At 42.2% G+C, this 57,671-nt stretch carries 52 protein-coding genes (1 of these 52 running past the window's edge); 21 read left to right on the top strand and 31 right to left on the bottom strand.

The features are described from left to right. Window positions 1-340, top strand: the final stretch of a protein-coding gene (locus SKA34_RS00730; RefSeq protein ID WP_006643581.1) for a phosphoribulokinase. The gene continues 530 nt to the left of window position 1, outside the view; 340 of the gene's 870 nt are visible here — the last part of the coding sequence; its start codon lies beyond the left edge, outside the window; it ends in the stop codon at window positions 338-340. A 71-nt stretch (window positions 341-411) separates the two neighbouring features. On the opposite strand, the gene SKA34_RS00725 is transcribed toward SKA34_RS00730, so the two are convergent. Next, window positions 412-816, bottom strand: coding sequence for an OsmC family protein (locus tag SKA34_RS00725; RefSeq protein ID WP_006643580.1), 405 nt, complete (start codon window positions 814-816; stop codon window positions 412-414). Between the two features lie 380 nt (window positions 817-1,196). On the opposite strand from SKA34_RS00725, the gene crp reads away from it, so the two are divergent. Next, window positions 1,197-1,829, top strand: coding sequence for a cAMP-activated global transcriptional regulator CRP (crp, locus tag SKA34_RS00720; protein ID WP_005371802.1), 633 nt, complete (start codon window positions 1,197-1,199; stop codon window positions 1,827-1,829). 178 nt (window positions 1,830-2,007) lie between these two features. Next, a complete protein-coding gene (locus tag SKA34_RS00715; RefSeq protein WP_039859448.1) occupies window positions 2,008-2,190 on the top strand; it encodes a hypothetical protein in 183 nt (60 codons plus the stop codon). A gap of 56 nt (window positions 2,191-2,246) precedes the next feature. Here the strand turns inward: SKA34_RS00715 and SKA34_RS00710 are convergent, their stop codons facing one another. From SKA34_RS00710 to rpe, 9 genes are all read right to left on the bottom strand, one after another. Beyond that, window positions 2,247-3,035, bottom strand: coding sequence for a DUF1338 domain-containing protein (locus tag SKA34_RS00710; RefSeq protein ID WP_006643578.1), 789 nt, complete (start codon window positions 3,033-3,035; stop codon window positions 2,247-2,249). A 44-nt stretch (window positions 3,036-3,079) separates the two neighbouring features. Next, window positions 3,080-4,537 carry a succinylglutamate-semialdehyde dehydrogenase gene (astD, locus tag SKA34_RS00705; RefSeq protein ID WP_006643577.1) on the bottom strand — a complete coding sequence of 486 codons (1,458 nt, stop codon included), beginning with the start codon at window positions 4,535-4,537 and terminating at the stop codon, window positions 3,080-3,082. 27 nt (window positions 4,538-4,564) lie between these two features. After that, the gene (gene astA, locus SKA34_RS00700; protein ID WP_006643576.1) at window positions 4,565-5,581 is read right to left on the bottom strand and encodes an arginine N-succinyltransferase; all 1,017 of its coding nucleotides are present in this window, start codon (window positions 5,579-5,581) and stop codon (window positions 4,565-4,567) included. Between the two features lie 113 nt (window positions 5,582-5,694). Further along, entirely contained in the window at window positions 5,695-6,915 is a 1,221-nt protein-coding gene (locus SKA34_RS00695; protein ID WP_006643575.1) for an aspartate aminotransferase family protein, read from the bottom strand. Window positions 6,916-7,243: 328 nt separating this feature from the next. Beyond that, window positions 7,244-7,819, bottom strand: coding sequence for an aminodeoxychorismate/anthranilate synthase component II (locus SKA34_RS00690; protein ID WP_006643574.1), 576 nt, complete (start codon window positions 7,817-7,819; stop codon window positions 7,244-7,246). A gap of 105 nt (window positions 7,820-7,924) precedes the next feature. Continuing rightward, window positions 7,925-10,258, bottom strand: coding sequence for an ExeM/NucH family extracellular endonuclease (locus SKA34_RS00685; protein ID WP_006643573.1), 2,334 nt, complete (start codon window positions 10,256-10,258; stop codon window positions 7,925-7,927). Between the two features lie 234 nt (window positions 10,259-10,492). Next, window positions 10,493-11,512, bottom strand: coding sequence for a tryptophan--tRNA ligase (gene trpS / locus SKA34_RS00680; RefSeq protein ID WP_006643572.1), 1,020 nt, complete (start codon window positions 11,510-11,512; stop codon window positions 10,493-10,495). A 91-nt stretch (window positions 11,513-11,603) separates the two neighbouring features. Continuing rightward, window positions 11,604-12,290, bottom strand: a complete 687-nt coding sequence (locus tag SKA34_RS00675; RefSeq protein ID WP_006643571.1) for a phosphoglycolate phosphatase — start codon at window positions 12,288-12,290, stop codon at window positions 11,604-11,606. Next, window positions 12,290-12,964, bottom strand: a complete 675-nt coding sequence (rpe, locus tag SKA34_RS00670) for a ribulose-phosphate 3-epimerase (RefSeq protein ID WP_006643570.1) — start codon at window positions 12,962-12,964, stop codon at window positions 12,290-12,292. Before rpe ends, SKA34_RS00675 begins: the two co-directional genes overlap by 1 nt. 179 nt (window positions 12,965-13,143) lie before the next feature. Between rpe and SKA34_RS00665 the strand changes: the two genes are divergently transcribed. Further along, entirely contained in the window at window positions 13,144-13,350 is a 207-nt protein-coding gene (locus SKA34_RS00665; RefSeq protein ID WP_006643569.1) for a DUF2970 domain-containing protein, read from the top strand. Here the strand turns inward: SKA34_RS00665 and dam are convergent, their stop codons facing one another. The 9 genes from dam to pilM form a co-directional block, all read right to left on the bottom strand. Then, complete coding sequence (gene dam / locus SKA34_RS00660; RefSeq protein ID WP_006643568.1) at window positions 13,351-14,208, bottom strand: adenine-specific DNA-methyltransferase; 858 nt, start codon at window positions 14,206-14,208, stop codon at window positions 13,351-13,353. Window positions 14,209-14,322: 114 nt separating this feature from the next. Next, on the bottom strand, window positions 14,323-15,930 hold the full coding sequence (locus SKA34_RS00655; protein ID WP_006643567.1) for an AAA family ATPase: 1,608 nt from the start codon (window positions 15,928-15,930) through the stop codon (window positions 14,323-14,325). A 13-nt stretch (window positions 15,931-15,943) separates the two neighbouring features. Beyond that, entirely contained in the window at window positions 15,944-17,023 is a 1,080-nt protein-coding gene (gene aroB / locus SKA34_RS00650) for a 3-dehydroquinate synthase (RefSeq protein ID WP_006643566.1), read from the bottom strand. Window positions 17,024-17,047: 24 nt separating this feature from the next. Continuing rightward, window positions 17,048-17,566 carry a shikimate kinase AroK gene (aroK, locus tag SKA34_RS00645; RefSeq protein ID WP_006643565.1) on the bottom strand — a complete coding sequence of 173 codons (519 nt, stop codon included), beginning with the start codon at window positions 17,564-17,566 and terminating at the stop codon, window positions 17,048-17,050. Between the two features lie 386 nt (window positions 17,567-17,952). Then, window positions 17,953-19,677: a type IV pilus secretin PilQ family protein gene (locus tag SKA34_RS00640; RefSeq protein WP_157044433.1), complete on the bottom strand. Its 1,725-nt coding sequence runs from the start codon at window positions 19,675-19,677 to the stop codon at window positions 17,953-17,955. Between the two features lie 13 nt (window positions 19,678-19,690). Further along, window positions 19,691-20,206 carry a pilus assembly protein PilP gene (locus SKA34_RS00635; RefSeq protein ID WP_006643563.1) on the bottom strand — a complete coding sequence of 172 codons (516 nt, stop codon included), beginning with the start codon at window positions 20,204-20,206 and terminating at the stop codon, window positions 19,691-19,693. 3 nt (window positions 20,207-20,209) lie between these two features. After that, window positions 20,210-20,824: a type 4a pilus biogenesis protein PilO gene (locus tag SKA34_RS00630; RefSeq protein ID WP_006643562.1), complete on the bottom strand. Its 615-nt coding sequence runs from the start codon at window positions 20,822-20,824 to the stop codon at window positions 20,210-20,212. Window position 20,825: 1 nt separating this feature from the next. Further along, entirely contained in the window at window positions 20,826-21,431 is a 606-nt protein-coding gene (locus SKA34_RS00625) for a PilN domain-containing protein (protein WP_006643561.1), read from the bottom strand. Beyond that, window positions 21,428-22,411, bottom strand: coding sequence for a type IV pilus biogenesis protein PilM (gene pilM, locus SKA34_RS00620; RefSeq protein ID WP_006643560.1), 984 nt, complete (start codon window positions 22,409-22,411; stop codon window positions 21,428-21,430). The genes SKA34_RS00625 and pilM overlap by 4 nt, the downstream gene beginning before the upstream one ends. 148 nt (window positions 22,412-22,559) lie before the next feature. On the opposite strand from pilM, the gene SKA34_RS00615 reads away from it, so the two are divergent. Next, complete coding sequence (locus tag SKA34_RS00615; RefSeq protein WP_006643559.1) at window positions 22,560-25,130, top strand: penicillin-binding protein 1A; 2,571 nt, start codon at window positions 22,560-22,562, stop codon at window positions 25,128-25,130. Window positions 25,131-25,206: 76 nt separating this feature from the next. Here SKA34_RS00615 and oxyR read toward each other — a convergent pair whose 3' ends face one another. Further along, window positions 25,207-26,118 (bottom strand): DNA-binding transcriptional regulator OxyR, encoded by a 912-nt coding sequence (gene oxyR, locus SKA34_RS00610; protein WP_006643558.1) that lies wholly within the window; start codon window positions 26,116-26,118, stop codon window positions 25,207-25,209. A gap of 155 nt (window positions 26,119-26,273) precedes the next feature. Here oxyR and SKA34_RS00605 point away from each other — a divergent pair, with 155 nt between their 5' ends. After that, complete coding sequence (locus SKA34_RS00605) at window positions 26,274-27,002, top strand: glutathione peroxidase (protein WP_006643557.1); 729 nt, start codon at window positions 26,274-26,276, stop codon at window positions 27,000-27,002. Window positions 27,003-27,155: 153 nt separating this feature from the next. Here SKA34_RS00605 and argH read toward each other — a convergent pair whose 3' ends face one another. From argH to argC, 4 genes are all read right to left on the bottom strand, one after another. Further along, window positions 27,156-29,033: an argininosuccinate lyase gene (argH, locus tag SKA34_RS00600; protein ID WP_006643556.1), complete on the bottom strand. Its 1,878-nt coding sequence runs from the start codon at window positions 29,031-29,033 to the stop codon at window positions 27,156-27,158. A gap of 92 nt (window positions 29,034-29,125) precedes the next feature. Next, window positions 29,126-30,334, bottom strand: a complete 1,209-nt coding sequence (locus tag SKA34_RS00595; RefSeq protein ID WP_006643555.1) for an argininosuccinate synthase — start codon at window positions 30,332-30,334, stop codon at window positions 29,126-29,128. 73 nt (window positions 30,335-30,407) lie between these two features. After that, the gene (gene argB / locus SKA34_RS00590; protein WP_006643554.1) at window positions 30,408-31,187 is read right to left on the bottom strand and encodes an acetylglutamate kinase; all 780 of its coding nucleotides are present in this window, start codon (window positions 31,185-31,187) and stop codon (window positions 30,408-30,410) included. 10 nt (window positions 31,188-31,197) lie between these two features. Continuing rightward, window positions 31,198-32,211, bottom strand: coding sequence for an N-acetyl-gamma-glutamyl-phosphate reductase (gene argC / locus SKA34_RS00585; protein WP_006643553.1), 1,014 nt, complete (start codon window positions 32,209-32,211; stop codon window positions 31,198-31,200). 625 nt (window positions 32,212-32,836) lie between these two features. Between argC and ppc the strand changes: the two genes are divergently transcribed. Both ppc and SKA34_RS00575 read left to right on the top strand, forming a co-directional pair. Then, window positions 32,837-35,467 carry a phosphoenolpyruvate carboxylase gene (ppc, locus tag SKA34_RS00580; protein ID WP_006643552.1) on the top strand — a complete coding sequence of 877 codons (2,631 nt, stop codon included), beginning with the start codon at window positions 32,837-32,839 and terminating at the stop codon, window positions 35,465-35,467. Window positions 35,468-35,876: 409 nt separating this feature from the next. Next, window positions 35,877-36,440, top strand: a complete 564-nt coding sequence (locus tag SKA34_RS00575) for a PadR family transcriptional regulator (RefSeq protein ID WP_006643551.1) — start codon at window positions 35,877-35,879, stop codon at window positions 36,438-36,440. 138 nt (window positions 36,441-36,578) lie between these two features. Here SKA34_RS00575 and SKA34_RS00570 read toward each other — a convergent pair whose 3' ends face one another. Together SKA34_RS00570 and SKA34_RS00565 are read right to left on the bottom strand one after the other, a co-directional pair. Then, window positions 36,579-38,993 (bottom strand): bifunctional aspartate kinase/homoserine dehydrogenase II, encoded by a 2,415-nt coding sequence (locus SKA34_RS00570; protein ID WP_006643550.1) that lies wholly within the window; start codon window positions 38,991-38,993, stop codon window positions 36,579-36,581. Then, on the bottom strand, window positions 38,993-40,159 hold the full coding sequence (locus tag SKA34_RS00565; RefSeq protein ID WP_006643549.1) for an O-succinylhomoserine (thiol)-lyase: 1,167 nt from the start codon (window positions 40,157-40,159) through the stop codon (window positions 38,993-38,995). The genes SKA34_RS00570 and SKA34_RS00565 overlap by 1 nt, the downstream gene beginning before the upstream one ends. A 304-nt stretch (window positions 40,160-40,463) precedes the next feature. Here SKA34_RS00565 and metJ point away from each other — a divergent pair, with 304 nt between their 5' ends. After that, entirely contained in the window at window positions 40,464-40,781 is a 318-nt protein-coding gene (gene metJ / locus SKA34_RS00560; RefSeq protein WP_005371859.1) for a met regulon transcriptional regulator MetJ, read from the top strand. 78 nt (window positions 40,782-40,859) lie between these two features. Here metJ and SKA34_RS00555 read toward each other — a convergent pair whose 3' ends face one another. Together SKA34_RS00555 and rpmE are read right to left on the bottom strand one after the other, a co-directional pair. Next, window positions 40,860-42,107, bottom strand: a complete 1,248-nt coding sequence (locus tag SKA34_RS00555; RefSeq protein WP_006643548.1) for a malic enzyme-like NAD(P)-binding protein — start codon at window positions 42,105-42,107, stop codon at window positions 40,860-40,862. A gap of 198 nt (window positions 42,108-42,305) precedes the next feature. Beyond that, the gene (rpmE, locus tag SKA34_RS00550; protein WP_006643547.1) at window positions 42,306-42,518 is read right to left on the bottom strand and encodes a 50S ribosomal protein L31; all 213 of its coding nucleotides are present in this window, start codon (window positions 42,516-42,518) and stop codon (window positions 42,306-42,308) included. A 266-nt stretch (window positions 42,519-42,784) separates the two neighbouring features. Between rpmE and priA the strand changes: the two genes are divergently transcribed. The 7 genes from priA (at window position 42,785) to rraA (ending at window position 50,781) form a co-directional block, all read left to right on the top strand. Next, a complete protein-coding gene (gene priA, locus SKA34_RS00545; protein WP_006643546.1) occupies window positions 42,785-44,986 on the top strand; it encodes a primosomal protein N' in 2,202 nt (733 codons plus the stop codon). A 184-nt stretch (window positions 44,987-45,170) separates the two neighbouring features. After that, a complete protein-coding gene (gene cytR, locus SKA34_RS00540; RefSeq protein ID WP_289844205.1) occupies window positions 45,171-46,193 on the top strand; it encodes a DNA-binding transcriptional regulator CytR in 1,023 nt (340 codons plus the stop codon). A gap of 159 nt (window positions 46,194-46,352) precedes the next feature. Continuing rightward, the gene (locus SKA34_RS00535) at window positions 46,353-47,075 is read left to right on the top strand and encodes an SPOR domain-containing protein (protein WP_006643545.1); all 723 of its coding nucleotides are present in this window, start codon (window positions 46,353-46,355) and stop codon (window positions 47,073-47,075) included. Window positions 47,076-47,257: 182 nt separating this feature from the next. Further along, window positions 47,258-47,785 carry an ATP-dependent protease subunit HslV gene (gene hslV / locus SKA34_RS00530; RefSeq protein WP_005371875.1) on the top strand — a complete coding sequence of 176 codons (528 nt, stop codon included), beginning with the start codon at window positions 47,258-47,260 and terminating at the stop codon, window positions 47,783-47,785. Window positions 47,786-47,795: 10 nt separating this feature from the next. Continuing rightward, window positions 47,796-49,127, top strand: coding sequence for an HslU--HslV peptidase ATPase subunit (gene hslU / locus SKA34_RS00525; RefSeq protein WP_006643544.1), 1,332 nt, complete (start codon window positions 47,796-47,798; stop codon window positions 49,125-49,127). Window positions 49,128-49,264: 137 nt separating this feature from the next. Further along, window positions 49,265-50,173: a 1,4-dihydroxy-2-naphthoate polyprenyltransferase gene (locus SKA34_RS00520; protein ID WP_006643543.1), complete on the top strand. Its 909-nt coding sequence runs from the start codon at window positions 49,265-49,267 to the stop codon at window positions 50,171-50,173. 122 nt (window positions 50,174-50,295) lie between these two features. Next, complete coding sequence (gene rraA / locus SKA34_RS00515; RefSeq protein ID WP_006643542.1) at window positions 50,296-50,781, top strand: ribonuclease E activity regulator RraA; 486 nt, start codon at window positions 50,296-50,298, stop codon at window positions 50,779-50,781. A 100-nt stretch (window positions 50,782-50,881) separates the two neighbouring features. Here rraA and zapB read toward each other — a convergent pair whose 3' ends face one another. Then, window positions 50,882-51,124 carry a cell division protein ZapB gene (gene zapB, locus SKA34_RS00510; RefSeq protein ID WP_006643541.1) on the bottom strand — a complete coding sequence of 81 codons (243 nt, stop codon included), beginning with the start codon at window positions 51,122-51,124 and terminating at the stop codon, window positions 50,882-50,884. A gap of 612 nt (window positions 51,125-51,736) precedes the next feature. On the opposite strand from zapB, the gene glpX reads away from it, so the two are divergent. The 5 genes from glpX to tpiA all read left to right on the top strand — a co-directional run bounded on the left by glpX (window position 51,737) and on the right by tpiA (window position 55,713). After that, window positions 51,737-52,744 carry a class II fructose-bisphosphatase gene (gene glpX, locus SKA34_RS00505; protein WP_006643540.1) on the top strand — a complete coding sequence of 336 codons (1,008 nt, stop codon included), beginning with the start codon at window positions 51,737-51,739 and terminating at the stop codon, window positions 52,742-52,744. 162 nt (window positions 52,745-52,906) lie between these two features. Further along, complete coding sequence (locus tag SKA34_RS00500) at window positions 52,907-53,521, top strand: metalloregulator ArsR/SmtB family transcription factor (protein ID WP_006643539.1); 615 nt, start codon at window positions 52,907-52,909, stop codon at window positions 53,519-53,521. A 15-nt stretch (window positions 53,522-53,536) separates the two neighbouring features. Continuing rightward, window positions 53,537-54,280 (top strand): ferredoxin--NADP reductase, encoded by a 744-nt coding sequence (locus SKA34_RS00495; protein WP_006643538.1) that lies wholly within the window; start codon window positions 53,537-53,539, stop codon window positions 54,278-54,280. A gap of 139 nt (window positions 54,281-54,419) precedes the next feature. Continuing rightward, window positions 54,420-54,758 carry a DUF3135 domain-containing protein gene (locus SKA34_RS00490; RefSeq protein ID WP_006643537.1) on the top strand — a complete coding sequence of 113 codons (339 nt, stop codon included), beginning with the start codon at window positions 54,420-54,422 and terminating at the stop codon, window positions 54,756-54,758. Between the two features lie 184 nt (window positions 54,759-54,942). Further along, window positions 54,943-55,713, top strand: a complete 771-nt coding sequence (gene tpiA, locus SKA34_RS00485; RefSeq protein ID WP_006643536.1) for a triose-phosphate isomerase — start codon at window positions 54,943-54,945, stop codon at window positions 55,711-55,713. A gap of 148 nt (window positions 55,714-55,861) precedes the next feature. On the opposite strand, the gene pfkA is transcribed toward tpiA, so the two are convergent. Together pfkA and SKA34_RS00475 are read right to left on the bottom strand one after the other, a co-directional pair. Next, on the bottom strand, window positions 55,862-56,824 hold the full coding sequence (gene pfkA / locus SKA34_RS00480) for a 6-phosphofructokinase (RefSeq protein ID WP_006643535.1): 963 nt from the start codon (window positions 56,822-56,824) through the stop codon (window positions 55,862-55,864). A gap of 470 nt (window positions 56,825-57,294) precedes the next feature. Next, the coding region (locus SKA34_RS00475) for a Spy/CpxP family protein refolding chaperone (RefSeq protein WP_006643534.1) at window positions 57,295-57,671 on the bottom strand (377 nt) is incomplete at its 5' end.

Raw genomic sequence — 57,671 nt, 5'->3', positions numbered from 1 at the left:
AGCGGTGATGGAGTCTATCGTTCGCTCCATGGACGATTACTTAAATTACTTAACCCCACAATTTTCACGTACACATATCAACTTTCAACGAGTACCAACCGTTGATACCTCAAACCCTGTGAGTGCCAAAGGGATCCCTAGCTTGGATGAAAGCTTTGTTGTGATCCGATTTCGCGGTTTAAATAATGTCGATTTTCCGTATTTACTTTCCATGATCCAAGGCTCATTTATGTCACGTCATAACACACTTGTCGTCCCTGGCGGAAAAATGAGCTTTGCCATGGAATTGATCATGCGTCCACTTATCGAGAAACTGATTAATACGGGGAAAATCAGTTAAATCTGCACAAAACAAAAATAAATAGAAAAAGGTTGGCGAAAACACCAACCTTTTTATCTCAATCATTATTATTAGGCAGTGATGATTTCATGCGAATGAGTCAACTTAACCTTTTCACCAATCATTAAGCATACAGAGCAATATTTATCTAAAGAATCAGCAATGGTGTTAGCCACTAAAGTTTCATTTAAATCAAAACCAGAGATGATAAAATGTAAATTGGCTTCGGTAAATAAACGCGGGGCTTGCTCTCGACGCTCAGCTGAAATCAGAACTTCACAACCAACAATATTTTGTGCTTGGGATTGTAAACCACTGACAACATCTACTGAACTACACCCTCCCGCCGCCATTAATACTAATTCCATCGCACTTGGGGCTTTATCCCCTCCATTACCATCCATGACTACACTATGACCGGAACTAGATTGACCTAAAAAAGTCATATCTTCTACCCATTTTACTCGGGACTGCATCGTTTAATCCTTATTCAAACACCCAATAATTATCTCTAGTTTTATTGATAAAATAATGAATGTAAATTCTAATTCACCTCCTTAATGACAAACTTTTTTTCTCACTAAAAATCGTCGTAATAAGCTTTACTTATCACACAGCTTAAAACTATCTCGCCGCATTGTGATCCCGTGCACAGTTATCCATATGAAATGAACGAATCTACTAGATCAATATCAAGAAAAAGGCGTAGAAAAAGGATACACTCTAACTTATTCAAGTTAGCTTGCAGCCCAGCGGCTGAATGGATACCCTGTCAGTAGGCAGTTTTTTTTCTTGTCATAAAACTTAGAAAAGAGACCAATGCTGTTGGGCAACAAATGCAGAGGAAGTTAGTAATATGGTTCCAGGTAAACCGCAAACAGATCCAACTTTAGAGTGGTTTCTTTCCCATTGTCATATTCACAAGTACCCATCGAAAAGTACGCTGATCCACGCAGGTGAGAAAGCAGAAACGTTGTATTACATTGTGAAGGGTTCTGTTGCTGTACTAATCAAGGATGAAGAAGGTAAGGAGATGATCCTTTCTTACCTAAACCAAGGTGACTTTATTGGTGAGCTTGGCTTATTCGAAGAAGATCAAGAGCGTACTGCTTGGGTTCGTGCGAAAAGTCCTTGTGAAGTAGCAGAAATTTCATTTAAAAAATTCCGTCAGTTAATTCAAGTCAATCCTGATATTCTGATGCGCTTATCTGCTCAAATGGCAAGTCGCCTTCAAGTGACAAGCCAGAAAGTAGGTGATTTGGCATTTTTAGATGTTACAGGCCGTATCGCACAGACATTGCTAAATCTTGCAAAACAGCCAGATGCAATGACGCACCCTGATGGCATGCAGATTAAGATCACTCGTCAAGAAATCGGTCAAATTGTTGGCTGTTCTCGTGAAACAGTTGGTCGTATTCTGAAAATGCTTGAAGAGCAGAACCTTATCTCTGCTCATGGTAAGACGATTGTTGTTTACGGTACGCGTTAATTTTTAACGTCTTTAGCCGTACAAAAAAGCCGCACTTTGTTGCGGCTTTTTTATTTCTTATTAATTAATAATCCAACCCATAAATACCTTTAAAAAGTGTGTCATTAATTAATTTGTATTGCTCAAATTAAATGCTACATTCAAGCAATGAATGGACTTCATCTTTTCTTGGTTTTATATGGATATTGAACGCTTTGCCCCAAATCGCTGTACCACCGTTCCTGGTGTAATAAATCCTCAGCCAACCACGATTGAAATGACAGGTTTTAGCGATCACCGTTGTTATCTTGAACAACAAACAGGACTACGACGTTGTCCTGCTGAAGACAGTGGTATTTGGGGATCGCCCCTCGACAGTTAACAGATTCAAAAAAAAGCAGCCAAATGGCTGCTTTTTTCTTGCATCGCTTACACCGTTCAAGAGTTATAAGTACTCTCAAAGATCTTATCTGCCGAAGCTTCAACAAACCCGCTATAAACCTCACCATCAGGCTGTAGATAGCGTTTAGCAAACTCATAAAATCCACCAGAGACTAACATCTCACCATCAGAAAATGTGACCATGACTTTATCAGCCATGGTTGCTGATTGCTCTAGCATTACAGTAGGATCACCTTTTACTGCACCGCCTGCCTGATTAATATCAAAACCACTCGATTCAAGAAAATGGTTCACTTCAGAGATTTCATTAAATTGCTCAAGCTGATTAATGTCGACGGTAAAATGATTGGCACCAAAACCATGTGCTGCTACCCATCCTGCATATTCACTTTCTGCATTTAAAAGCTGATAACTATCACGACTTAATTGCCATGGTTTACCTTGAGAGAGAAAAGCAGGATTGGCAAAATAGTCATCATCAACTTGATCTACAAGCTGCCGTACTTCTGTTTGCAACTCTGTTGAACATAAGCCTAATTGCAGTTCACTAATAAATACTTTAGGCGCATCAGGATCGGGATGTTCAAAGTGCTCTGCATATAGTTTTTTCGCTTTGAAATGGTATTGACCTTTGGGTTTATAACCTACCGCAATAAAAGGGGCCGCTAACCTTGCTAAACCACATTTCGGTAGTGCAAAGGTACGTAACGCAATATGATCATTTTTAAGTGGCGCATCTTCGGTAAGTAATTGCCGAATACTCAGCGCTGAAGGACATAATCGCTGAGTATAATCTTGCCATAACGCGGTAAATAATTGTTCCATGCTGCACAATCCTTACTGTAAATAACACAGTGAACCTATTAGCCTCAGAGTAAAATACCCGGAGATAACTGCTCAGGTAAGCATGTTGCTTCACCTTCCATTGATGCCATTGGGTAAGCACAATAATCAGCAGCGTAGTATGCACTTGGACGTAAATTACCAGACGCTCCTGGACCACCAAACGGCGCATCTCCACTCGCTCCCGTTAACTGGCGATTACGATTTACAATCCCTGCACGAATATGATCGATAAAATATTGCCATTCACTATCATCGGTTGATACAAGCCCTGCTGATAAGCCATAACGGGTGTCATTTGCCAATCGAACCGCTTGAGCGAGATCTTGATAACGTACTACCTGCAATAATGGCCCAAAATATTCTTCATCGGGTAAATTTTCGATATTCGTAACATCAATGATTCCCGGTGTAACCACCGCTCCTTGTCCGCGCTTTGCCTCTACCAATACTTCACCACCAAGCGATACTAATTGTCGCTGAGTTTGCACAATATTGTCTGCTGCTTGGTGAGAGATTTGAGGCCCCATAAACGGCGCAGGCTCGGCAAATGGTCCATCGACCACTATCGCTTTGGTTGCTTCCAATAAAGCAGCCAACAACGCATCCCCTGCGCTACCCAAAGGTAAGTATAGTCGGCGAGCACAAGTACAACGTTGTCCTGCGCTGATAAAAGCAGATTGTAAAATGGTATAAACGGTAGCATTGAGATCACCATAAGCATTGGAGATCACCATGGGGTTATTGCCCCCCATTTCTAATGCCAGCATCTTACCCGGCTGACCTGCAAATTGGCGATGCAGAATATGCCCAGTATTGGCGCTGCCAGTAAACAATAAACCATCAATATCTTTTGAAACGGCGAGCGCCTCTCCAGTAGAGCGATCCCCCTGCACAAGATTAATAACCCCATCAGGTAATCCTGCTTGTTGCCAGAGTTTCATTACAATTTCAGCCGTTTTAGGCGTTAACTCAGAAGGTTTGAATACCACCGTATTCCCCGCAAGCAGTGCAGGTACGATATGACCATTAGGTAAATGACCGGGGAAATTATAGGGCCCAAATACAGCCATCACTCCTAATGGTCGATGACGAACAACCGCTATCGTGCCAGCAAGATCTTTCTCACGTTGGCCAGTGCGTTCATGGTAAGCACGTAAAGAAATCGCCACTTTCCCCACCATTGCTGCTGCTTCTGTTCGCGTTTCCCATAACGGTTTACCCGTTTCTTCAGCTATCGTAATGGCAATATTTTCACTATTGGTTTTCACCAACTCGGCAAATTGTTCCACGATGGCTTGACGCTCAACAAGGGGAGTATGACGCCATTGAAGTAACGCTTCACGCGCAGCATTCACCGCTTGCGAGACTTGCTCACCTGTCGCGGCTCGGCCTTGCCAAATTACTTCATCAGTAAAGGGGTTGAGCGATGTTATCTCATCACCTAAACCATCGACCCACTGACCCGCAATCCATTGACTCATACTTCTCTCCCCTCTTTTTTCGTAGTTTTACAGCTCAATAAAACGCACAGGCTCACCTGTATTAACCATGAGAGTATCTGCGACCTCTTGCGTCATAACCACGGTTTGCGCTTTATCATTAATTTCCAGTGGGCTCGCAACAGCACGAAAATCAGTAAATGATGTATTCGCTACTAAGCACTGCTGTTCACTTTGATGATCGTTAATTTCAACGATATAACGCTTTGAATGGCGAACCGTTTCCACATTACGTACATCACATTCAACCGTAGGGCCTGCATCAAAAATATCGACATAACCACGGCATGAAAAACCTTCATTTTCTAGCAAGCGTAATGCAGGACGAGTGTTGTCATGAACTTGACCGATGACCGCTTGGGCTTCTTGGCTCAGTAAATTGACGTATATCGGAAGTTTAGGCATTAAGTCCGCAATAAAGCCTTTTGCTCCTATACCCGTTAGATAATCAGCATGAATAAAATCAATCGAGAAAAAGTTATCTTTTAGCCATTGCCAAAAAGGTGAGTTCCCTTTTTCATCGGAAACACCGCGCATTTCGGCAAATACCACATCAGCGAAACGATGACGATGCTCTGCCATCATTAAAAAGCGCGCTTTAGACAATAGACGACCATTTAAACCTTCACGCCACGGTGTACGTAAAAATAATGTACAAAGCTCGGTATCTCCGGTGTAGTGATTACCTAATGTCAATAACTGTACGGTATTGTGCACCCCTAATCGACGCGAGGCATGAACCACAGTACTTAGATGATAGTTATAAAAAGGGGCTTCTAAGCCAATCGACGCTTCAATGGCTGTGGTACCTGCTATCTCGCCGGTATCTGTATCTTCAGCGACCATCAGGTAGCCTTCATCCTCTGGGCGAACGACATGTTTTGCAAAGCTACGCTCTGAATGAGCGATGCGGTTACGAAGCATTTCTTCGTTAACAGGTAATGAAGTAAAACCATGACCCGATTCTTCAGCGCACTGCATGAGTGCAGAATAATCATCAGCGATGATAGGACGAATAACCAGCATCGACTTCCCTCCTGATGCAGGTAGTGACCATTGCCACTAACTCGATGGATAACAATAAGATCAAGGCAACTGGCAGTCGTTCCCCCAACTGCCAGCAGCAATGTAAAGTAAGATTACTCGGCGTTGTAGAGTGTTGCGATAGCACGTTCTAGACGAGCCATACCTTCATCCACATCGGCTTTTTCAATCACTAACGATGGCGTAAAGCGCACAACACTCGTACCTGCAACTAACATCATTAAGCCTTCTTTACCGGCTTGAACAAGAATGTCACGCGCACGACCTTGCCACTCTTCTGTGAGAGACGCTCCCAGCAGTAAACCTTTACCGCGGATCTCAGCAAAAATTGGGTATTTAGCATTAATAGCTGTAAGCCCTTCACGGAACCATTGTTCACGCTCTTTCACTCCAGCTAACACATCAGGTTTACTCACTTCATTAATTACCGCTTCCGCGACAGCGCATGCTAACGGATTACCACCATACGTTGAGCCATGAGTACCGACTTTTAAATGCTCTGCTAATTCTGTTGTAGTAAGCATTGCACCAATTGGGAAACCACCACCCAGTGACTTAGCCGTCGTTAAAATATCTGGTGTTACACCTAAACCTTGATAGGCATAAAAATCACCAGTACGACCATTGCCAGTTTGGACTTCATCAAATATCAATAGGGCTTGGTGCTTATCACATAATTCACGCACACCCTGAACAAACTCAACGCTCGGGCTAACCAAACCTCCTTCACCTTGTAATGGCTCCATCATCACCGCACAAGTTCGCTCAGACATAATCTCAGCTAAAGCTGATAAGTCATTGTAAGGAATATGCGTTACCGCTTGAGGTTTAGGACCAAAACCATCTGAGTAAGCTTCTTGCCCACCAACAGTAACGGTGAAAAAAGTACGACCGTGGAAACCTTGATGAAAGGCAATAATTTGATCTTTTTCAGCACTAAACTTATCGACCGCATAACGGCGAGCCAATTTCAGTGCCGCTTCGTTAGCTTCAGCACCAGAGTTAGCAAAAAAGACTTTGTCAGCAAAACATAACTCAGTGAGCTTTTTCGCTAAACGCAATGCGGGTTCATTGGTTAACACATTACTTAAGTGCCATAATTTATCGGCTTGATCTTTTAATGCGTTAACCATAATAGGATGGCAATGACCCAGACAACTCACCGCAATTCCACCGGCAAAATCGACATATTCACGATCATGTTGATCCCATACTCGCGCACCACTGCCACGTACTGGGATCTCAGCCATAGGTGAATAACAAGGTACCATTACCTTATCAAATAAATTACGTTCTACTCTTTGCTCTGTAGTCATCACATTATCCTTCTGTGTATAACGCTATAATCATAGTATTTACATTTTATTAACCTTTGCCAATAGCAGAATATTTTTTTTGCTCTTGGGCAACGATAAAGTTTTTGATAAAACTGACATAGTTATGCGTTATCTCGGCAAGTTTATTAACTAACTAAGACAGAAAGGTGTGTTTCCTATCAGGAAATCAATAGCACAGAGAAATATGCTAGTGAATAGCTTTGCAATTTCAATAAATGAGAGTTAGAAGTGTAAAAATATAAGAGATGTGGGTGATATCGCGATTTTAAGAACGAAATATAATAAAAATCGCGATTTAATTCGAAATTTAACGCTTAAGAAAGTTGGCTAATAAGGCGTGCCCTTGCTCCGTTAGAATACTCTCTGGATGAAATTGCACCCCTTCTAATGGTAACGTTTTATGAGCGATTCCCATAATTTCATCAAACTGCCCCTCGCGCTCAGTCCATGCCGTGATGTTAAAGCAATCTGGCAGCGTATCTTGTTTAACGACTAAGGAATGATAACGAGTCACAGTTAATGGGTTATTTAACCCTTCAAACACACTGGTATTATTGTGCTTGATCGGAGAGGTTTTACCATGCATCACTTGTCTTGCTCGTACTACATCCCCACCGAAAGCTTGTGCTAACGATTGATGACCTAAGCATACCCCTAAAATAGGTAATTTACCTGCAAAGTATTCAATGGCTTGTAGTGATATCCCCGCTTCATTTGGGGTACAAGGCCCTGGAGAGATAACTAGATGGGTGGGCACTAACGCCTCAATACCTGCGAGATCAATCTCATCATTACGGACAACCTTAACCTCAACGCCTAACTCACAAAAGTATTGATAAAGGTTATAAGTAAATGAATCATAGTTATCGATAATTAATAGCATGCTACAACAAGGGCCTTTGATATTCTGCGCCCTATTGTGCAATACAAAATAATAAAGGCAAGCTCATCATGAACCTGCCTTTATGATATTTATCATCGAGGTAAATTAAAAATGCTCAATACGACATGTCTTACCATTATAAATAGCTTTCAGTTTTCCACTTAGTTCTACTGGTACATTGCTACAAGGAACATCATAAACCCCTGAAGCTAAGACACTTAGTGATACTTTATCACCGCTTTTAATACCTACATGTTTTAAAAAGTTATCCTTTTTCGAATAACGGCGTTGCTGCCCCTTCATTAACCACGGTTTAGTACTATCCCAATAATAAGAATTGAAAACAGGGTAAAGAGGCTGATTACTATTATTAACAAATGTGATTTGAAAAGAGGCTTTTGCCATTGGGTAAGCAAAGTTTATGATCACGGGATCATGATCTGATGCAGAGTATGGACCTGTTGATTTAACTAGATCACCACTATATTTATTACTGTATTCAAATAAGCTATTTTCTACAGAGTTAATATGCCAGTCTTCAATACCACGCACTTTTTTAAGTAAGGAGCGAGATGCTAAAGCATGATCTAAACTGCCTAATTCACCATTATAACTGTAAGAGTAGCTGTCAGCACCGTGCCATTTAGTCGCTAAGTTGACTAGACCCAGTCCTTTTGAAGCCACAATGCCTTCAGGATGCAGGGATTGATCACCAATGAAAGTGCCTGAGGCTGACATGATTTTTCGTTGATATTGCTTTGGCTTGTATTGTGTTAACACACGGATAGGATCTTCCATACCATAAGCATTCATATCCCCCATAACTAAAACATCACCAGAAATTGTCTTCAACCTATCAGCTAAGACCATCGCAGCAGAAACACGAAAATCGTTACAGTTACCTTGAATGTTTTGGTAGTCCTTATCTTTTTGTTCATTCAACCAATCTTCATAACAGCCTGAACCTTTGGATTTAAGATGGTTAACGACAATAGTTAATTGACTCTTTTTCTTCGCACCATTAATAGCAAACTGTTGTAAAAGAGTATCACGCTGATATGCATCAATCTTAACACCTTCACCTTCAGCGTTTGTCGCACTCATATGTTGCGATGGCATGCGAATAACTTGCGCATCTTTAATCGGTGTCACTTTGCTTGGACGATAAAGCATTGCAACCATAATCGCATCAGAACCAAAGAACTTACCTTTATTCTTATCCTTATCGTTAATCTCGACAAATTGGTAATGATCACTGCTGTCATTAAAATGCAGATTAAGTTCATCAACTAGATTCTTAATTGCACTGTTTTTACCAAAACCGTTATTCTCCATTTCCATTATGCCGATAATATCGGCATCCATAGCCGTTAACGCATTAACAATTTTGGTTCGCTGCAATTCAAATTCTGCCGCCGTTTTTGCCCCTCGATTACACCCTTTAGCAGCGTCAGCATCGGCTTGATCTTTGCAGGTTGGGTTGAGGCTGCCACCAATATCACTGTGACTTGTAAAAAAGTTTAAAACATTGAAGCTCGCCACTTTAAGATTACTGTCTGTAATCACCTGTGGTGCAGACGTGCGATCATTAAAATGAACAAAATCGCTAGGGCTGACGGTATTGGTTGGTAATAAGCGGTGCTGACGATAACTGTATGCTATGACACCTTCTAAATTCTCAACTCGATCGCCAATACGCAAATAGCCTTGCTGTGCATCAAAGCCAGGAAAATAAGGGATAACACCATTCGCTGGGTACTGATCGGTGTCGATATAAAGTTGGTTATTGGTATTAGCTTCAACTTGCTTTGTCACTTGTTCAGTTTCAGCAACAAACAGTTGGGTCGGCTTTATTAGTGGTGATTGGTGAGAAAGTACCATGTTGTTGCGTCTTGAGCTGAAATCAAAACCAAAATTACGCGTGATACGTAAGTCACTTTCAGGTACGATTTTTACTAACATCCCTTGGTAACGATCCATCGCTTTTGACAAGCTTTCTTTACTTCCAACAACAATATCAGTTGCTCGAATTGGTTGCGGTGCTAATCCTTTATTCTCAATGTGTCCCAGCTTTACAGTTAACTGAGTCATCCCATGAAACTGTTTTGCCTTAGCCTCAACACAGACTTTATCACCTACAGCTAATCCATCGATACCATTAGAAGAAGTATAAGCAAAGATACCATCGGAGGTATTTGGATTATTATCTCCCACTGGATCCTGAAAGAAAAAGCCCTTGTACAATGAAGAGGTCGTTTTAGTCACAATACCTTCAACCCAATAAGTCGGACTTTGATTGGGTGTAGCATGAGATTTAACTTGCTCTCTAACCTCCATAATTGACGTGAGAGTCTGTCCATCGCAGCTAAACTGGCTTGCGCATGCCGATATGGAAAGAGAAGAGAGAGCCACCGCAAGGGTTGCCGTTAACGCCTTCATAATAAGTAATCCTTTTATCTACATTAAAAAGACATCTATTATTATGATCAGTCATATGCATTAATGTGACGGCATAGACAAACCATTCAGCGTATGAATGGTTTTTTCTCAACAACTTGAGATACTACACAAAGATATTGATAAAAAATAGCAACGACATTCGGTTCCAAATACTTCATTCAGAACTAAAAAAGCAGAGCCGAAGCTCTGCTTTTTATATAAGTATCGATTTAATTATGGGCGAGCGACAAAACCTACCGCTTGGTATGCTTTTTTCAGTACTTCAGCCGCACGTGCAGAGGCTTTTTCAGCACCTTGCTTCATTACGCTATCAAGGTAAGCACGATCAGCACGAATACGATGATATTCAGCTTGTACTGGCTCAAGCATAGCAACTAATGCTTCACCCACATCTTTCTTAAATGGGCCATACATTTCAACGCCTGCATATTGTGCTTCAATTTCAGCATACGTCTTACCTGTTGCGCCTGAATACAGACCCATTAGGTTTGAGATCCCTGCTTTGTTCTCTGTGTCAAATGCAATGCGTGGTGGTGTTTCTGCATCAGTTTGTGCTTTGTTAACCTTCTTAAGAATCGATTTTGGATCTTCCAACAAAGTGATCACGTTCTTACGGTTATCATCAGACTTCGACATTTTCTTAGTCGCGTCTTGTAGGCTCATTACACGCGCACCAACCGATGGAATGTAAGGTTCAGGAATTTGGAAAATTGGACTTTCTTCTGTGCCATACAGATTATTAAAACGCGTAGCAATATCACGAGCTAACTCTAAGTGCTGCTTCTGATCGCTACCTACAGGTACTTGATGTGCGCCATATAATAAAATATCAGCTGCCATCAATACTGGGTAACCGAATAAGCCCACGTTTACATCATTCGCATGACGCGCTGATTTGTCTTTAAACTGCGTCATACGACTAAGCTCACCCATTTGGGTGTAACAGTTTAATAACCAGCCTAGTTGAGCATGCTCAGGCACATGTGACTGAACAAATAACGTGCTCTTTTGTGGATCAACACCCACCGCTAAACAAATCGCTAATGCATCTAACGTTGCTTCATGTAGCGCTTTAGGATCTTGACGTACTGTGATGGCATGCAAATCAACCACACAGTATTGGCAATCGTAATCGTCTTGCATCTGTTCCCACTGACGCAGCGCACCTAGGTAGTTACCAATACTTAATTCACCAGAAGGCTGTACGCCACTTAATACAATGGGTTTACTCATGATCAGACAATCCTGTTAGTTTCTTATTCATAGAAAAGCGAGAGGTATACTCCCGCTTTTTACTTTGTTAGCCAGTGTACACTGGAATGTACTAGTCGCCTAGTTTAACCACATTTGCTAATTGCTTGAAGTGATCGCACACAACATCAGGTGCACTCTCTGCAATAGGCTGACCGTAGTTATAGCCATAGGTTAAGCCCAACGAATAGCATGTTGCAGCTTTTGCTGCCAAGATATCATTGCGAGAATCCCCCACCATTAACATCTCAGACGCGGCAATATTATGTTTTTCCATTAACCAATGCAGTGCATAAGGATCTGGTTTTTTCAGTGGGAAAGTATCACCACCAATCACATCAACAAAATACTCGCTGATGCCATGCTCTTCAAGTAAATGCGGGACAAATTGCGAGGGTTTATTGGTCACAATCGCCATTGACATACCCGCTTGATGAAATGCAGCGAGTGTCGCTTTTACGTCAGCATACAATGCACTTTTTACATGACCGCCAAGCTCGTAGTAGTGATCAAATAATTGGCGAGCTTCTTTTTGCAGTTCTGGATCAATCGCTGGATCGACATCAACACTTCGGCTTAATGCGCGACCAATTAAAATATCAGCACCATTACCGATCCAAGTAGTAACTTGCTCTACCGTCACGCCTTCTCGTCCAAGATGACGCATCGTTTTATCTGCAGCATCCGCTAAATCAGGTACGCTATCGAGTAATGTGCCATCTAAATCAAACGCTATAAACTTGATGTTTTCAAATACCATTAGCATTTAGCCTCAGCCAATTCTGCGCGCATTTTGTCTATCGCGACTTTATAATCAGGTTCATTAAAAATGGCTGAGCCTGCGACAAACATATCTGCGCCTGCTGCTGCAATTTCTCGAATATTATCAACTTTCACGCCACCATCAATCTCAAGACGAATATCACGGCCTGATGCATCAATACGTTTACGAACTTCACGTAGTTTATCAAGTGTTGATGGAATAAAAGATTGACCACCAAAGCCTGGATTCACTGACATCAATAAAATCATATCAACTTTATCCATAATGTAATCAAGGTGGTGAAGTGGCGTTGCTGGATTAAAAACCACACCCGCTTTACAACCATTCTCTTTTATAAGTTGCAAGGTACGGTCAACATGATCTGACGCTTCAACATGAAACGTGATCATCGTTGCGCCAGCTTTAGCAAAATCAGGAATAATGCGATCCACCGGTTTTACCATTAAATGCACATCAATCGGTGCGGTAATACCGTAGTCACGAAGAGCCTTACAGATAGGCGCACCAAACGTTAAATTAGGCACGTAATGATTATCCATTACATCAAAGTGAATAACGTCTGCACCGGCAGCTAACACCTTGTCAACGTCTTCACCCAAACGTGCAAAATCAGCCGATAAGATAGATGGAGCAATCAAGAAGTTCTTCATGTACTTGCCTCTATTCGATACACAAAACCTGATACTTGGAAAAACCAAGTTCAATAAGTTGCCATAATTCTACCCGAACCGCGAAATATTGTCCCAATGGATTTATTTATTACTTCAGTTGATCAAAATGATGAGACAAGCCACTACACTCAGTAAAGGAGAGTATAAAACGAGGCGAGATGAATATAACTAAGTTAAAGAAAAGCACACCACTACAAGTTATTGCGAGTGTGTTGGCAGCGTTATTTGGCGTCCAATCAGACAATAATCGGCAGCATGATTTTAAGCAATCAAGCCCATGGCCATTTATTATTGTGGGGGGGGGGGTTATTGGCGCAATGATTATAGCAATCATTGCCGTTGCGCAATGGGCAACGGCGATATAATTACTCTTCTTCAGAAGAAAACACGGGCGTCTGCTCCGTGTTTGAAACAGAGAACAAGGCTAAAAGTTCATCGACCTTATTACGCCCACTACCATTGCGGCTAATGGTACGTTTTACTTTAACCACAGAAAGGTCTGCTCCTGTGTATAAGCGACGTGTTAGTGCAGTATCGTGGTTAGAAATCAACACCGCAATATCTCTCTCTGCTGCCGCTTTTTCTGCAACATCAGCAAGAGTCGCCTGATCATCTAAGCTAAAGCCGTTACCTGAATAAGAGGTAAAATTAGCTGTGCTAGATAATGGCGCATAAGGCGGATCGCAGTACACCACACAACCTTTTCTCGCACGTGAAAAAGTTTGGAGATAACCTTCACAGACAAACGTGGCTCGTTTTGCTTTTTCCGAGAAATAATACATTTCAGCTTCAGGGAAATAAGGTTTTTTATACGAGCCGAATGGTACATTGAAACCACCTTTTTTGTTATAACGACATAAGCCGTTAAAACCATGCCGGTTCATGTATAAGAAATACAATGAGCGTAAATACGGATCATCACTCGCATTAAATTCTTCACGAATTTTCAAATACGCTTCTTTATTATTGTATTCAGGCGTGAAAAGTTTACGTGCATCTTCAACATAGCGTTCAGGCTCATGCTTGAGGATGTTATAAAGATTGATCAGATCAGGATTGATATCGGCCAATAAGTAATGGTCGTAATCGGTATTAAGAAAAACCGATCCCGCTCCAACAAAAGGCTCAACCAATTTACGCGCAGGCGGTAGATGTCGTTTAATATCCTCAACGAGAGAGTATTTACCCCCAGCCCATTTTAGGAATGCACGATGCTTTTTCATTAAGCTAAACCCACCAACACTAGCAATATTGTCACGAAAGGTCGCGGATTGTACCTCATTTCTACCCTCTACCGATACCAATTCACGTAAATAACTGCCCTCATGGCTTTATTTTCAACGTTCTATTTCTTGCTGGATTTTTCGATATGGTTTGGGCCACGGGCTTAGCACTTTTAATTGCTTCGGAAAGGCTTTTATTGCCGAACGTGCTCGAGTGGCTGTTGTGTAATCACCTGAAATAACAATAAACCATATTTTGCCTTTTCGGCGTGTTTTATAAATACGAGCAGAAGACTGGATCTTATTCTTTTCAACAAAGGCTTTAGTTTCATTCCAGCTCATCGAAGCTGACAATTGAATTGCGTAATGTCCTTTATTTATCGCCAGTATCGCTGCCGTATTGGCAAGCTTAATCGGCGTTTGAGCTACCACCTCTTTTTTCGGCAGTAGCGGTTTACTATCAGGCTTTACAATCATTGCCGTTGCAGACCGCTTTACTTCGGGCTTTCTAACCTTAACTGCAGGTAAAGAGCTTACATCATCTGGCGTAATATTAGTCGCTGACGCGCTTGGAGCTGTTAAGTCCCTTTCACCTTCAGGCATTACTGTATTATTTGAAGCAGCTTGATGGCGAGTTTGTGTTGCTACACCATCAGATATAACAGGCTCATTTTGAACAGGTACGAATAGCACCTCTTTCGTAAATTCTTTGGCTGCACTTTTCCCTGTACCGCCAACACGTTGCTCATCAATCATCGCATCAATCAATGGTGATGGTACAACTACCCGTTGCGCTTCATTTTCAGCACGCCCCACCGTTAGCCCTTCACTATAGATATCTGTCGGTAATGGTTTTTCATCCATAACGATATCTGTACTCTCGATAGGATCGGTCACAATAGACTCTGCCTCAGATGCAAGAGAGTCGGTTGTTTTTGTTTCTTGTAATGCCTTAAATCCAAACCATCCCACAATGATGATGCACACTATAACAATCAACCCTAATAACAGTTGCGTCGGGGGTAAACGTCGTGATCCTTTACTCATAGCAGTAACGTCCTGTTTTGGAAATTGTTGTAATGCTCCAGGGCGAGGTTCAACTCTCGCTAATCGCGACTTAATGTCTCGTCGATGTTGGCTTCCGAGCTGCTCATCATTGAGTAACATCTCGCTAAACTGACTAATTTCATTCGGGCTTAACTCATTAATTTCTAACTCAAGTAAAGCAGGCCCTATCGAACGAACAATATCACCGAATGGCTGAGTGATGACATTAGGATCAGCAAAGAGCAATACATTAATTTGCCAACCAGAATGCATTTCTGTTTGACGAACCAGTGCCCATAATTCAGCAAGTAATTCAGGCGCCAAAAAGTGTGCATTATCAATAATAATAACGAAGTTGATCTTTTCAGGTAGTAAATGCTCAGCACTTTGACTTAACGAATCTTGCTCGTTAAACATCGGAGTAGAATGAAATTGTTGCAGCAGAAGTGTTCGTTGTTGCTGTAGTGTTTGATCATCAGTGCATGTCAGCAATGCTTGCTCAGCATGTTGTGCATAGTTTTCGAGGTATTGATGCGCGAGCCACGTTTTTCCTGAGCCTTGCGTACCGTTCAATAAAAGAAGATGAGAGCTAAATCGAGTAATAAATTGTACTCGAGAGAGCAACTGGATCTGGCTATCCAGATCCAAGTTTTTTGCCTCTAGTGTGCTACGCATGATTAACCACTACTTAGTGATTAATCACATCCCGCAATACTTCATGTGTCACGTTAGACACGACTTCAGCACTGCCAATGGATGTCGGTAGAACCAATCGTAATTGGCCAGATAATACCTTTTTATCACGCATCATGTGCTTAATAAAATCATCGAAGCCCATTGTTTCAGGTGCGATTACCGGTAGCTTTGCTCGCTCATGCAGTCGAATAATTCTCGCTACATCGTCATCACTAATAAGGCCTTGTATTGCAGCAGTTTTAGCCGCTAGCACTGTGCCTGCCGACACCGCTTCGCCGTGCAGCCAGTTACCATAGCCCATCTCTGCTTCAATCGCATGACCAAATGTATGACCGAGATTAAGTAAAGCTCGTACACCTGATTCTTTTTCATCAGCCGCAACAACATCTGCCTTAATTTGACAACAACGTGCAATGGCATAACACAATGCATCGTTATCGAGTGTTTGTAAGCGTTCAATGTTGTCTTCTAACCAGACAAAAAAGTCGTGATCGGCAATAATGCCATACTTGATCACTTCAGCCATTCCCGCCGCAAACTCACGTTCAGGTAGGGTTTGTAAGCAGTGATTATCAATCACTACCGCCTTAGGCTGATAAAAAGCGCCTATCATATTTTTACCCAATGGATGATTCACTGCGGTTTTGCCACCAACAGATGAGTCCACTTGAGAAAGTAATGTTGTAGGTACTTGAATAAAGTCTACGCCACGTTGATAACTTGCAGCAGCAAAGCCCACGACATCACCAATGACGCCGCCACCAAGCGCTACAATCACAACATCACGACCATAATTACCATCAAGTAAAAAAGTCATGATTTGATCAAAAGTCTCTAACGTTTTGTATTGTTCACCATCAGGGAGAGAAAGTAATGCCACTTGGCACTCTAATGAACTGATGGTTTCCATTACTTGCTGTGCATACAGCGGAGCAACAGTTTCGTTACTGACCACTACCACCCGCTTTCCCGCAGGAATCGCAGATGCAAACAACGCCGAGTTGCAAAACAACTCGGCGCCAATTGAAATAGGGTAGCTTCTGTCATCTAAATTGACATTGATCCGTTCCATGGTCAGCTTCTCTCTTTTTGTTGATTAACGCTCTTCTAGCATTTTGATGATTTGGTTCGCCACTACCTTCGCACTTTGATCATCAGTACGAACAACGTAGTCAGCTACTTCTTCATATAATGGATTGCGCTCTTCTGCGAGTGCTTCCAGCACCTCACGAGGCGTATCAGTTTGAAGTAGAGGACGCTTTTTATCGCGTTGAGTTCGAGCAAGTTGCTTCTCGATAGTCGTCTCTAGATAAACTACGATACCACGTGCAGAAAGGCGATTACGGTTCTCTTTAGTTTTAACAGAACCACCACCTGTTGCCAGAACAATGCCTTGCTCTTGTGTTAGATCGTCGATAACTGTTTCTTCGCGAACACGGAAACCGTCTTCACCTTCCACATCAAAGACCCAACTAATATCAGCACCTGTACGTTCTTCAATAACTGTATCTGAGTCAAAGAATTCCATATGCAGCTGCTGTGCAAGGTGTCTACCAATAGTGCTTTTGCCGGCACCCATTGGGCCGACCAAGAAAATATTTCGTTTTTCAGCCATTTTTAGCAATTTTACGCGCGGTTAATAAAACGACACCACCCGCAGGCTCTATTAATTAATAAGCCCGAGGCGCCAAGTTCCTCACATATAATTCGTGATAAGACAGAAAATTATCTCAGGACTGATAGCTATATTGCAAGCACTAGTCACTCCTAATCAGTATTTTATTATGCCTGTCCTACCCAAAGAGGTCGCCATAATGGCTCAGCAGCGGTCTAAGGTCAATCGTAATAACCTTGTAATTCCGCTATCGCTGAGCGTAAATACGACAAAATAATAATTATATAGCCCCATAAAAACAACGGATGGAACTAATTTAATAAGGATCCATCCGTTGCTTTAACAGTGTAGCTAAATTTTTATGGTTTGTTGATTAGCAGTAAAGACTACTGAATAACAATTTTAGGTGTCACGAAGATAAGTAATTCACGCTTACCCATTTGTTCCATTTTATGACGGAATAATGCACCTAATATTGGAATATCACCTAATAGTGGTACCTTACGTGTCACATGGGTCATACTGTGTTGGTAAATACCGCCTAAAACCACTGTTTCGCCGTTATTCACCAGTACTTGAGTACCAATACGTTGAGTATCAATAGAAATCGCAGTCCCCGTACCTGTAGGAACATCTTCACCTTTGTTATCTTGAGTCACTTCAAGATCTAACACGAGTTTATCATCCGGTGTAATCTGCGGTGTAACCATTAAACTCAGTACAGCTTTTTTAAACGATACCGATGTTGCACCACTAGATGATGCTTCTAAATACGGGATTTCTGTACCTTGCTCGATATACGCCGTTTTCTTATTAGTTGTCATCAAACGAGGACTGGAGATAATTTCTGCTTTATTTTCAGTCTGTAAGGCCGACAGCTCTAAATCAAGTAAGATATTACCTAGTTTTGCCACCTGGAATGCTATTGAGGCCGCACCTGCACCAGCGCCTAAATTTACGTTAAGAAAATCATCAACGCTTGCATTTTCACCTAATAAGCCAGAGCTTGCTAAGTTACCTTCAATTGAACCACCAACAGTTGTGTCGCCATTAACTTTCGATACCCCCCAACGCACACCTAGCTCATCAATATCACCTTCATTAATGGTAACAATACGCGCTTCAATTTGTACCTGCTTAACCGGAATATCAAGTGACGACACAATATCTTTGATACTACGAATATTATCAGGGGTATCTTTGATGATGAGCGCATTCGTACGTTCATCAACATGCAAAGAACCACGCTCAGAGAGCATACCAACACCATCGGCATTTCCACTTAAAAGCTCTGCAATATCAGTTGCTTTTGCGTAGTTAACTTGGATCAGATCAGAACGTAGGCTCAACAGCTCTTGCTGCTTACGCTTAGCTTCCATTACCTGGTGTTCATTTGCTGTGAGCTCCGCTTTAGGGGCAACCAATAATACAGAGCCACGAACACGCTTATCTAAGTCTTTTGATTGCAGGATAATATCTAACACTTGCGGCCAAGGCACATCATCAAGACGTAGCGTGACATTACCGCTAACAGAGTCTGAGACAACCAAATTAAAGTCGTTATAGTCAGCAATTAACTGCAGAACGTTACGCACTGGGATATCTTGGAAGTTAATTGAAATCGGCTTACCTTTGTAGTTAATCTTGGCGTTAGAGCTGGTGCCTTTTACTACTTTTTTCACACGCTTTTCAATGATAACTTCAAGACGCTTACCACGTAGATTGTAATCATAATCGTAGCTGTCTTTCATATTGAAAATTAAACGCGCACCTTTTGACACACGCATAGTTTCAATACTATTAACAACAGTTGAAAAATCAACAACATCAAGCGTATAAACCATGTCATCTTTTAGTACAGTATCAAAAATATCTAACTGTAGTTTGTTACCATTACGACGTAAATCAACTAACGATTGCGGCTTATCTAAACGAACGGTTAATACCCCTCGTCCTTTTCCATCACGAAGAAAATCAATGGCTTGAATCTGATTATCAATCATTCCAGCTGCAGGTACAGCAGCAACACTCGGAAAAGCTAATGCTCCACAGCATAACAGCCAAAGTGTTGCTAGATACTGGCGGCTTAACATCCACACATTCCTTTTCATAACTTATCCTTGATTACTGCTGAACTAGCGCCAGTTTAGTAGGTCGTTTAAGCCAACATCCTTTTCCATCTGGTAATGCTTCTTCGATTTCAATTATTTTGTCGCTAACCGTAAGTACCTTACCGTGATTAAGACCAATATATTGCCCTTGCTTAATTTTCATTAAGTCGCCTTCAGGTGTAAAAACTAACCCCCAAAGTTGCTTCTTGTTCCCAATAGCCCCTTTCATTGATAGTTTTTCTAACGCAAACTTTTCAAGCTTACTTAATTGACGATCAAGTTGTGGTTGCCAACACTTGCCCGTCTCTTTCTTGGCCAGTAACTGCTCTGGAATTGGCTTAACAAACGGTACTCGCGTGCTCGTCATTACAAACTTTTCAGCCTCAAAGACAAAAGGTTCAGGCAAAGGCTTAACTCGCGCTTTTGCTTCGTTATGGGTCGTTGCGATAAACTCTGCGACAGAATCATCATTGGCCTGACACCCAACTAAACCAATAACAATAGGTAATAACCACACTACTTTTTTCATAGCTTAGCCCTCATCACTATTGATCTTTTCTTGGCTTGGTGTCTTGAAACGATAGGTCGTTGCAGAGACTTTCAAAGACAAGGTCTCATCGGGCTGACCTAACGGCTTAACTCGACTTAACTCAGCATTGTTTAAGTTAACAATACGAGGCAAGCGCGCAACTGCTTCCGCAAACTTACCAATTTGTTCGTAATTCCCCGTCAGCTGCATATTGATAGGTAATTCGTAATATAACTCGTGCTCAACTCTGGGTGCCCATTTGATTGATTGGAACACCAAACCATTATTGATACCGATATCATTAATTCCCGCTAAAAAACTTGCTAGCTCTTGTTCTTCCGGTAACTGTTCAATCATTTCATTGTAACGACGGTTTAATTCTGCAACCTGCTCTTTAACCCGAGGTAGTGCGGCCACTTGTGAAGCTCGACTTACTAGCTGTGATTTAAGGATCTGTTCTTTTTGTTTCATTTGCTCAAGTTGATCATTCTTTGGACTAACCCAATACCAATAACCAAACGCGCTTAATGCCACAGCTAAGACAATTGCCACAATACATTGAGGCAGCAAAGGCCATTCAGTGATTTCATCTAATTCAAGTTCTTGCCAATCAGCCATATCACTGCCCCTTATTGATGTCTTTTTTTGCGACTTTATTTACTTTGGGTTGCGCAAAAGAAGGTACAGTTAAATCAAAAGAAGCATTGAACTGAGAAAGCTGTTCAGACTGACTACCTTTGGTCGTCACCAAGGAGTGCATATCAACATTAATAAACCATTTAGATTGCTCTGCTCCACCCAGTAATGCAGCTAAGTGACCGTTAGAATCCCCCACCCCTTTAATGCCTACTCGTTGTGAGTTCAAATTTAATGATTCAAGATATACACCGCCCGGTACAACATTCGGTAATTGATTCAATAACTGCGTTGCACGATTTCGCGATTGTTGAATATCAGCAATCACGTTTAGCCTCAGCTGAATCGCTTTACGCTGCTCTTCTAACTTAGGTAGAAAAGCTAATCGTTTTTCGAGTAAATCAATTTCTTGTTGAAATTGGTTATTACGGACTTGTTGTTGTTGTTTTTGCAAATCTAGGTATTGAACTACCCCATAATTCGCTAAAAAAGCGACCAACACAGCAGATGCTATAAGCCCTATAAAACGTTGTTTATGTTGTTTTCGACGCTCTTCACGCCACGGCAGAAGGTTTAATTTATCGATCATGCCATCCCCCGTAATGCTAATCCGGTCGCGACAGCATATTGACCTGACATATCACTCGGTAATGTCACTTTCTTCGGCAGGCTAAAATGTTCAAACGGTTTTATCCAAACAACCTCTAATCCCACTAACTGCTTTAATAGCGCATCTGAAATCAAAGACTGACAACCACCAGCAAGCCATAACCCTTTAATATTGCAGCGAGGATGTGTTGAGTTATAAAGCTGAATTTGGCGCTTTAATTGTTCTGCAAATTGCTCTGTAAAACGCTCGACAGTATTATCTTCATCAATACCTTGTTGATATGGTGAATCCTCAAACTGACTGGTACCAAAGCGAATTTCACGATGGTAAGCGTTGCTACCTTCTGGTTTCATGCAAAATTCTGTGTGGCATTTACCGACATCAACCAGTCCCCACTGTATATACTGGCTGCCTATCTCAGATAAATATTCTGTTAGCCATAACAATGCGTTGGTCTGTAATTCAACGACCATTGGTTTAAGGCCAACTTTCTTTAAAACAGTAACGCGGCTATCGATGGTTTCTTTACGAGAAGCAAATACTTGATATGGTGCTGTAGTGGCAGCTTCTGAGAAACGTTCACTCACCATTGGGAAATAATCAAACCACAATTCTTCGACAGGAAAAGGGGACGCAGCGCCTAAGGCTTGGACAATCGCAAACTCAGCCTCATCTTCATTGAGGCTGGTATCGAGTTGAACAACTTTGCTGATTACAGCACTATCAGGTAAGGCTAAAGTAACGTTTTTGGCTTGCCATGGCAGTTGTTTCTTTAATTGACGTATCGCTGACAACAATGCTGTCGCATTTACATTATGCTGTTCATTGATTACCGATTTGGTTAATTCAACCTCAGCGTATGCAGCCAATTCAAACTGATCTTTTTTCTGCTGTAGCGCCACAGCTTTTATGCTATGGCTACCAATATCTACCCCAACACTTAATGGGTTCCGAAACATCCGTGTTATGCTCCCATGTGGCGAAAAAACAAACTATTTCGAATAAACACCATCAATGGCATTAATTTTCTTTTTGTTATCTTTATACTAGTAATTGAAAGATAATGGATAATGACAATTAGCACGATGGCGTAACGGGAAATCTCAAGTGAAGTTCATAAAGCGATTACTAATACTTGCATTAATTTGCATAATTCTTGGAGTTGGTACTATTTTCGGCTTTTACCTGTATGTAAAGCCAGACCTTCCAGATGTAGCAGAATTAAAAAATGTCGAACTGCAAACACCGATGCAGGTGTATAGCGCAGATGGTAAACTGATTTCACAGTTTGGTGAAAAGCGACGTATACCTCTTACATTAGATGAAATTCCTCTTCTCATGCGAGAAGCTTTTATTGCGACAGAAGATAGTCGTTTTTATGAGCACCCTGGCGTCGATCCCATCGGTATTGCCCGTGCAGCTTTTGTCGTGTTGACATCAGGCTCTGCTCGACAAGGTGCCAGTACTATAACCCAACAGCTTGCACGAAATTTCTTCTTATCCAATGAGAAGAAAATCATGCGTAAAGTCAAAGAAGCTTTCATTGCTATTCACATTGAAAAGTTGCTGACAAAAGATCAAATACTTGACCTCTATTTAAACAAAATTTACCTCGGCTATCGTTCCTATGGTGTAGGTGCAGCAGCGCAAGTGTATTTTGGTAAAACGGTTGATCAACTAACGTTATCTGAAATTGCGGTTATTGCGGGCTTACCAAAAGCGCCATCCACAATGAATCCAATTTATTCCATTGACCGAGCAACAACTCGCCGTAATGTTGTTTTAGGTCGTATGCTTGATGAAGGCTACATCACCAAGGCACAAATGGATGCTGCGCGCGCTGAACCTATTGTCTCTCGCTATCATGGCGCAGAAATTCAACTTTATGCACCTTACGTTGCAGAGCGTGCTCGTGCATGGATGGTAGATCGCTATGGTCCTGCTGCGTATGAAAAAGGCATGAAGGTATATACGACCATTAATAGCAAACTTCAGCTTGATGCCCAGCAAGCCGCAGTAAATAATCTGCTAAGTTATGACCGCCGACACGGTTACCGTGGCCCAACAGCGGTTCTTTGGAAACCAGGACAGCCGGTATTAAATGCCAATCAAATTGTAAATAAACTTCAAGACCAACCTATCTATGGCCAGCTTATCCCTGCAGTCGTAACGAAAGTTAATGGTAAGACCGCAGCTATCGTGACTAAAAAGGGGGATATTGCCACTATTGATTGGAATGGTATGAAATGGGCCCGTAAATTCCTATCTGACTCAAGTCAGGGGCCTGCCCCACAAAAAGCCAGTGATATCCTTACCGCAGGCCAACAAATTTGGGTTCAACATAACCAAAGTACTGTGAGTGATAAAAAAGACAGTGCAGCAGCCACCACGAATCAATGGTTACTTAGCCAAGTCCCCGCTGCTAATACTGCATTTGTTGCGATGTCTCCTGATAACGGAGGGATACTTGCAATGATTGGTGGTTTTAATTACACCCAAAGTAAATTTAACCGTGCAACGCAATCTATTCGTCAAGTGGGCTCAGGTATCAAACCGTTTATCTACTCCGCTGCAATAGAGAAAGGTTTAACCCTTGCAACCCTAATAAATGATGCGCCAATTACTAAATGGGACAAATGGCAAGGAAAAGCATGGCGACCAAAGAACTCTGGCGGTAAATACGGTGGTCCAACTCGTGCCCGTATTGGTTTAGCGCGTTCCATAAACGTAATGGCTATTCGTGCTCTTCGCATTGCAGGATTAGATTTCACCATTGATTATCTAACACGCTTTGGTTTTAAACGTGCTGATTTACCTCGCGCAGAGCCTATCGCACTAGGTGCAGGCAGCTTAACACCACTAGAGCTAGTTCAAGGTTACTCTGTATTTGTAAATGGTGGCTATGCTGTTGAACCGTTCTTAATTAACAAAGTCGATAATAATGATGACCAGTTAATTTACTACGCAGATCCTGCCATTGTTTGTAACGATGCATGTCAAGCGAAAAACCCGCAAGCAAAAATGCAAGTGGCAATGGCAACCGCAGTTGAAGATCATAAATTAGATCCATCGACAGATACCACTGTTTCTACCACTACACTGACAGAAACAGAAAAACCAACGCCGGCAGACCTTGAAAAAGTGATACCTATGCCAGCAGTTCGCTACGCACCAGAGGTGATCAGCGAGCAAAATGCGTTCCTTGTGCGCGAAATGCTAAAAAGTAACATCTGGGGTGAGCCCGGCCATCCATATGGAACAGGCTTTAGAGCAAGAGTACTTAAACGTCATGATATCGGTGGCAAAACGGGAACATCGAATCAAGCGAAAGATGCTTGGTACACAGGTTTTGGTCCAAATATTGTTGCTACAACCTGGGTTGGATTTGATAACTTCCGCCGTGATCTAGGCCGTCATGAATTTGGTGGTACTGCCGCGCAGCCTGCATGGATTAACTTTATGCGTCAGGCGTTGAAAAACACCCCTGAACAAGAAAAGCAAATTCCAAGTGATATTGTAAAAGTGCGTATCGACCGTGCAACAGGTCAGCTGTCAAACCGTAATGATGCAAGCTCAATGTATGAGTATTTCATTAAAGGGACTGAGCCAACACGCTCTGTACAACAAGCGGTTTCAGAGCAAAAATTTGATACAGAAACGGCTGAAGAGTTGTTCTAAACGTTGTTACGTATACAAAAAGAGCGCTCAATGAGCGCTCTTTTTTTATTTTAAATAACAGAAATAGTTTCAGGTATTACGGTTGAGTATGCTTAGCAAAAACTTCTGGCATTTTTTCTTTGATCACTTCAGCGAGCTTTTCATATCGCGCTTTAAGTGGCGAACCAGGACGATAGGCTAATGTAATCAAGCGGGTTGGCTGTGGATGTTTTGCTGCGATATAACACACCCCATCACGACAATGCTCGTTCGGGCTTGCCAATTGTGGTAATAACGTAATACCACTGCCCGCAGCAACCATGTTACGTAACGTTTCTAAACTGGTCGCTTTAAAGCGACCATCATCACGCGCACCGGCAGCAAAACAAAAGCCAAGAGCTTGATTACGTAAGCAGTGTCCATCTTCTAGCATCAATAAACTTTCACCCTGCAACAAAGACATATCAATATCTTTTTCACTCGCCCATTTATGCGTTTCAGGCACAGCTAACATCATCGGCTCATCATAGAGCGGTAACTCAATAAACGGCTCACTTTCTTTTACCGCAGCCAAAATCATGCAATCTAATTTGCCTTCTTCTAACTGTTGAACCAATTGATGGGTTTGCGCTTCATGCAAAAAAAGTTCTAACTCAGGAAATGCTTCTTTTAAGCTTGGGATAATTTGCGGTAACAGGTACGGACCAACCGTAGGAATAAAACCAATATGCAGCGGTCCCGACATACTTTCCCCTTGCACACTAGCAAGTTCTGTAAGTATTTTGACTTCAAGCAACACTTTCTGTGCCTGAGCGACTAAACTCAGGCCTGCGTCAGTGAACAATACTCGACGACTAGTTCTTTCTAATAATGAAACACCTAGCTCATCTTCTAGTTTTCTAATTTGTCCACTTAATGTGGGCTGGCTGACGTAACAAGCTTCAGCTGCTTTGCGAAAATGTTTGTGCTCAGAAAGAGCAACAAGATATTCCAGATCACGAATATTCATTAGCATGTCTTGTAATAGGATTTAACTATTGAAACCATAGCAGTAAACGATTGGAGCTATCAAGAGTAAAGTTACATAATTACTACAGTAAACGGAGCAAATGATTAAGCACTCCGATTACATCAGACTTATTTCTATTTTTAAGGGATTACATTATGTTCGCATCTAAAGAAGGTCAGGCTGTACCACAAGTTACTTTCCACACACGTAAAGGTGATCAGTGGGTTGACGTAACAACTGAAGATTTATTCGCTAATAAGACCGTTGTCGTATTTAGTCTACCTGGCGCATTTACACCAACATGTTCTTCAAGCCACTTACCTCGTTACAACGAGTTAGCATCAGTATTTGCTGAAAATGGCGTGGATGACATCTTATGTGTATCTGTAAACGATACGTTCGTAATGAATGCATGGAAAGCCGATCAAGACGCTGAAAACATCACTTTCATTCCCGATGGTAATGGTGAGTTCACTAAAGGTATGGACATGCTTGTTGAGAAAGATGATCTAGGTTTTGGTGCTCGTTCATGGCGTTACAGCATGCTGGTTAAAAATGGCGTAGTTGAAAAAATGTTCGTTGAAAATGAAGAACCAGGCGACCCATTCAAAGTTTCTGACGCAGACACTATGCTGAAGTACATCGCACCAGAGCAAAAGTTACAAGAATCGATTACCGTATTCTCTAAACCTGGTTGCCCTTTCTGTGTGAAAGCAAAACAAAACTTGATCGACAAAGGTCTACAGTATGAAGAAATTATTCTAGGAAAAGATGCGACTACCGTTTCTTTACGTGCTATTACGGGTCGTAGTACGGTTCCTCAAGTATTCATCGGTGGTAAGCACATCGGTGGTAGCGAAGAGTTAGAAACTTACCTAGGCTAAGTTTTCAAACATTGTCTAGATTGTGGTCCAGATTGTTCATCAATTAAAACCTGCAGTTTAATTGGTGAGCAAAAACAAAACCGCAACAACTCTCCAAATAAAAAGCCCTCTGATGAGGGCTTTTTTTAATCTAAATAATTCGCATAGTAACCGTTAGGCAACATTAACCGTCGGAATTCGCTGCTCTTGATCCAATCGAACTTCAAGCGCGACTTCATCACATGCATGTTGACGCGGACAACGATCGCAATCTTTCATTACCTTTTCTGGTAATAATGATTTCGATGTAGGGATAAAGCCACGCTTCATAAAGAACTCTGGGACACGTGTTAATACAAAGACTTTCTTAATTGCCATTTGTTCGGCTTTTTCAAGCAAGTGCTCAACAATTACTTTACCTTGTCCTTGTTGCTGCCAACCTGCTTCAACACCTAAAGAGCGAATTTCCGCAAGCCCTGAATCATAAACATATAACGACGCACAACCTGTCACGACACCATGATGCTCCGCAACTGCAAATGAGCCAATATCACGGACTAATTCATTTCGATTACGTGGTAGGTTTTCACCAAGCCCCGCCCAGTACACGACCATACCTTCAATCGCATCAAGATCCGTTAAACGAGCACCACGAACCTTCACGCTTGGTGAGTAACGTTTTTCTAACCGCTTCTCTACTTGACCAATCGCATAATCGACTTGATTTGGCGCAACGCCACCCAGTGCACAACGTTTATCTAAACACGATTCAATAGTCAGAATTGGATACACGTCATCATCAATCACTTCAGAAAATTGCTTCATCTCCTCAAGAGATAACTCTTCTAATGCGCAACCTTTGGCAATTGCAGCAACCACAGCAACACCGACAATATGGTGCGCTTCACGGAATGGAATGCCTTTCGCCACTAAATAGTCAGCAAGCTCTGTCGCATTCGAATAACCTTGCATTGCAGCTTCTAAGGTACGGTCTTTATTAACCTGAATACCGTCAAAACAAAGCGCCGCCATTTCCATACAGTCATGCCAGCTATCGAGTGCATCAAACAAGCCTTCTTTGTCTTCTTGCATATCTTTGTTATACGCAAGCGGCAACGCCTTCACTGTCATCATCATGCCAGTCATCGCGCCATAAACACGACCACATTTACCACGAATAAGTTCTAATGCATCTGGGTTTTTCTTTTGTGGCATCAAAGATGATCCTGATGTCACTGTATCTGCTAGCTCAATAAAGTTAGATTCACCTGAGTTGTAGAAGATCAAATCTTCTGCCATACGTGATAGATGAAGCATAGAAATAGAAGCAGTAGAAAGAAGTTCCATCACATGATCGCGATCAGATACTGAATCTAAACTATTACGCGTTGCACGGTGGAAACCTAAGCTATGAGCCAAGACTTCACGGTCAATCGGATAGGCAGTACCAGCTAGTGCGCCAGAGCCTAAAGGACAGGTATCTAAACGATCGAGCGCATCGGTTAAACGAGAATAATCACGCTCAAACATTTCGACATAGGCTAAGCACCAATGGGCAAATGTCACGGGTTGCGCACGTTGAAGGTGGGTATAACCCGGAAGAACCGTGGCTTGATGATCACGTGCGACTGTCACTAACTGCTGTTGAAAGCGATCAAGCATTAATAGCAATTGCTGACCTTGCTGACGACACCATAATTTTAAATCGGTCGCTACCTGATCATTACGTGAGCGTCCAGTATGAAGCTTTTTACCAAGATCACCGACTTTAGCGATCAACTGTTGTTCTACCCAACTATGAATATCTTCAGAATCTGAACGTAAAATTTGCTCAGGATCTTCCATCACAGCAAGCTTTAACTCATTCAATGCTAACTCAAGCTTTTGCTGCTCTTGCTCAGTTAATACATCAACCTGACGTAGGGCTTTAGACCATGCGATTGAGCCAACAATATCTTGCTCTGCTAGACGATAGTCAAAACGCAGTGAATCATTGAATTGTTTAAACCGTGTGTCAGCTGCCTGACTAAAACGTCCGCCCCATAATGCCATGGTACTTCTCCTTTGCTCTACGTATCGACTTGCTTATCTTGCTATGGCGTGATCAAACGGGGCTTAAGTAGGGAGCCCCGTGATTGTTTTTGTTATTTCTTTTGGCTATTTAAAGCACGAATACGACTTGCTAGTGAGTAAAGACGAATGAAACCGCCAGCATGGCTGTGATCATAAACATCATCTTCACCAAAGGTCGCAAACTCTTCAGAATATAAGCTGTTAGTTGAGCGCTTCTGAGTCACGGTTGCTTGACCTTTGTACAGCTTAACGACCACTTCACCACTCACATCTTTTGCTAACTCATCAGCAGCTGCAATTAATGACTGACATAATGGCGTGAACCAACGACCATCATAGATAAGGTGTGACGCTTTAAGACCCAATGTTTGACGGAAATCGAACGATTCTTTATCGAGTACTAGCTGCTCTACCGCACGTAGCGCTTCCATCATAATCGTCCCTCCGGGTGTTTCATAACAACCACGAGACTTCATACCGACTAGACGGTTTTCTACAATATCGATACGACCAACACCGTGATCGATACCTTTTTCATTCAGGTACGTTAGCACGTTGTATGGCGTCATCGCTTCACCATCAACCGCAACGACTTCACCTTGTTCAATCAGTAGCGTGACTGTTTCCGCTTGATCCGGCGCTTGTTCTGGATCTTTTGTCCATACCCAACATAAATCGTTGGGTGCATTCCATGTATCTTCTAACACCCCACCTTCTGTTGATACGTGCCATGCATTCGCATCACGAGAGTAAATTTTTTCAAGCGATGCCGTACATGGAATATCACGCTCAGCAAGGTAATCTAATAGCGCTTCACGACTACGTAGATCCCATTCACGCCAAGGAGCAATTACTTTAAGCTGTGGTGCTAGTGCGGCAAATGCACCTTCAAAACGTACCTGATCGTTACCTTTACCAGTACATCCATGACATAACGCATCTGCACCAAATTCCAATGCACATTCAACTTGTGCTTTAGCAATAATTGGACGCGCCATTGAAGTACCCAGTAGGTATTTACCTTCGTACACAGCACCGGTTTTTAAGGATGGGTAGATATAATCTTTCACCATCTCTTCTTTAAGATCGGCGATGTAACAAGATGAAGCTCCTGAAGCCAATGCTTTTTCTTCAATACCAACCAGCTCTTCTTCGCCTTGACCCACATCAGCTACGAATGCGACAACTTCACAATCATAGTTTTCTTTCAACCATGGAATGATAGCCGATGTATCTAAACCGCCAGAATAGGCTAATACAACTTTATTAATCTTGCTCATATGCTGTTCTCCTTATCAGCCTTGCGGTTATTCCGTTCAGGCGATGTGCTAAATATTGTTAACTTAAATTCAATTACAACGTAAATTTGGTACCGATGCTTTCGCCATCAAATAGTGCTGTTAATTTTTCAGGGGAACGCCAACTCGCCACTTCAATAGGACGGCCTAGCGCTTTTGCGGCATCAAATGCTGCGCGTACTTTGACAATCATGCCATCGGTGATCACCGCTTGTTCAATTAACGATTCAGCCTCGGCTTCTGTTAACGCTTCAACTAACTGCCCTTTACCATCTAATACACCACTCACATCAGAGAGTAATACCAATTCACCATCAACGGCGGCGGCAACAGCAACAGCGGCTTGGTCGGCATTGACATTCATCAACTCGCCCTGCCCGTCTAAACCTATTGAGCTAATGATAGGCATATAACCTGCCGCCATTGTTTGTGTGATGAAAGTGCCATTACCCGGCTTAGCGTTACCCACTGAGCCTAATTCTGGATCTAATTGTGAAACTTCACACAAACCGCCATCAGCCAGACTGAGTCCTACAGCCTTTACGCCAGACTTAATCGCCTGCCCTTGAAGTAATTTGTTCGCAGTCCCTGCTAATGCACCAGCAATAAGAGCAATTTGATCACTAGGCGTTACGCGTAAACCTTGTTTTTTCACTATCGGTAGTTGCAGTTTTGCCATTAAGTCATCAACCAAATACCCTCCACCGTGCACTAACATTAATGGGCGCTGCGAATTAGCTTGATAATGATTAATCGCCGAAAATAACTTTTCTAAGGTTTCTGTGCATGAAAGTACTGCACCACCTAATTTGATGACCAATGGACCCTGACTCATCATCGAACTCCTACGCTAAAGCTGTTAATTGCGGGAAACCATTTCGAATATTTATGCACTGCATCGCTTGCGAAGAAGCCCCTTTCAAAAGGTTATCAATCGCTGATGTTAAAATGATATGTTGACCATCCACATGCCAGCCAATATCACAGAAACAATTACCCACCACATTCTGTAGACGTGCCGCTTGTGTTCCTAACAGTCGTACCGCATGTGTATCTGATGAAGATGCATAAGCAAGAGTAAAGGCTTCTGTTACCTGATCTAATGTAGTGCCGTCAGCTAATTTCGCTGTAATCGTTGCAAGAATCCCGCGTTTAAAGTTGCCGAGATGCGGGGTAAAAATAACGTCTCGGCCTAGGTGAGTACTGATTTCAGGCTGATGACGGTGGGAAAATAAACCGTAAGCTTGGAGGCTTACTTCGCAGAAACTATTAGTCATGGTCGCTTTTCTACCAGCGCCAGACACACCACTGACCGCATTAATCACTGGCCACTGCTCGGTATCGAGTAAACCCGCTTCAATTAATGGTTTAAGCGCTAATTGTGAAGCTGTTGGGTAACAGCCTGGAACAGCAATTAATTGTGCGTTAGCAATTAGATCATGATTCCATTCAGCTAAACCATAAACCGCTTGTTCAAGCCAATCTGAATACTGGTGTTCAAAACCATAATACTGGGTATAGAAATCATCACCTTTCACACGAAAGGCACCGGATAAATCAAAAACCTGACACCCTTGATTAAGAAAACTGACAGCAAGGTCATGGCTGACTTGGTGAGCCGTGGCAAGTAAAACAACGTCAGCATCTTTAGCTATATCAGTTGGACTGATTAAAGGTTGTAACGGTAAATCAACAATGCCTTTCAATTGACCATGTAAATCACTTAGCTGTTTACCTGCATCAAGGCTATTTTCAGAAACAAATAAACCCGCAAGTTCTAAATGAGGATGCTTAACCACCATTTTCGCAAGTTCTGCGCCGGTATAGCCACTTGCACCGATAATTAGAGTCTTTAACATTACAAATTCCATTTTTAGTCTAATGATTGTTGTTACCGTTTAGGCGCAAATCTGGCTTTAGTCTTTATATTTTCGCAGCAGTAACGTGTAACAAGGAGTGCTGAAAACAGCAAATAAGAGGGGCGCATACGCACCAAGCGAATATGACTTAGCGTCGTCGGAAGGTATGAGTAAAAAGCTTCGCTTGGTTCATGTTAAAACATCCTAAATTAACAATGGAGACCCGGCATTCCTTGCTCAGGTTACGGCTAAATAAAACAATAAAATATTCGTTTACGTTGCATTTATATGTTTACTGATTAATTAACGTACTGTCAACAGAAAAGCCTTAAAAACCTCACTTTCACCATTCTTTCGAAACTTTTTCTTTATCTTTTCGTAACACTTTCATCATTCATCGATTTGACATCAGTTTGAGACAATATTATTACTAACTGTTATTTGTTAGCAAAAGAGCAATAATGAAACAAAATTACAGACTTCAATCACATTTATGACCAAAATCAAAATAGAGCGGTTTTAACGCTTATAAATGTAATGATAGTTGACCTCAAAGTGAGATCACGGATAGATTGTCTGTTAGAAGTTTAAATTGGATGTAACTAAATTACGAGATGGATGCGATATGAATGAGAAATACAGCACGTTAAAAAGTAACGTAAGTATGCTAGGCCACCTGCTTGGTAATACCATTAAAACGGCACATGGTGACGAACTGTTAGATAAAGTCGAAACTATTCGTAAACTATCTAAGTCAGCACATTCTGGTAGTGAAGAAGATCGTGCAAAGCTTATCGATGAGCTACAGAACTTACCCGATGATCAATTACTTCCAGTTGCTCGTGCCTTTAGCCAATTCCTGAATCTCACGAATATTGCAGAGCAATACCATACTATATCTCGTCAATGTGAAACCACATTATGCAGCCCTGATGCCCTCGATGAGCTATTTAATAAGCTGACCGATAATGACGTCAATCAGCTTGATTCTATTGAAGCGGTTCGTGAACTTAACATTGATTTGGTGCTCACAGCACACCCAACAGAAATTGCTCGACGTACCATGATTCACAAATTGGTACAGATTAATAAATGTTTATCTCAATTAGAGCTTAGCGAGTTATCAACCTCTGAACGAGCACGTATTGAACAGCGTCTTGAACAGCTTATTGCACAAGCATGGCACTCAGATGTTATTCGTCAGCAACGTCCAACCCCGATTGATGAAGCCAAATGGGGCTATGCTGTTATTGAAAATTCATTATGGCAAGCGGTACCAGAATTTCTTCGCCTATTTGATGAAAAATTACAGCAACACCTTGGCGAAGCCCTGCCTCTTGACGCATCACCAGTCACCTTCTCTTCGTGGATGGGTGGAGACCGAGATGGTAATCCATTTGTTACTTCGAATGTGACACGTGAAGTGCTCGCTTTATCACGCTGGAAAGCGGCTGATCTTTATCTCAATGATATTCAAGAGTTAATCAACGAATTATCCATGACTCAGTGCAACGAGACGGTGCGTGAGCTTGCAGGCGAAGAACATGAACCTTACCGCGCGATCCTAAAACAGCTACGCACTAAGCTGGTTCATACTCGTGACAACCTTGATGCGAAAATTCATGGTCAAAAACCCGCCTCCGATATTGTTATTGAAGATATTGCAGAGCTGTGGGGCCCACTGCATGCATGTTACCAATCATTGCATGAGTGTGGCATGGCTATTATTGCTGATGGTCTACTGCTTGATACATTACGTCGCGTTAAATGTTTTGGCGTACACTTAGTCCGTTTAGATATTCGTCAAGAAAGTACTCGTCATTCAGATGTAATTTCAGAACTTACTCGTTACCTTGGACTGGGTGATTACGATCAATGGAGCGAGCAAGATAAAATTGCTTTCCTTGTTCGTGAACTATCATCAAAACGCCCACTCCTTCCTCGTGATTGGGAGCCATCTGCAGAGGTTAAAGAAGTCATTGAAACCTGTAAAACTATTGCTGAGCAATCCCGTGAAGCATTAGGCTCATACGTAATTTCAATGGCGCGTACGGCCTCTGATGTACTTGCAGTTCACTTACTACTGCAAGAAGCAGGCTGTCCATTTAGAATGGATGTCTGTCCATTATTTGAAACTCTGGATGACTTGAATAATGGTGCAGATGTTATTGAGCAACTACTGAATATTGACTGGTATCGTGGCTTTATTCAAAACCACCAAATGGTCATGATCGGCTACTCTGATTCAGCTAAAGATGCGGGTGTAATGTCAGCAGGTTGGGCGCAATATAGCGCTATGGAAAAACTGGTTGATGTCTGCGAACAAGCTGGTGTTGAAATTACCTTATTCCATGGCCGTGGCGGTAGTATTGGTCGTGGTGGTGCACCAGCACATGCCGCACTATTATCTCAACCACCACGCAGCTTAAAAGGTGGCTTACGTGTGACCGAGCAAGGTGAAATGATCCGCTTTAAGTTAGGTTTACCAGAAGTCGCTATCAATAGTTTGAGCCTTTACGCGAGTGCAACACTTGAAGCCAACCTACTTCCGCCTCCAGCACCTAAACAAGAATGGCGTGAACTGATGGATGTGTTGTCTGAAGTCTCTTGTGAAGCTTACCGTAATGTTGTGCGTGTTGATCCTGAATTTGTTCCTTACTTCCGCGCTGCTACGCCTGAACTTGAGTTAGGTAAACTGCCTCTAGGTTCTCGTCCGGCGAAACGTAATCCGCAAGGTGGCGTAGAAAGCTTACGCGCGATCCCATGGATTTTTGCATGGAGTCAAAACCGTCTATTGCTACCAGCATGGCTGGGTGCAGGTGAAGCAATTCAGTATTCAATAAACAAAGGTCACGCGAAATTGTTAGAAGATATGTGCCGAGAGTGGCCTTTCTTCTCTACACGTCTAGGTATGCTTGAAATGGTTTACACCAAAACCAATACAGGTATTGCTAAATACTATGACGAGCGTCTAACAGACGAGTCTCTATGGCCATTAGGTCAAAAGCTTCGTGATCAATTGGGTAAAGATATTAAGGCCGTATTAACGGTTGAAAATAACGATCACTTAATGGAACAAGACCCTTGGGGTGCAGAATCCATTCGATTACGTAACATTTATGTTGAACCTCTTAACATGCTACAGGCAGAACTGTTATATCGAACTCGACAGCAGGAAGAGTTACCTTCAGCACTTGAAGAAGCATTAATGGTTACTATTGCTGGTATTGCGACAGGTATGCGTAATACTGGCTAGCAGATTGCGATAATTAATAAGGGCCATTTGCTGGCCCTTTTTTTTCCCCGTTATTTATCGATATGTTAAGAAAAATCTTTTTTGTCTCAATATTGATACAGCATAAAGTTTCTTAACAGAGCTATGATAGTTGTAACTTCGATATGAGAGAAGATGTATAAGATTATTCAAGTCTTAATCGTGCAAGTGATTTTTCGCTATCGAAGTAAGGTCACAAGATAATAAATTTGCAAGCCCGTATATCAGATATTTCATCTTGAAGTATCGATATTAAGCAAATTAATGATATTGTATGCGGTCGCAACCGATCTATAAGATATTAAGATTATAAATAAAAAACGCCATTACGAAGCGTATGTAATCTAGTTCGGTTGTTATTTTTATTTGACGTATTTAACGGATAGAAGAGATGTCACTACCACACGTAATTTTAACCGTGCTGAGCAACAGAGAAGCAACGGGTTATGATATAACTAAAGAGTTTTCTCATAGTATTGGCTATTTTTGGAAAGCGAGCCACCAGCAGGTGTATCGTGAATTAAATAAGATGGCTACTAACGATCAAGTAACATGTCGACTTGAGCCTCAAGAGGGTAAGCCTGATCGTAAAGTCTATGCCATCACAGATGCTGGTCGCCAAGCACTATTTAATTGGTTTGAAGAGCCTGCACGTAATCCCACAACTCGCGATGAGTTCTCAGCAAAGCTGTTAGTTTGTGGTGTTCACAATTCAGAACCAATGCAAAAGCAACTTGCTGCATTGATCGATGAATCTCAAACACTGATCGGCCATTACAAAGAGCTAGAAAAACTTCATTTCGGTGATTATAAGTCAATGGACCGCCAACAACGCTTAGATCGTTTAACACTTCGTCGTGGTTTACATAACCGCCAAGCCTGGATTGACTGGGCTGAAGAAGTGCTTGTTGAGCTAAAAGATATGGACAGTAACGGCAGCCCTGTTGCGCTGTAATTCGTTATCTTCCTCATAAAATAAATAAACCGCAGTTTACTGCGGTTTATTTTTTACGGCACAAACTAATCGCAACGCTGCTTTTAAAAAATAAAAAGCCCGCCAATAACAAGCGGGCTTTAACATTTTATCAAACCGTTACAGTAAACACGCCAGACGATTTATATCTGATAATAATGCACCAGCAGTCACATCACGCCCTGCTCCTGGTCCTCGAATCACTAACGGATTATCACGGTACCAATGACTTTCAATAGCAAAGATATTATCGCACGGAAGTAAATTAGCTAGCGCATGCTCTTGTGGTAAGGCTTCAACACCAACATAGGCGTTACCGTGACGATCTAATCGAGCCACATAACGCAGAACTTTTTCTTCCTCACGCGCACTTTCTAATCGCTCGGCTAAAATCTCGTCAAGTACTTGGGTTTGCTCAAAAAACTGCTCAACAGATAATGTTGCAAGATCGCTTGGGACTAAGCTTTCAACTTTTACCTGCTCAGGTTCAATGTCTAGGCCTGATTCACGGGCTAATATCACGAGCTTACGCATCACATCACTGCCATCTAAATCGTGGCGAGGATCTGGCTCAGTGAGTCCTTGCTGCCATGCTTGTTCTACTAACTCAGAAAATGGCACACTGCCATCATACTGTTGGAACAACCAAGACAAGGTGCCTGAGAAAATACCAGAAACAGCGATGATCTGATCGCCACTCTCTCGTAAATCACGAACAGTGTGATTCACCGGAAGCCCAGCACCAACTGTCGCGTTATACAACCAATGACGGCTACTTTTCGCAAACGCATCAATCACCGCATGATAGTCTTTGCTGCTCGCAGAGCCCGCCACTTTATTCGCTGAAATTAAGTGTAAACCGTGTTCAGCTATTTCAGCATAACGCTTTGACAGCTCACTACTTGCAGTTACATCAAGCACAATCACATCATCATAATCAGCATTCGCAAGGTGAGAAAAAAGTGCACTCTCTTGATACTCTATTGCTTCTTGTTCAAATTGTGTCAGTGCTAGTGAGGGATCTATACCTGTAAAGTTCATCCAACCACGACGACTATCGAGTATCCCTATTAAAGTGAAACTTAAACCATGACGTTTTTCTAACGCTAATTTCTCTCGGTCGAATAATTCAAGCCAACGGGTACCAATATTGCCTTTACCGCAAAGTACTAGCCCTACGCGTTTTTGAGCTTGAAAGAGCGCTTGGTGAATGTCACTAACCAAACTTTCAGTTTCAACATGACGCAATACCGCAACCAAACTTAATCCCGAATCAGCTTCTGTCATAAACTCAACCGGTAAGCCTTTTAGCTGCTGATAAAAGCCATGACAGTGAACAGGGTTATTGATCACCCCAGCGCCCACGGCTGCAACCATTGAAAAGCCTTCTCGCAACCGTAATTCGGCAGGTGTACCGCTATCTTGCAATAAATTTAATACGTCATTAACCACCTCTCGAGTATAAGCCAGCATAATACGGCCTTTACTCTGCTCTAGACTTTGCGCTAAAGGCGCTAGTTGATGGCGCGACAATAAACGCTCAACATCTTCGCGTACATGTTGAACATCCATACCTCGTGGTACGTCAACTTCAATCAAACACACATCATCAAGCGAAGAGACAATTTTTGCCCCTCGACCGGATGCCAGAACACGCTCTACTCGCGTTGAACCTGATTCTGGTTGATGGCTACAGCGCAGTGTTAAATCTATCGCACTTTGCGCCACAGGTTGTAATGTACGGCTATGCAAAACAGGGGCAGCAAGGCGAGCAAGCTCATTGGCTTCATCTAATCGTAATAACGGTAATAAACAGGCATCGCTCACTTTACGTGGATCAGCACTATAAACCCCAGCGACATCACTCCAAATCGTGACTCGATAAACATCTGCTAACGCACCAATAATTGTCGCAGAATAATCTGAACCATTGCGACCAAGTAAGACGGTTTCCCCTTGACCATTTTGGGCCATGAAGCCTGTGATCACTAAACGGTGATGGCTATGCTGTGCAAACTGCTGTTGCAATAATGGCTTCGATGATCGGCTATCGACTTCTGGCTGTGCGGCGTGTTCGGCGCGTAAAAATAACCGAGAATCCAAATCTTTGGCAGGTAAGTCACGTTGGCACAATAATGCAGCTAGTAATCGCGCAGACCATATTTCACCATACCCTTGGATAGTGCCTCGAAGTGCTGGACTAATAGTACTTTCACCATAGCGAGCAATCGTTGATAGGTCATCATGTAACAACGCAATCAAACGTTCTGCTGTCGGTAAAGAAAGCAAAGACTCAATTAATTGTTGCTGATAACTGCGCACAGATAACAAGGTTTCATGTGCTTGACGGCCATCTTTTTCTAATTGCGCTAACCATGATATAAGTTGATTTGTTGTCTTTCCTGCGGCTGAAACAACAATTAAATCTTCATTGTTTGAATACTCAGCCAGAATATCCGCTACTCGGTGATAGCACTCAGGATCGGCTAAGCTACTACCGCCAAATTTATGTAATTGGCGTAATGCTTTTGTCATTAGTGGGCCTCCGCTGCGAGCTTAAAGGCTTGATCAATATCTTCAATTAAATCACGAGGGTCTTCAAGACCAACTGAAAGACGTAATAATGAGGTTGTGATCCCTGCTTCTGCCTGTGCTTCATCTGACATAGCACGGTGAGTCATACTTGATGGATGAGCAATTAAGCTTTCAGTGCCACCTAACGATTCAGCCAGTGAAAACAGTTTTAACTCTTTCACAAACACTTCAAGTTGGGCTTGATCACCCGCAAACTCAAAACTCATCATAGAGCCAAAGCCTTTTTGCTGACGTTTGGCAATCTCGTGACCGGGATGTGATGGAAGGCTTGGATGATAAATAGTACCCACCATCGCTTGTTGCTGAAGGTAATCGAGTACCGCTACGCCATTCTCTTCATGCATTCTCATACGTGGTGATAATGTACGTAAACCTCGCAGAGTTAGGTAAGCATCAAATGGTGCGCCAGTAGCACCAATACAGTTCGCCCACCAAGCAATAGTTTCTGCCATTTCGGCATCTTTTGAAATCAGTACCCCACCAACCACATCCGAGTGTCCATTGAGGTACTTAGTTGTTGAGTGAACAACAAAGTCAGCCCCTAATACAATAGGTTGTTGTAACAGTGGCGATAGGAAAGTGTTATCTACAGCAACGAGACAACCCACGGCTTTTGCTTGCTGACACAGAGACGCAATATCAATCACACGCACTAATGGGTTAGACGGCGTTTCAACCCAGATTAATTTTGGTTTTTTTTCTAAAGCGGCAGCCAGTGCTTCTTGATCAGATTGGTCAACAAACTCAACCTTAAAGTCACCTTTATTGGCGCGAGTATTAAATAATCGATAAGTACCACCATAACAATCATGCGGCGCAACAATTAAATCATCAGGGCCTAATAATGCCGTAACTAATAAATTCATCGCAGCCGTACCACAACTGGTTACCACACCACCAGCACCGCCTTCCATCTCACTAAGCGCGTCAGCTAACGTATTTCTTGTTGGGTTGCCCGAACGAGAATAATCATATTGCGGTACTTCGCCAAAAGCTGGAAAGCTATAGGTCGACGTTAAATAAATAGGAGGAACAACAGCATTATATTGAGAGTCAACATCAATACCGGTTCTTACTGCAATTGTCGCCAGTCGCTTATCACTCATACAAACATTCCTTGTCGGGGCAGGATTTAACCCAAGATAATAAATTTATAACAACTTTAACCACTACAAAACAAGACGTCAACACACCTAGACGTCTATATGTCTTTGCTTATGGCAGTAAATCCCGCTAAAATTCAGCCATAACAAAATAATGGTAACAACCTTACTGTAATTTTTCTGTTCAATACGGGACAAAACCGCGATGTTCACGTAATATCGCCACCCTACAATCCCCGTAGCTAACAGAAAATGTCGATTCCTGTTACCACCATTATTAACCCAAATATCGCTGAGAAGGTAAAACATGGCAAAGTGGAATGGCGAATATATTAGCCCTTACGCGGAACACGGTAAGAAAAACGAACAAGTAAAAAAAATTACTGTTTCGATTCCATTAAAGGTGCTTAAGATTCTGACTGATGAACGTACTCGTCGTCAGGTGAATAACCTTCGCCACGCAACAAATAGCGAATTACTTTGTGAAGCCTTTCTTCATGCCTACACAGGTCAACCGCTTCCTACTGATGATGACATTCGTAAAGATCGTCCAGACGATTTACCTGCAGAAGCAAAAGCATTAATGGACGCGATGGGCATTAGCTACGAAGACATTAATGAATAAGTATTGCAGCACTATGTATACTAAAAAACCAGCCATTAGGCTGGTTTTTATTTATTTCTCATCAACACAATAGCGCGATTAAACTTCCATATAACCCATTGGCATCTCAATACGCGCGACGCCTGAATCAATAGCCGCTTGTGCGACAGCTTTTGCAACACGCGGTAATAAACGCGGATCCATCGGTTTTGGAATAATATAATCTCGCCCAAATTCAAGGTGTGGTGCACCCGAAGCCTCAAGCACACTTTGTGGTACAGGCTCTTTCGCTAACTCTCTAATTGCATGAACGGCTGCTAATTTCATTTCATCATTAATTTGACTTGCACGCACATCCAATGCACCGCGGAAAATAAACGGGAAACACAGAACATTATTCACTTGGTTAGGGTAATCAGATCGCCCCGTTCCCATAATTAAATCATCTCTGACTTGATGAGCTAATTCTGGTTTTATTTCAGGATCAGGGTTAGAGCAAGCAAATACAATTGGGTTTTCAGCCATTAACGCTAGCGCATCAGGTTGTAATAAATCAGGACCTGATACACCAACGAAAATATCGGCCCCCGCAATCACATCTTCTAATGTGCGCTTATCTGTATTATTAGCAAATAGCTGCTTATATTCATTTATATCATCACGGCGAGTATGAATAACGCCTTTACGATCGAGCATATAAATTTTTTCACGTTGCGCGCCACATTTGATCAATAGCTCCATACACGCAACAGCAGCAGCCCCCGCTCCCAAACAAACAATCATCGCTTCACTAATTTCTTTACCTTGTAGCTCTAAGGCATTGATCATACCAGCGGCTGTAACAATCGCCGTACCATGCTGATCATCGTGAAACACAGGAACATTACAACGTTCAATTAAGCGTTGTTCGATCTCAAAGCAATCAGGCGCTTTAATATCTTCTAAATTAATGCCACCAAAGGTATCGGCAATATTTGCAACAGTATCAACGAACTCATCAATAGTGCGATGTTTTACTTCAATATCAATTGAATCAATACCAGCAAACCTCTTAAAAAGTAATGACTTTCCTTCCATAACAGGCTTAGAAGCTAACGGACCTAAATTACCAAGACCTAAAATAGCGGTACCATTGGTGATCACTGCAACCATATTACCTTTCGCGGTATATTTATAAACGTTATCAGGATCTTGAGCGATTTCCCTAACGGGCTCAGCAACACCAGGGCTATACGCTAAAGCAAGATCTTCAACAGTATTTGCAGACTTAGTCAGTGCAACGGCTATTTTTCCAGGAGTAGGAAGAGAATGGTAATCTAGAGCTTGTTGACGAAAATCTTCGGTCATAGTGATATTTGAGCCTCAACGCTGACATTTATAATGGCAAATTACATCTATGTGTAATTCGTATTTGTTATTAAATCATATGCCATTAAGTATTAATTTCCCAGCTTATAGCCCACAGTTATTCTTCTCATATTTTATTGAGGCATAAAAAAAGGGATGATTTCGCATCCCTTTTTTCTAAACTCATCTGGCAAGTAATTACTTGCTAGTAAGCGCACCGAAACGCTTGTTGAATTTGTCAACACGGCCGCCAGAACTAACTTGACGTTGCTTACCTGTGTAGAATGGGTGGCACTTGTCGCATACATCAAGGTTGATGTCTTTACCCATAGTAGAGTTAAATGCGAAAGTGTTGCCACAAGAACAACGTGCGTTTACTGCTTTGTACTCAGGATGAATACCTTGTTTCATGGGATAACCTCAAAATAAAGGCCGTGTCGCTCTCCCGATCCAAAGCCGGGCACCACACGTCGTTAAAAAATAGCTTGCCACATTATGTGACAAATCAGGCGGCGTATAGTAATCAATCATACCGCGGAGATCAATACAGATGCCGATTTTTCACGCGTAATTTCTTTGTGCTGCACCGCGTTCTTCATCTATTAGACTTAACAACACTTATCGAGTTTCACTTGGTCTGGTATTATTCAATATAAGCTTAATGACTGCAGTAAATTATGATCCCGAATATCGCTCGAGTCGCTCTCCCTATTCCCTTAGATAAAACCTTTGATTATTTAATCAAACCCAACGACCTACCTATTATCGGCGGGCGTGTGCAGGTTCCTTTCGGGCGTCAACGGTTAATCGGTATCGTTACCGTAGTGACAGATAGTTCTGAATTTCCGATCGAACAACTAAAAGCTATTCAAAAAGTCATTGATAATCAGTCACTATGGACTCCTCCACTGTTTGATTTACTTAAATGGGCTAGTCAATATTATCAATATCCACTCGGCGATACGCTGGCTAATGCGATGCCAGCTTTATTGCGAAAAGGACGTGAAGCCTCACAAACCACACTGAAATTTTGGACATTAACAGAAGCGGGAAAATCACAACCGCTAAATGGCCTAACCCGCGCGCCCAAACAAGCCCAAATACTGCGTCTACTACAAAACGGGGCTGTCAGTCATGATGTATTATTGAGTGAAGACGTGAGCTCTACAACCTTAAAAACGTTAGCGAAAAAAGGTTGGATAATTGAACAACAGCAACAACCTAAAAGCCAAAATTGGCAGAAACAATTTTCTGTTACTGAAGAAAAGCCACGCTTAAATGAAGAACAAGCGTTAGCAATTGCCACCGTGAATAGTAACCCAGAGTTTGGCTGTTATCTTTTAGAAGGGGTAACAGGATCAGGTAAAACAGAGGTATACCTTAACCTGCTAGAACCGGTGCTTGCCGCAGGTAAACAAGCGTTGATATTAGTGCCTGAGATTGGTTTAACCCCTCAAACAATCAACCGCTTTCGCCGTCGTTTTAATGTGCCTTTAGAAACGGTTCACTCAGGACTAAATGACAGCGAGCGTATGGCTGCATGGCTTGCAGGTCGAGATAATCAAGCAGGTATTATCATCGGGACGCGATCCGCATTATTCACCCCATTTGCAAACCTAGGCATCATCATTGTCGATGAAGAGCATGACGCCTCTTATAAACAACAAGACAGCTTACGTTATCATGCTCGCGATCTTGCCGTTATGCGCGCCAATAAAGAAAACATTCCGATTATTTTAGGCTCTGCGACACCAGCATTAGAAACCTTGCATAACGCTAAAACAGGCAAATACCATCATTTAACCTTAACTAAACGTGCGGGTAACGCTCAACTGGCGCGTCATGGTGTAATTGATGTCAAAGGTCTATATCTTGATGCTGGGTTATCTGCACCACTTATCGCTGAGATGCGTAAACACTTAAATGCAGGTAATCAGGTGATGTTATTTCTTAATCGCCGTGGTTTTTCCCCTGCCATAATGTGTCATGAGTGTGGTTGGATAGCCGAGTGTCATCGTTGTGATGCTTATTACACTTTACATCAGCAATCTGGAGAGCTGCGTTGTCACCATTGTGCAACCCAGCGTCCTATCATGCCGCAATGTGAGCAATGTGGTTCGACTCAATTATTACCCGTCGGTGTCGGTACTGAGCAATTAGAAAATCAACTCGCAACCCTATTTCCTGAATTTAAGACCGTGCGTATTGATCGTGATAGCACGCGTCGTAAAGGTGCTTTAGAGAACTATCTAGAAGCGATTAAAAATAATGAGTATCAAATTTTAATCGGTACTCAAATGCTAGCAAAAGGCCACCATTTCCCGAATGTCACTTTAGTCGCACTAATTGATGTTGATAGCGCGCTGTTTAGTAACGATTTCCGCGCATCTGAACGTTTAGCACAATTGTTTATTCAGGTTGCAGGACGCGCTGGACGCGCGAGTAAACCGGGCGAAGTGTTATTGCAAACTCACCATCCAGAGCATCAACTATTACAATCATTGCTTCATAAAGGCTATGGCGTTTTCTCACAAACCGCATTAGTTGAACGCCAGCAAGCGATGTTACCGCCCTATACTCACCTTGTCTTAATACGGGCGGAAGCAAATGACAGTGATACTGTTTGCCAACTATTACAGCAAATCCGTGGCATTTTTGAATCCAGCCCTGTTTATGATCAAGATTGTTGTGTATTGGGGCCAAACCCTGCTCCTCTTGCCCGTCGTGCTGGACGTTATCGTTGGCAATTAATTTTACAAACCCCTAATCGCAAAGCCTTGCAACAAATTCTCAGTGTTGCCAAGCCCGCAATTCAATTACTGCCGTTAGCTAAAAAAGTACGTTGGTCGATTGATGTAGAGCCACAAGATTTAACTTAAGACCAACAATGCGACAAAACTCACATAGTGAATGTAATTTATGCTAATTAAGGCATGTTTAATCCTTTGTTTACATTCTACAATATCAATAGTATTGACTAATATCAGTCATTTACTGCTTTGCTGGTTTCCGTCTCAGTCCTTTTGACCTCGAGCTACCAGCCGCACAATAAGAGAGATTTAGATAAAAGAGGAAAGCAATATGGCGACAATGAAGGATGTTGCCCAGCTAGCCGGAGTTTCGACTGCAACGGTTTCCCGTGCACTAATGAACCCGGAAAAAGTATCGGCTTCAACTCGTAAAAAAGTTGAGCAGGCTGTCATGGAAGCTGGCTACTCACCTAACTCACTTGCCCGTAACTTACGTCGCAATGAGTCAAAAACGATCGTAACTATCGTCCCTGATATTTGTGATCCGTACTTCACAGAGATTATTCGTGGTATCGAAGAAGCCGCAATGGAGTACGGTTACCTTGTATTACTGGGCGATAGTGGGCAACAGAAAAAGCGTGAAAACTCATTTGTTAATTTAGTCTTCACTAAACAAGCTGATGGTATGTTATTACTTGGTACAGACTTACCTTTTGATGTTAGTAAACCAGAACAGAAAAACCTACCACCTTTAGTGATGGCTTGTGAGTACGCACCTGAGTTAGAGTTGCCAACCATCCATATTGATAATCTCACCGCGGCATTTGAAGCAGTTAATTATCTAACACAAATGGGCCATAAGCGTATTGCGCAAATTACCGGCCCCGACCAAGCGCCATTATCCCAATTCCGAAATCAGGGCTATCAACAAGCACTGCGTCGTGGGGGGATAACATTAAACCCAGCCTATACTGTGAAGGGCGATTTTTCCTTTGCTGCTGGTGCACGCGCAGTTACCGCATTGTTGTCGTTACCAGAGCCACCAACCGCACTGTTCTGTCATTCTGATGTCATGGCGATTGGTGCGATGCAGCAGGCAAAACGTCTTGGACTTCGCGTTCCTCAAGATATTTCGATTGTTGGCTTTGATGATATTCAATTTGCCGAGTATTGTGATCCACCATTAACAACCGTTTCTCAACCACGCTATGAAATTGGTCGTCAAGCAATGCTGATGTTACTTGAGCTGCTTAAAGGCAAGGAAGTGCAAGCAGGATCTCGCTTACTTGATGCGAAACTGGTGATCCGTGAAAGTGCAGCGCCGCCATCTCGATAGCAATAAGAAGCCTGTGAGCTTATGAAATAATCATAAGTTCACAGTTTTTGCAAACTATTGACCTTAACCCACATATTATTAGTGATAAAAACTAGTCAGTATCACTCCAAATTTGTACCATAGAGCTCTTTCCTTCTCTCAACGTATTTGTCTATCACCGTGGCTACTAAAGATTATGTAAAACGCGGACGCTCGCCGAAACCGGCAAATAAAAAAAGCAGTCCGAGTCGAAAAAAAGCCCCCGCCCCTAGTGGATTTCCAATCAAATGGGCGGTCACCGCTATTGTTCTAGTGTTTGGACTTATTACTGGTTTATTCTTCCTATCCGGTACTGATGTTCCTGAAAAACCAGCACCTAAAGATGAACTTCCAATTAGTGCAAAACCTCAACCCACTAATGGGGTTAAAAAAACCGCTAATAAAGAAGTCTTACCGCCAAAACCTGAAGAAAAATGGCGTTATATCCAAGAATTAGAAAATAAAAAAGTCATCGTGCCAGACGACTTAAAAAACCAACGTGTGCAGCCAGTGAAAAAAGAAACTGCAGCCAAAAAAGCAGACACGCCTAAACCGAAAGAGAGCGTTCAAACTGATAAGCCAGTGGTTGCTGCAAGTCAGGCAGAAAATAAGCCCGAGGCGACATCAAATGTGCGCTTTGTATTGCAGTGTGGTGCTTACCGTAAGAAGTCACAAGCCGATGAACGTAAAGCAAAAATTGCATTCCAAGGCATGAATAGCCAACTTAAAATAAGCAGTGATGCAAAAGGAAAGTGGTACCGTGTTGTATTAGGTCCTTATTCACAAAAAAGCAGTGCTGAAAAAGATAAAGCTAAACTACAAAGTGCCGGTGTTTCACCGTGTGGTATTTGGCATTGGAAATAACTCTCCAAGGTTAACCAAACAATCAGAAGGACGTACCAATGTACGTCCTTTTTTTATGTTAGATAAACGTAATAATAGCGACCAATTGACAGTTCATACTTGAAAAGCCTTTCTTTCATCCCCAGATCTTTTCACATTAACGATACCGGCTATGCCGGAGCAGAACCAGAGAGGTTAACCCCGTGACAACTATTGTATCTGTACGTCGAAACGGTAAAGTCGTCATTGCTGGTGACGGCCAAGTATCACTTGGTAACACAGTAATGAAAGGCAACGCACGTAAAGTTCGCCGTCTATATAACAATAAAGTACTGGCAGGTTTTGCTGGCGGTACCGCTGATGCATTCACTCTATTTGAGCGTTTTGAGCGTAAGCTTGAGATGCACCAAGGCCACCTTCTAAAGTCGGCCGTAGAACTTGCCAAAGATTGGCGCACTGATCGCGCTCTGCGTAAGCTTGAAGCCTTATTGGCCGTTGCCGATGAAACAGGCTCACTGATCATCACCGGTAATGGTGACGTTGTGCAGCCAGAGCATGACTTAATTGCGATTGGCTCTGGCGGTAACTTCGCCCAAGCCGCAGCAACAGCATTGCTAGAAAATACTGATTTAGGTGCGCGAGAAATTGCAGAGAAAGCCCTGAATATTGCTGGTGATATTTGTGTGTTCACTAACCACAATCACACCATTGAAGAATTAGAAACTAAGTAAGGAAGTTGTAATGTCTGAAATGACTCCTCGCGAAATCGTTCATGAACTTAATCGCCATATTATCGGTCAAGACAAAGCAAAACGAGCAGTTGCGATTGCACTACGTAACCGCTGGCGTCGCATGCAACTTCCTGAAGAGTTGCGTGTTGAAGTAACGCCAAAAAACATTTTAATGATCGGCCCTACCGGTGTTGGTAAAACCGAGATTGCACGTCGCTTAGCGAAACTAGCTAACGCGCCTTTCATAAAAGTAGAAGCAACGAAATTCACCGAAGTGGGCTATGTCGGTAAAGAAGTCGAAACGATCATTCGCGATCTGACAGATGTGGCTGTAAAAATGACACATCAACAAGCGACTGAGAAAGTGCGTTTCCGTGCTGAAGAATTAGCAGAAGAGCGTATTTTAGATGCCCTTCTACCGCCGGCGCGTGATGCTTGGGGTCAAAATGAAGAAGCCCCTGCAGAATCTTCTACTCGTCAATCTTTCCGTAAGAAATTACGTGAAGGTAAGCTAGACGATAAAGAAATTGAAATGGATATTGCCGCACCTCAAATGGGTGTAGAGATCATGGCACCTCCTGGTATGGAAGAAATGACTAACCAGCTTCAGGGGATGTTCCAAAACCTTGCTGGCAATACCACTAAAAAGCGTAAGATGAAAATCAAAGACGCGCTAAAAGCAGCAACAGAAGAAGAAGCGGCGAAGTTAGTCAACCAAGAAGAGCTTAAAGAACAAGCCATTCATTCGGTTGAAAACAACGGTATCGTGTTTATCGATGAGATAGATAAAATCTGTAAGCGTGGCGAGTCTTCTGGCCCAGATGTTTCTCGTGAAGGTGTGCAGCGCGACCTACTACCATTAGTCGAAGGCAGTACAGTATCAACCAAACACGGTATGGTTAAAACAGACCACATCCTGTTTGTTGCATCAGGTGCTTTCCAAGTGGCTAAGCCATCAGATTTGATCCCTGAATTACAAGGTCGTTTACCTATTCGCGTTGAGCTTGAAGCGCTAACAAGTCACGACTTTAAACGAATTCTGACGGAGCCAAATGCATCGCTAACTGAGCAATACAAAGCATTAATGGCAACAGAATCGGTTGATATCGAGTTCACTACCGATGGTATTGATAGCCTAGCAGATGCTGCATGGCAAGTGAATGAGCGTACTGAGAATATCGGTGCACGTCGTCTTCACACAGTAATGGAGCGTTTAATGGAAGAGATTTCCTATGACGCCAGTGAGAAAGCGGGGGAGAAATTCATGATCGACGCCGCATATGTTAGCGAGCGTCTTGGTGAATTTGTACAAGATGAAGATTTAAGCCGTTTTATTCTTTAATAAAATTGCTTTTAAGAATAAGAAAACGGTGCCTTGCTGCACCGTTTTTTATTTTAACATCTATTAATGGGATAAATTTGCGCCAATCCAAATTTTCGCCATAATAGCCATCCACTCATTATTTAAGTATCTAGATTATGAAATCATCTTCATCGCTTGCTATTTGGTTAGATGCAGCAAGACCGAAAACCTTGCCGCTCGCCATTGCATCAATTGTATGCGGTAGTGCGGTGGCAGGATGGCATGGAAGTTTTTCTGCTCCAATTGCAGCACTCGCTTTATTAACCGCCCTTTTGCTGCAAATTCTTTCTAACCTTGCAAATGATTACGGCGATGCTGTCAAAGGCACCGATAATGATGACCGCTTAGGTCCTCAACGTGCGATTCAATCAGGATTAGTTACCCCTAAAACCATGCGTACCGCCATGCTCGTCAACATTATTCTTACAGCAGTCAGTGGCTTATCTCTGATATTTATTGCCTGTAATAATCCCCATGACATCATTGGTTTTATACTGCTCGGCGCACTCGCTATTGTTGCATCTATTGCCTATACCGTGGGTAATAAGCCCTACGGTTACCGCGGCTTAGGCGATTTATCAGTATTAATCTTTTTTGGTTGGCTGGGCGTTGCTGGAACTTTCTACTTGCAAGCAGGCAGTATTGATTCAGTGATAATGTTACCGGCAACTGCCTGTGGTTTACTCGCAGTGGGCGTTCTTAATATTAATAACCTCCGTGATATTGATAACGACCGAGCTTATGGTAAGCAAACTTTGGTCGTACGAATGGGACCGGAATGGGGTCGTAAATACCACCTCTTCTTATTAACAGGCAGTGTTGTATGTTTAACACTTTTTTCTCTATTCGAAACAAAGTCGCTATTTGGTTGGCTATTTTTATTGAGTGTTCCACTACTCTTTAAACATGGTCGTGCTGTTTATCATTCTAAAAATGGTGAAGAGCTCCGCCCAATGATGGGAACTATGGTCAAATGCGCTTTACTGACTAATTTATTGTTTGCTCTCGGGATCATCTTGTCATAATTGATGATTGCGAATTGCAATGACAGATCAACTGGTTATAATTTCAACAAGGCTTAGAATGAGTATTTCCTCGTTATAAGCCTTACTGATTTCCTTTCTTTCGCTAAATAAGAAGTCCACTTATGGAATACAATACCTCTGAACTGTGTGATATTTATCTCGAACACGTTGATGTTGTTGAGCCTATGTTCAGCTCTTACGGTGGACGCAGCTCTTTTGGCGGTCAAATAACTACCATAAAATGTTTTGAAGATAAAGGTGTTATTCGCCAAGTATTAGAACAATCAGGCATAGGACGAGTGTTATTAATTGACGGTGGTGGTTCACTAAGACGTGCATTAATTGATATCGATTTGGCTCATTTAGCGCAAGAAAATGAATGGGAAGGGCTGATTATTTATGGCTGTGTTCGCCATGTTGATGAGTTAGATGAATTAGATCTTGGTATTCAGGCACTCGCTTCAATCCCAGTGGGCGCTGATCAACGTGATATCGGTGAGATTGATGTCGCGGTCAATTTTGGCGGGGTAACCTTCTTACCAGAAGATCATATCTATGCAGATAATACAGGGGTTATTTTATCGCCTGAGCCTCTTGATATCGATTAGACACACAGCTAGTAATAAATAAAATTACGGCCCGGTATGCTGTCGTTCCTGATAACAACATACCAAGCCGAAAACCGAAACAGATAAACTGAAATCAGTATTATTCTACGTGTTCCATTTTGCCTAGTAGGGTGCGTACGCGCTCTTGCCATGCATTATGATCTTGACGTAGTTTTTCATTTTCTTCATTTAGACCTTCACGACCAGAGCGTAATTCTTGCGCTTCCATCGAAAGTTGAGAGTTTTGCTCTTTTAATTCATCAATTTCCATTTGTAGGATAGAAATTGTATCAATTGCCATCTGAACTTTGGCTTCTAGTTGTTCTAACATTTCTAGAGACATATTGTTTACCTGATCTTAGCCCGTATGCTGGCTTAATCATTAAGCCAATCACCTACGCGCGAGTTAAATTCATATTCGCCTCTATTCTAACGAGGCAGCGACTATCTGGCATCCACAATTCTAATGCTTTGAGGCAAACGGATGAAAATCACACAAGTCTGATATGATTTTTGCAAAGTAGATCCAAATATCCGACCACTGAGACAACCAAATACAGCGCGAAGTTCATTTTTATCGGATCTCAGCTTTATTTGCTCTACTCCCTGTCAAAAAAGCACCAACGAATAAGCTTAACTGTCACCTAACTGTGCGCTTTCTTATTTATATCCTAATTTGTACACAGTGTTTAGACCCAATACCACCAATACTGCTTTTTTTTGTCACGATTCATTCATTGATATTCTGTCACCACAAATAACGCTAATCGTTAACATGATCAAATCCAGAATATGAAAGTGGCTTGTCATCATTTCAATCATTTATACACAAAAATTAATACTAAGTATGATCATTGCAAAACAGATCCCTTTATTTTGCGCAATCGTTCCACCATCCCTTATGTTAAAATGAACTCAGTTTATTTATCTAATCGATTTTATATCTGGAGTTATCATGAAACGCGATTTAGCAATGGCATTCTCACGGGTTACAGAAGGGGCTGCACTGGCAGGCTATAAATGGCTTGGTCGTGGCGATAAAAATGCTGCTGATAATGCTGCGGTAGAAGTGATGCGCATTCTACTTAATCAAACTGAAATCAATGGTGAAATCGTAATTGGTGAAGGCGAAATTGATGAAGCGCCAATGCTCTACATCGGTGAAAAAGTGGGTTGTGGTGGCGATGCTATTGATATTGCAGTAGATCCCATTGAAGGAACACGCATGACAGCGATGGGACAAAATAATGCCCTTGCTGTATTAGCTGCTGGTGAGAAAGGGAGCTTTCTAAAGGCACCTGATATGTACATGGAAAAACTGGTGGTTGGCCCTGCTGCAAAAGGTGTGATTGATCTTGATAAACCACTCGTTAATAACTTAACGGCTATTGCTGATGCTCTGGGTAAATCATTACAAGATTTAGTCGTGATCACCCTTGCCAAGCCTCGTCATGATGAAACGATTAAGCAAATGCAAGCGATCGGTGTTCGTGTCTTTGCCGTGCCTGATGGCGATGTAGCGGCATCTATTCTAACTTGCATGCCAGATAGTGAAGTTGACGTAATGTACTGTATTGGTGGTGCGCCAGAAGGTGTTGTTTCCGCCGCCGCGATCCGTGCATTAGGCGGTGACATGCAGGCGCGTTTACTTCCTCGTCATGAGGTCAAAGGAGATACTACAGAAAACCGCGAACTCGGTGAGATTGAAATTCGCCGTTGTTGCGAAATGGGTATTAAAACCAACACATTATTACGTATTGAAGATATGGCAAAAAGCGATAACGTGATTTTTGCAGGGACAGGTATAACCAAAGGTGACTTACTAGAAGGCATTCATCGTCAAGGAAATATCGCGACAACTGAAACCTTATTGATCCGTGGTCAGTGCCGTACGATTCGTCGTATTAAATCAACCCATTACCTTGATCGTAAAGATGACATCGTAAAATCGCACATTATCTAGTTGCTATATTTACATGCAAGAAAGCGTACTTCGATACGCTTTTTTTTCCCACCTCTCACTCCTAAGAAGCAAAATCAACGCAACCCGTTAGAATGGTAAAGAGATTGCTTTATTTAATAAGCTGATCCCATAATACCTAGAGAAATGAATATATAGGTAGCTATGAAAACCATCGAGAAAATCCTCTATCACTTAAAAAGTGAAGGTCCTGTCACGGCAAAAGTATTGGCTGAGAAGTTCTCCCTTACTACCATGGGAATTCGTCAGCACTTACAAAGCTTAGAAGATGATGGGCTGGTTGATTTTAACGATGTCAAAGTCAAAGTCGGACGTCCTACCCGTCATTGGCAGTTAACAGAGCAAGGACATCGTCGTTTCACTGATCGTCATCATGATTTAGCCGTACATATGTTAGAATCCGTTGAAGATTTGTTCGGAATATCAGGGCTTGAGCAAGTTATAGCAAAACGCGAACAGCATACTTACGAACAGTATCAACAAACCTTACAAACGTGCGAAACACTTAAAGAAAAGCTCGAACAGCTAGCTCAATTACGTACACAAGATGGGTATATGGCAGAGCTTATAACAACGCACGATGGTCACACTTTGGTTGAAAACCACTGCCCTATTTGTCGAGCAGCACAACATTGTCCTGCACTATGTCTCTCGGAACTTACGGTATTTAAACGCCTTCTTGGAGAAAACATCCGTATTGAACGTGAAGAACATATCATTTCAGGTCAAAGGCGCTGTACTTATCGAATAACATCATAGAATTAGGAGGCCATAATGGCTGATTGGATTCCTGCTCAAGTTATTGCAAATCGCCACTGGAATAATAATTTATTCAGTTTGTCATTAGCGGCAAACATCGAGCCTTTTAAAGCAGGGCAATTTACTAAACTCGGCTTAGAGATTGATGGCCAAATGGTTCAACGCGCCTATTCTTTCGTTAATCCTCCCCAGCAGCCAACTATCGATATTTACGCCACAAAGGTTCAAGGCGGGTTATTGTCACCTCGACTCCACCAACTAGCAGAAGGTGATACAGTCCTGATCTCTGCGCGTGCCAATGGCTTTTTTACCCTCGATGAAGTCCCACAAGGCGATCACCTCTGGCTACTCGCAACAGGTACTGCCATCGGCCCTTATTTGTCTCTTTTACAACAAGGCGATGTCTGGCACCGGTTTAGAAAAGTCGTCTTAGTTCATGCGGTTCGTTTTGCCGCAGATTTGAGTTATCAAGCAGAAATCACACAGTTAAAGCAGCAACATGGCGATCAACTTATCGTCCAGCCTTTTGTCAGCCGAGAACCCTCTCCTCTTTGCCTTACAGGAAGGATCCCTCAAGCCCTTGCTGATGGACAACTAGAACGCCATGTCGGGCTCGCATTACATCCAGAACAAAGTCAAATTATGTTATGCGGTAACCCTGAAATGGTAAAAGAGACTAAAAGTGCGCTAGAAGCTCGAGGGTTTGCTAAAAATTTACGCCGAAAACCGGGACAAATTACTATGGAGCATTACTGGTAATGATTAACACCCGATGAGTTGTATCAAATAGGAGGTATATGCATAAAGTTGCTATTTATCTCCTATTAATCTCACCTCTAAGACGCCATATCCGTCAGCTTTTCTTATACTTTAGCTAGTTGTGCGAATGGAGTTGACAATGGATACGCTACCCAATTTTGATGATATGGCAAAAATGGCGAAAGAAGATCCAGAACAATTCGAACAACTACGCCAGCAATTAATAGAAAATGCAATAAACCAAGCACATGACAGCATGAAGCCACGCCTAAAGGCACAGCAAAGTCATATCGATCTGGTTATTAGTCGCGGAAAAAACCCACTTCACACCACCATGTTGTTACGCAATGAATTACAGCGCCAATTAGTTCGCTTTGCCGAAACTCTCCAACACCCCTATAGTCAAGAAAATGCTGAGATCACGCCGATTTCATCTCACCCCAAACAATCCGAAAACACAGATAAAAACTCTTTCTAACGCAGCTTCCTGCAAGAAATTAACTATATTTTGAAATATTTTGAAATTATGAGTTCACTTTTTACCTTGAAAAAGGTACAACCGAGCTCATTAATGATTTTGGACAGTAAAAATGAACCAGTCTTGGTATATTTTTACTACATCAAGTTAAGTTAATTACATCATTTAAATTTGGAGAAAAGCTATGCGCCATCCTGTGGTTATGGGTAACTGGAAGCTAAACGGTAGCAAGGAAATGGTCTCTGGCCTTATCAAAGGTCTTGATGCAGCACTTAACGGTGTTGAAGGTGTTGATGTAGCCATCGCTCCACCAGTAATGTACTTGGATCTCGCTGAGCAGCTACTAAACAAAGCGGACAGCAAAATCATCCTTGGTTCTCAAAACGTTGATCTACACAACAACGGCGCATTCACAGGTGATATCTCTCCTGCAATGCTTAAAGAATTCGGCGCTAGCCACATCATCATCGGTCACTCTGAGCGTCGTGAATACCACCACGAATCAGATGAGTTTGTTGCTCAAAAATTCGCATTCCTAAAAGAAAATGGCCTAACGCCAGTTCTTTGTATTGGTGAGTCAGAAGCACAAAACGAAGCTGGCGAAACCGTAGCTGTATGTGCACGTCAACTTGACGCAGTTATCAACACTCAAGGTGTTGATGCACTGAACGGCGCAATCATCGCTTACGAACCAATCTGGGCTATCGGTACGGGTAAAGCAGCAACTGCTGACGATGCACAACGCATCCACGCTGCAATCCGTGCTCACATTGCGGAGAAGAGTGAAGAAGTAGCTAAGAACGTTGTTATCCAATACGGCGGTTCTGTTAAGCCTGAAAACGCAGCTTCATACTTCGCACAACCAGACATAGACGGTGCGCTAGTTGGTGGCGCAGCACTTGATGCTGAAAGCTTCGCAGCTATCGCTAAAGCAGCAGCTGAAGCGAAAAACTAATCATTCTTTTTGATTAGCCTAAGAGGTCACCTACGGGTGGCCTTTTTGTTTTTACCGTAAAAAAAGTCCTGTCCTTTAGCGATTTCTAGGTAATAAAAAAGGCCGATAATAATCGACCTTCTTTCTCTCTTACCGCTCGATAAATCTCTTAGAATAACTTCTCAGCTAACTCATAAAGATCGTTACGAACAGGACGACGCATATTTTCAATTGCATCGATGATATCATGGTGAACAAGTTGCTCACACTGAATACCTACACAACGACCACCTTCTCCTTTTTGAAGAAGATCAACTGCGTATGCGCCCATACGAGAAGCAAGTACACGGTCAAACGCTGTTGGTTGACCACCACGCTGAATGTGACCCAATACTGTTGCGCGAGTTTCACGACCTGTTTCTGCTTCAATGAACTTAGCCAGTTCATTCACATCGGTCATTAGCTCAGTGATAGCAATAATTGCGTGCTTTTTACCTTTAGCAATACCTTCACGGATATGCTGAAGTAACTTTTCTTTATCTAGCCCAGTTTCTGGCGTGATGATGTACTCACAACCACCAGCAATCGCAGACATTAGGGTTAAGTCACCACAATGACGACCCATCACTTCTACGATAGAGATACGTTGGTGTGAAGATGATGTATCACGTAAACGGTCAATTGCATCGATAACCGTGTTCATTGCTGTCATGTAACCGATAGTGTAATCAGTACCAGCAACATCATTATCGATAGTGCCAGGAAGACCGATACATGGGTAACCCATCTCAGTTAACTTCTTCGCACCCATGTATGAGCCGTCACCACCAATGACGACTAATGCATCAATACCGTACAGTTTTAGGTTCTCAATCGCTTTTTCACGCACTTCCACTTCACGGAATTCAGGAAAACGCGCAGAGCCTAGGAATGTACCGCCTTTGTTGATCACATCAGATACACTTTGACGATCTAGCTTTTCGATACAGTTGTTATAAAGACCTTGGTAGCCATCATAAATACCGTACACTTCTAGACCTTCAGTTAACGCTGCTCGAACTACGCCGCGAACTGCTGCATTCATACCAGGTGCGTCACCACCACTGGTCAAAACACCAATCTTCTTAATCATGGTTACCCTCTGACTTTGGGAATTGAAAATCAAATCCGACACGATTATACCGAGGTTCCCTGCTCGATATCACAGCAACAACCGTGCTGTGCGTGTAAAAACTGAAACTTTTCTACTTACGTAGGAGTATTACAATTTTGCAAAAATATTTAGTTGATTCATATCACGCAAGGTCGGGATTCAAACAAGCTTCTTTTTACACAAAAATTAATCTTATCTTTTTCGTTTTAAGCTGACGTTTCTTCATAATCAGCCCCATTTCTTCGTGTACTTGCTGATCCATATGCCTATGGTGTGTTCAATATCACGCAGTATAGCCGTTTTATGATGACAATTAATAACAAAACCTACGAGAAAATACGATCATCGAGGTGATTTTATTATAAAGGCTCTAGCTGCTGAGTAGAAAATCAAAAAAAGCCACAACAGAAGTTATGGCTTTCTTTTTTTAATCTTTATTGCTCAAACACTCAGTGTGTTTTTTTCTCAAGTTTCATAAAACGCTTTTCGGCATGCTGTTGCTTTAATTCCACATATTTTGTTTTTTGCTCTGGGGTCAAAATATTCAACATTTGGTGACGCTGTTTTAATCTCTCAAAACGGTGCTCTGCTTGTTTCTCTGACATACGATCGACCAATTGACGTACCGCTTGCTCATCAAAATTATCTGCCAATACTAATTTGTCTAGTGCTTTGTGATCTGTTTGCATTTCAGATCGATTAACCTGTCGTTCTGCTTTCATCGCTTCACGGTCTTTCTCTCGTAAGGTTTTCATTTCTGCTTTTTGCGTATCTGTCAGCTCTAGCTGTTTAAACAGGCCACGCTCACCATGATGCCCTTTCATAC

The organism is Photobacterium sp. SKA34, assembly GCF_000153325.1.
Classification (GTDB): domain Bacteria; phylum Pseudomonadota; class Gammaproteobacteria; order Enterobacterales; family Vibrionaceae; genus Photobacterium.
The sequence above is the reverse complement of the archived record's forward strand: the minus strand, read 5'-3'. Positions and strand labels throughout refer to the sequence as shown.

What these genes read in the sequence shown, in the direction of transcription:
- SKA34_RS00725 (WP_006643580.1), bottom strand. Translation starts at nt 816, where the DNA reads ATGCAGTCCCGAGTAAAATGGGTAGAAGATATGACTTTTTTAGGTCAA.
- crp (WP_005371802.1), top strand. Translation starts at nt 1,197, where the DNA reads ATGGTTCCAGGTAAACCGCAAACAGATCCAACTTTAGAGTGGTTTCTT.
- SKA34_RS00715 (WP_039859448.1), top strand. Translation starts at nt 2,008, where the DNA reads ATGGATATTGAACGCTTTGCCCCAAATCGCTGTACCACCGTTCCTGGT.
- SKA34_RS00710 (WP_006643578.1), bottom strand. Translation starts at nt 3,035, where the DNA reads ATGGAACAATTATTTACCGCGTTATGGCAAGATTATACTCAGCGATTA.
- astD (WP_006643577.1), bottom strand. Translation starts at nt 4,537, where the DNA reads ATGAGTCAATGGATTGCGGGTCAGTGGGTCGATGGTTTAGGTGATGAG.
- astA (WP_006643576.1), bottom strand. Translation starts at nt 5,581, where the DNA reads ATGCTGGTTATTCGTCCTATCATCGCTGATGATTATTCTGCACTCATG.
- SKA34_RS00695 (WP_006643575.1), bottom strand. Translation starts at nt 6,915, where the DNA reads ATGACTACAGAGCAAAGAGTAGAACGTAATTTATTTGATAAGGTAATG.
- SKA34_RS00690 (WP_006643574.1), bottom strand. Translation starts at nt 7,819, where the DNA reads ATGCTATTAATTATCGATAACTATGATTCATTTACTTATAACCTTTAT.
- SKA34_RS00685 (WP_006643573.1), bottom strand. Translation starts at nt 10,258, where the DNA reads ATGAAGGCGTTAACGGCAACCCTTGCGGTGGCTCTCTCTTCTCTTTCC.
- trpS (WP_006643572.1), bottom strand. Translation starts at nt 11,512, where the DNA reads ATGAGTAAACCCATTGTATTAAGTGGCGTACAGCCTTCTGGTGAATTA.
- SKA34_RS00675 (WP_006643571.1), bottom strand. Translation starts at nt 12,290, where the DNA reads ATGGTATTTGAAAACATCAAGTTTATAGCGTTTGATTTAGATGGCACA.
- rpe (WP_006643570.1), bottom strand. Translation starts at nt 12,964, where the DNA reads ATGAAGAACTTCTTGATTGCTCCATCTATCTTATCGGCTGATTTTGCA.
- SKA34_RS00665 (WP_006643569.1), top strand. Translation starts at nt 13,144, where the DNA reads ATGAATATAACTAAGTTAAAGAAAAGCACACCACTACAAGTTATTGCG.
- dam (WP_006643568.1), bottom strand. Translation starts at nt 14,208, where the DNA reads ATGAAAAAGCATCGTGCATTCCTAAAATGGGCTGGGGGTAAATACTCT.
- SKA34_RS00655 (WP_006643567.1), bottom strand. Translation starts at nt 15,930, where the DNA reads ATGCGTAGCACACTAGAGGCAAAAAACTTGGATCTGGATAGCCAGATC.
- aroB (WP_006643566.1), bottom strand. Translation starts at nt 17,023, where the DNA reads ATGGAACGGATCAATGTCAATTTAGATGACAGAAGCTACCCTATTTCA.
- aroK (WP_006643565.1), bottom strand. Translation starts at nt 17,566, where the DNA reads ATGGCTGAAAAACGAAATATTTTCTTGGTCGGCCCAATGGGTGCCGGC.
- SKA34_RS00640 (WP_157044433.1), bottom strand. Translation starts at nt 19,677, where the DNA reads ATGAAAAGGAATGTGTGGATGTTAAGCCGCCAGTATCTAGCAACACTT.
- SKA34_RS00635 (WP_006643563.1), bottom strand. Translation starts at nt 20,206, where the DNA reads ATGAAAAAAGTAGTGTGGTTATTACCTATTGTTATTGGTTTAGTTGGG.
- SKA34_RS00630 (WP_006643562.1), bottom strand. Translation starts at nt 20,824, where the DNA reads ATGGCTGATTGGCAAGAACTTGAATTAGATGAAATCACTGAATGGCCT.
- SKA34_RS00625 (WP_006643561.1), bottom strand. Translation starts at nt 21,431, where the DNA reads ATGATCGATAAATTAAACCTTCTGCCGTGGCGTGAAGAGCGTCGAAAA.
- pilM (WP_006643560.1), bottom strand. Translation starts at nt 22,411, where the DNA reads ATGTTTCGGAACCCATTAAGTGTTGGGGTAGATATTGGTAGCCATAGC.
- oxyR (WP_006643558.1), bottom strand. Translation starts at nt 26,118, where the DNA reads ATGAATATTCGTGATCTGGAATATCTTGTTGCTCTTTCTGAGCACAAA.
- SKA34_RS00605 (WP_006643557.1), top strand. Translation starts at nt 26,274, where the DNA reads ATGTTCGCATCTAAAGAAGGTCAGGCTGTACCACAAGTTACTTTCCAC.
- argH (WP_006643556.1), bottom strand. Translation starts at nt 29,033, where the DNA reads ATGGCATTATGGGGCGGACGTTTTAGTCAGGCAGCTGACACACGGTTT.
- SKA34_RS00595 (WP_006643555.1), bottom strand. Translation starts at nt 30,334, where the DNA reads ATGAGCAAGATTAATAAAGTTGTATTAGCCTATTCTGGCGGTTTAGAT.
- argB (WP_006643554.1), bottom strand. Translation starts at nt 31,187, where the DNA reads ATGAGTCAGGGTCCATTGGTCATCAAATTAGGTGGTGCAGTACTTTCA.
- argC (WP_006643553.1), bottom strand. Translation starts at nt 32,211, where the DNA reads ATGTTAAAGACTCTAATTATCGGTGCAAGTGGCTATACCGGCGCAGAA.
- ppc (WP_006643552.1), top strand. Translation starts at nt 32,837, where the DNA reads ATGAATGAGAAATACAGCACGTTAAAAAGTAACGTAAGTATGCTAGGC.
- SKA34_RS00575 (WP_006643551.1), top strand. Translation starts at nt 35,877, where the DNA reads ATGTCACTACCACACGTAATTTTAACCGTGCTGAGCAACAGAGAAGCA.
- SKA34_RS00570 (WP_006643550.1), bottom strand. Translation starts at nt 38,993, where the DNA reads ATGACAAAAGCATTACGCCAATTACATAAATTTGGCGGTAGTAGCTTA.
- SKA34_RS00565 (WP_006643549.1), bottom strand. Translation starts at nt 40,159, where the DNA reads ATGAGTGATAAGCGACTGGCGACAATTGCAGTAAGAACCGGTATTGAT.
- metJ (WP_005371859.1), top strand. Translation starts at nt 40,464, where the DNA reads ATGGCAAAGTGGAATGGCGAATATATTAGCCCTTACGCGGAACACGGT.
- SKA34_RS00555 (WP_006643548.1), bottom strand. Translation starts at nt 42,107, where the DNA reads ATGACCGAAGATTTTCGTCAACAAGCTCTAGATTACCATTCTCTTCCT.
- rpmE (WP_006643547.1), bottom strand. Translation starts at nt 42,518, where the DNA reads ATGAAACAAGGTATTCATCCTGAGTACAAAGCAGTAAACGCACGTTGT.
- priA (WP_006643546.1), top strand. Translation starts at nt 42,785, where the DNA reads ATGATCCCGAATATCGCTCGAGTCGCTCTCCCTATTCCCTTAGATAAA.
- hslU (WP_006643544.1), top strand. Translation starts at nt 47,796, where the DNA reads ATGTCTGAAATGACTCCTCGCGAAATCGTTCATGAACTTAATCGCCAT.
- SKA34_RS00520 (WP_006643543.1), top strand. Translation starts at nt 49,265, where the DNA reads ATGAAATCATCTTCATCGCTTGCTATTTGGTTAGATGCAGCAAGACCG.
- rraA (WP_006643542.1), top strand. Translation starts at nt 50,296, where the DNA reads ATGGAATACAATACCTCTGAACTGTGTGATATTTATCTCGAACACGTT.
- zapB (WP_006643541.1), bottom strand. Translation starts at nt 51,124, where the DNA reads ATGTCTCTAGAAATGTTAGAACAACTAGAAGCCAAAGTTCAGATGGCA.
- glpX (WP_006643540.1), top strand. Translation starts at nt 51,737, where the DNA reads ATGAAACGCGATTTAGCAATGGCATTCTCACGGGTTACAGAAGGGGCT.
- SKA34_RS00500 (WP_006643539.1), top strand. Translation starts at nt 52,907, where the DNA reads ATGAAAACCATCGAGAAAATCCTCTATCACTTAAAAAGTGAAGGTCCT.
- SKA34_RS00495 (WP_006643538.1), top strand. Translation starts at nt 53,537, where the DNA reads ATGGCTGATTGGATTCCTGCTCAAGTTATTGCAAATCGCCACTGGAAT.
- SKA34_RS00490 (WP_006643537.1), top strand. Translation starts at nt 54,420, where the DNA reads ATGGATACGCTACCCAATTTTGATGATATGGCAAAAATGGCGAAAGAA.
- tpiA (WP_006643536.1), top strand. Translation starts at nt 54,943, where the DNA reads ATGCGCCATCCTGTGGTTATGGGTAACTGGAAGCTAAACGGTAGCAAG.
- pfkA (WP_006643535.1), bottom strand. Translation starts at nt 56,824, where the DNA reads ATGATTAAGAAGATTGGTGTTTTGACCAGTGGTGGTGACGCACCTGGT.